Origin of the sequence: Chitinophaga terrae (ex Kim and Jung 2007) (genome assembly GCF_900107795.1) — a bacterium.
GTDB classification, from domain to species: Bacteria; Bacteroidota; Bacteroidia; order Chitinophagales; family Chitinophagaceae; genus Chitinophaga; species Chitinophaga terrae.
This window is the reverse complement of the sequence record NZ_FNRL01000010.1, coordinates 57,672-115,342: the sequence shown is the minus strand read 5'-3', so window position 1 is coordinate 115,342 and position 57,671 is coordinate 57,672. Positions and strand designations below refer to the sequence as shown.

Annotated in this window: 42 protein-coding genes and 1 other RNA gene (2 of these 43 cut by a window edge); 20 read left to right on the top strand and 23 right to left on the bottom strand. The window is 46.4% G+C overall.

What is annotated here, in order from left to right; genetic code table 11:
- The 8 genes from lpxK to BLV62_RS12700 form a co-directional block, all read left to right on the top strand.
- Window positions 1-518, top strand: partial view of a tetraacyldisaccharide 4'-kinase gene (gene lpxK / locus BLV62_RS12740; protein WP_089762169.1) — the 3' portion only. 553 nt of this gene lie to the left of the window's left edge; 518 of the gene's 1,071 nt are visible here — the last part of the coding sequence; its start codon lies off the left edge, out of view; its stop codon occupies window positions 516-518.
- A gap of 18 nt (window positions 519-536) precedes the next feature.
- On the top strand, window positions 537-3,464 hold the full coding sequence (gene rnr / locus BLV62_RS12735) for a ribonuclease R (protein ID WP_211117684.1): 2,928 nt from the start codon (window positions 537-539) through the stop codon (window positions 3,462-3,464).
- 6 nt (window positions 3,465-3,470) lie between these two features.
- Window positions 3,471-4,442: a polyprenyl synthetase family protein gene (locus BLV62_RS12725; RefSeq protein WP_089762167.1), complete on the top strand. Its 972-nt coding sequence runs from the start codon at window positions 3,471-3,473 to the stop codon at window positions 4,440-4,442.
- A gap of 171 nt (window positions 4,443-4,613) precedes the next feature.
- A complete protein-coding gene (locus BLV62_RS12720; RefSeq protein WP_089762165.1) occupies window positions 4,614-6,254 on the top strand; it encodes an amino acid permease in 1,641 nt (546 codons plus the stop codon).
- Between the two features lie 47 nt (window positions 6,255-6,301).
- On the top strand, window positions 6,302-6,769 hold the full coding sequence (locus BLV62_RS12715; RefSeq protein ID WP_089762163.1) for a DoxX family protein: 468 nt from the start codon (window positions 6,302-6,304) through the stop codon (window positions 6,767-6,769).
- A gap of 295 nt (window positions 6,770-7,064) precedes the next feature.
- Window positions 7,065-8,120 (top strand): Smr/MutS family protein, encoded by a 1,056-nt coding sequence (locus BLV62_RS12710; RefSeq protein ID WP_089762161.1) that lies wholly within the window; start codon window positions 7,065-7,067, stop codon window positions 8,118-8,120.
- Window positions 8,121-8,172: 52 nt separating this feature from the next.
- Window positions 8,173-8,536: RNase P RNA component class A (gene rnpB, locus BLV62_RS12705), an RNA gene on the top strand.
- A 62-nt stretch (window positions 8,537-8,598) separates the two neighbouring features.
- Window positions 8,599-9,009, top strand: coding sequence for a DUF4870 domain-containing protein (locus tag BLV62_RS12700; protein ID WP_089762159.1), 411 nt, complete (start codon window positions 8,599-8,601; stop codon window positions 9,007-9,009).
- Window positions 9,010-9,094: 85 nt separating this feature from the next.
- Here BLV62_RS12700 and BLV62_RS12695 read toward each other — a convergent pair whose 3' ends face one another.
- Window positions 9,095-10,792: a S8 family peptidase gene (locus BLV62_RS12695; RefSeq protein WP_089762157.1), complete on the bottom strand. Its 1,698-nt coding sequence runs from the start codon at window positions 10,790-10,792 to the stop codon at window positions 9,095-9,097.
- 359 nt (window positions 10,793-11,151) lie between these two features.
- On the opposite strand from BLV62_RS12695, the gene BLV62_RS12690 reads away from it, so the two are divergent.
- Entirely contained in the window at window positions 11,152-11,682 is a 531-nt protein-coding gene (locus BLV62_RS12690) for a histidine phosphatase family protein (RefSeq protein ID WP_089762155.1), read from the top strand.
- A gap of 257 nt (window positions 11,683-11,939) precedes the next feature.
- On the opposite strand, the gene amaB is transcribed toward BLV62_RS12690, so the two are convergent.
- The 10 genes from amaB to panC form a co-directional block, all read right to left on the bottom strand.
- On the bottom strand, window positions 11,940-13,469 hold the full coding sequence (gene amaB / locus BLV62_RS12685; protein WP_089762153.1) for an L-piperidine-6-carboxylate dehydrogenase: 1,530 nt from the start codon (window positions 13,467-13,469) through the stop codon (window positions 11,940-11,942).
- Between the two features lie 24 nt (window positions 13,470-13,493).
- On the bottom strand, window positions 13,494-14,384 hold the full coding sequence (locus BLV62_RS12680) for a DUF1338 domain-containing protein (RefSeq protein WP_089762152.1): 891 nt from the start codon (window positions 14,382-14,384) through the stop codon (window positions 13,494-13,496).
- 13 nt (window positions 14,385-14,397) lie between these two features.
- Entirely contained in the window at window positions 14,398-15,468 is a 1,071-nt protein-coding gene (locus BLV62_RS12675; protein WP_089762150.1) for a saccharopine dehydrogenase family protein, read from the bottom strand.
- A gap of 332 nt (window positions 15,469-15,800) precedes the next feature.
- A complete protein-coding gene (locus BLV62_RS12670; RefSeq protein ID WP_168927749.1) occupies window positions 15,801-16,937 on the bottom strand; it encodes an acyltransferase family protein in 1,137 nt (378 codons plus the stop codon).
- Between the two features lie 64 nt (window positions 16,938-17,001).
- Window positions 17,002-17,817 (bottom strand): 3-methyl-2-oxobutanoate hydroxymethyltransferase, encoded by an 816-nt coding sequence (panB, locus tag BLV62_RS12665; RefSeq protein WP_089762146.1) that lies wholly within the window; start codon window positions 17,815-17,817, stop codon window positions 17,002-17,004.
- Between the two features lie 77 nt (window positions 17,818-17,894).
- Window positions 17,895-18,800: a Ppx/GppA phosphatase family protein gene (locus BLV62_RS12660; RefSeq protein WP_089762145.1), complete on the bottom strand. Its 906-nt coding sequence runs from the start codon at window positions 18,798-18,800 to the stop codon at window positions 17,895-17,897.
- A gap of 43 nt (window positions 18,801-18,843) precedes the next feature.
- Complete coding sequence (gene ppk1 / locus BLV62_RS12655) at window positions 18,844-20,955, bottom strand: polyphosphate kinase 1 (RefSeq protein ID WP_211117683.1); 2,112 nt, start codon at window positions 20,953-20,955, stop codon at window positions 18,844-18,846.
- A gap of 228 nt (window positions 20,956-21,183) precedes the next feature.
- Window positions 21,184-22,200, bottom strand: a complete 1,017-nt coding sequence (locus BLV62_RS12650) for a lysylphosphatidylglycerol synthase transmembrane domain-containing protein (protein WP_089762143.1) — start codon at window positions 22,198-22,200, stop codon at window positions 21,184-21,186.
- Between the two features lie 38 nt (window positions 22,201-22,238).
- On the bottom strand, window positions 22,239-22,583 hold the full coding sequence (gene panD / locus BLV62_RS12645) for an aspartate 1-decarboxylase (RefSeq protein ID WP_089762141.1): 345 nt from the start codon (window positions 22,581-22,583) through the stop codon (window positions 22,239-22,241).
- 120 nt (window positions 22,584-22,703) lie between these two features.
- Window positions 22,704-23,573: a pantoate--beta-alanine ligase gene (gene panC / locus BLV62_RS12640; RefSeq protein WP_089762140.1), complete on the bottom strand. Its 870-nt coding sequence runs from the start codon at window positions 23,571-23,573 to the stop codon at window positions 22,704-22,706.
- A gap of 110 nt (window positions 23,574-23,683) precedes the next feature.
- Between panC and BLV62_RS12635 the strand changes: the two genes are divergently transcribed.
- The 4 genes from BLV62_RS12635 to BLV62_RS12615 all read left to right on the top strand — a co-directional run bounded on the left by BLV62_RS12635 (window position 23,684) and on the right by BLV62_RS12615 (window position 29,094).
- Window positions 23,684-24,502, top strand: coding sequence for a glycogen/starch synthase (locus BLV62_RS12635; protein ID WP_089762138.1), 819 nt, complete (start codon window positions 23,684-23,686; stop codon window positions 24,500-24,502).
- 58 nt (window positions 24,503-24,560) lie between these two features.
- Window positions 24,561-25,922 carry a DUF4270 family protein gene (locus BLV62_RS12630; RefSeq protein WP_089762136.1) on the top strand — a complete coding sequence of 454 codons (1,362 nt, stop codon included), beginning with the start codon at window positions 24,561-24,563 and terminating at the stop codon, window positions 25,920-25,922.
- Window positions 25,923-25,945: 23 nt separating this feature from the next.
- Window positions 25,946-27,202, top strand: a complete 1,257-nt coding sequence (gene metK / locus BLV62_RS12625; RefSeq protein WP_089762135.1) for a methionine adenosyltransferase — start codon at window positions 25,946-25,948, stop codon at window positions 27,200-27,202.
- Between the two features lie 473 nt (window positions 27,203-27,675).
- Entirely contained in the window at window positions 27,676-29,094 is a 1,419-nt protein-coding gene (locus BLV62_RS12615) for a right-handed parallel beta-helix repeat-containing protein (RefSeq protein ID WP_089762132.1), read from the top strand.
- A 194-nt stretch (window positions 29,095-29,288) separates the two neighbouring features.
- On the opposite strand, the gene BLV62_RS12610 is transcribed toward BLV62_RS12615, so the two are convergent.
- The 10 genes from BLV62_RS12610 to BLV62_RS12565 all read right to left on the bottom strand — a co-directional run bounded on the left by BLV62_RS12610 (window position 29,289) and on the right by BLV62_RS12565 (window position 47,642).
- A complete protein-coding gene (locus BLV62_RS12610; protein WP_089762130.1) occupies window positions 29,289-30,989 on the bottom strand; it encodes a GMC oxidoreductase in 1,701 nt (566 codons plus the stop codon).
- 134 nt (window positions 30,990-31,123) lie between these two features.
- Window positions 31,124-37,903, bottom strand: a complete 6,780-nt coding sequence (locus BLV62_RS12605; RefSeq protein WP_089762128.1) for a fibronectin type III domain-containing protein — start codon at window positions 37,901-37,903, stop codon at window positions 31,124-31,126.
- 376 nt (window positions 37,904-38,279) lie between these two features.
- Window positions 38,280-39,431, bottom strand: a complete 1,152-nt coding sequence (locus BLV62_RS12600; RefSeq protein WP_089762127.1) for an acyltransferase family protein — start codon at window positions 39,429-39,431, stop codon at window positions 38,280-38,282.
- Window positions 39,432-39,443: 12 nt separating this feature from the next.
- Window positions 39,444-40,616 carry a glycosyltransferase family 2 protein gene (locus tag BLV62_RS12595; RefSeq protein ID WP_089762125.1) on the bottom strand — a complete coding sequence of 391 codons (1,173 nt, stop codon included), beginning with the start codon at window positions 40,614-40,616 and terminating at the stop codon, window positions 39,444-39,446.
- 9 nt (window positions 40,617-40,625) lie between these two features.
- Window positions 40,626-41,201, bottom strand: coding sequence for a gluconate 2-dehydrogenase subunit 3 family protein (locus BLV62_RS12590; RefSeq protein ID WP_089762124.1), 576 nt, complete (start codon window positions 41,199-41,201; stop codon window positions 40,626-40,628).
- Window positions 41,202-41,227: 26 nt separating this feature from the next.
- Window positions 41,228-42,028 carry a carboxylesterase family protein gene (locus tag BLV62_RS12585; protein WP_089762122.1) on the bottom strand — a complete coding sequence of 267 codons (801 nt, stop codon included), beginning with the start codon at window positions 42,026-42,028 and terminating at the stop codon, window positions 41,228-41,230.
- A gap of 26 nt (window positions 42,029-42,054) precedes the next feature.
- Window positions 42,055-42,774 carry a TolC family protein gene (locus BLV62_RS12580; RefSeq protein WP_089762120.1) on the bottom strand — a complete coding sequence of 240 codons (720 nt, stop codon included), beginning with the start codon at window positions 42,772-42,774 and terminating at the stop codon, window positions 42,055-42,057.
- On the bottom strand, window positions 42,771-44,213 hold the full coding sequence (locus tag BLV62_RS12575) for an O-antigen ligase family protein (RefSeq protein WP_089762118.1): 1,443 nt from the start codon (window positions 44,211-44,213) through the stop codon (window positions 42,771-42,773). The genes BLV62_RS12580 and BLV62_RS12575 overlap by 4 nt, the downstream gene beginning before the upstream one ends.
- Window positions 44,214-44,335: 122 nt before the next feature.
- Window positions 44,336-45,415, bottom strand: a complete 1,080-nt coding sequence (locus tag BLV62_RS12570) for an acyltransferase family protein (protein ID WP_089762117.1) — start codon at window positions 45,413-45,415, stop codon at window positions 44,336-44,338.
- Between the two features lie 37 nt (window positions 45,416-45,452).
- A complete protein-coding gene (locus BLV62_RS12565) occupies window positions 45,453-47,642 on the bottom strand; it encodes an exopolysaccharide transport family protein (protein ID WP_089762115.1) in 2,190 nt (729 codons plus the stop codon).
- A gap of 851 nt (window positions 47,643-48,493) precedes the next feature.
- On the opposite strand from BLV62_RS12565, the gene BLV62_RS12560 reads away from it, so the two are divergent.
- From BLV62_RS12560 to BLV62_RS12530, 7 genes are read left to right on the top strand one after another with little or no spacing between them, the layout of a single operon-like run.
- A complete protein-coding gene (locus BLV62_RS12560) occupies window positions 48,494-48,883 on the top strand; it encodes a response regulator (RefSeq protein ID WP_089762113.1) in 390 nt (129 codons plus the stop codon).
- 42 nt (window positions 48,884-48,925) lie between these two features.
- On the top strand, window positions 48,926-50,074 hold the full coding sequence (locus tag BLV62_RS12555; RefSeq protein ID WP_225889530.1) for a sugar transferase: 1,149 nt from the start codon (window positions 48,926-48,928) through the stop codon (window positions 50,072-50,074).
- A gap of 2 nt (window positions 50,075-50,076) precedes the next feature.
- The gene (locus BLV62_RS12550) at window positions 50,077-51,288 is read left to right on the top strand and encodes a glycosyltransferase family 2 protein (RefSeq protein ID WP_089762111.1); all 1,212 of its coding nucleotides are present in this window, start codon (window positions 50,077-50,079) and stop codon (window positions 51,286-51,288) included.
- Window positions 51,272-52,195 carry a glycosyltransferase family 2 protein gene (locus BLV62_RS12545; RefSeq protein WP_089762109.1) on the top strand — a complete coding sequence of 308 codons (924 nt, stop codon included), beginning with the start codon at window positions 51,272-51,274 and terminating at the stop codon, window positions 52,193-52,195. The genes BLV62_RS12550 and BLV62_RS12545 overlap by 17 nt, the downstream gene beginning before the upstream one ends.
- Window positions 52,183-54,084: an asparagine synthase (glutamine-hydrolyzing) gene (asnB, locus tag BLV62_RS12540; RefSeq protein WP_089762108.1), complete on the top strand. Its 1,902-nt coding sequence runs from the start codon at window positions 52,183-52,185 to the stop codon at window positions 54,082-54,084. Before BLV62_RS12545 ends, asnB begins: the two co-directional genes overlap by 13 nt.
- 1 nt (window position 54,085) lies before the next feature.
- On the top strand, window positions 54,086-55,213 hold the full coding sequence (locus BLV62_RS12535; RefSeq protein WP_089762106.1) for a glycosyltransferase family 4 protein: 1,128 nt from the start codon (window positions 54,086-54,088) through the stop codon (window positions 55,211-55,213).
- A gap of 8 nt (window positions 55,214-55,221) precedes the next feature.
- Complete coding sequence (locus tag BLV62_RS12530; RefSeq protein WP_089762104.1) at window positions 55,222-55,992, top strand: class I SAM-dependent methyltransferase; 771 nt, start codon at window positions 55,222-55,224, stop codon at window positions 55,990-55,992.
- A 72-nt stretch (window positions 55,993-56,064) separates the two neighbouring features.
- Here BLV62_RS12530 and BLV62_RS12525 read toward each other — a convergent pair whose 3' ends face one another.
- Both BLV62_RS12525 and BLV62_RS12520 read right to left on the bottom strand, forming a co-directional pair.
- A complete protein-coding gene (locus BLV62_RS12525) occupies window positions 56,065-56,610 on the bottom strand; it encodes a hypothetical protein (RefSeq protein ID WP_139170135.1) in 546 nt (181 codons plus the stop codon).
- A gap of 7 nt (window positions 56,611-56,617) precedes the next feature.
- Window positions 56,618-57,671: the 3' portion of a hypothetical protein gene (locus tag BLV62_RS12520; protein ID WP_089762100.1), read on the bottom strand. 335 nt of this gene lie beyond the right edge of the window; 1,054 of the gene's 1,389 nt are visible here — the last part of the coding sequence; its start codon lies beyond the right edge, outside the window; it ends in the stop codon at window positions 56,618-56,620.

Genomic DNA, 57,671 nt, shown 5'->3' with positions numbered 1-57,671 from the left:
GTATTATAGTTTCCAAGTGTCCGCCTGCCATGACAGTGGCCGAAAAGCAGGCTTTGGAAAAAGAAATAAATCCTTTACCGCATCAGCGGCTCTTTTTTACTACCTTGCAGTATGGAGCATTAACGGACATGGTTACCCATCAGCCGGTTGATGTGCCAACGTCGGCCACCGTATTGCTGGCATGCGGGATAGCCAGACCAGAACCCCTGTTAGAAGAGCTGAGAAGACGATATAACCAGGTATTCCTGTTGTCGTTTCCGGATCACTACTACTACACGGAAAAGGATATTGCTAAAATTAAAAAAGAATGTGATGACCTGCCAGGTAGCAATAAAATAGTTATTACCACCGAGAAGGACGCTGTCAGACTGCAATTGCTCAAAGGAGCGCTGGCAGAACAAAACCTGCAGATGGCTGTTATGCCTGTAGAAATTGCATTCCTTTTTGATGACGCGCCATTATTTAATAACTTTATTATTGACTACATCAATCGGTATCAACTGGTTACCGGTCAATGATCACCTTACAACTTACACATGAGTAAAAGAAAGAAAAACAAGCGGAAAGATAAACGGAACCATCATCCTCAACAACAGTTCAACGGATCTAAGAAAGTCTATAAAGGCGTGGTAGAAGTTACCAGGTCGGGGATGGCTTTTGTAACGGTAGATGGATTGCCAAGAGATATCATGGTAAAGCAGAAGAACCTGCATACCGCCCTGAATGGAGACGAAGTGCTGGTAGAAGTGCTCAAACAAGGCCGCCATGAAGGCCGGATGGAAGGAATTGTTACAGATGTCACCAAACGAAGCAAAACAGAATTTACAGGAACCCTGCAGTTGAGCAAGGGCTTTGCTTTCCTGATCCCCGATAAAGGGCTTTTCATGCCCGACATCTATATACCCGCCAATGCGATATTGCCCGGCGTAAAAGACGGCGATAAAGCAGTGGTGAAAGTAGTGGCATGGGGCGAAAAATCGAAGAAGCCGGTAGGAGAGATCCTCGAGATCCTGGACGCTACCAACTCCAACGACCTGGCCATGAAAGAGATCCTGATAGACGCTGGTTTCCCGCTCAACTTCCCACAGGAAGTGCTGGACGAATTAAGCCGCATCCAGGAAAACATCTCCGGCGAGGAAGTGGCTAAACGAAAAGATGTACGGGATATTCTAACCATGACCATCGACCCGGTAGATGCAAAAGATTTCGATGACGCCATTTCTATCCGGCTGCTTAAAAATGGCTGGTATGAAATAGGAGTGCATATTGCCGATGTAAGCCATTATGTGCTGCCAGGTACCGCACTGGATGCGGAGGCCGACAGAAGAGCTACTTCTGTTTACCTGCCGGACAGGGTATTGCCGATGTTGCCTGAAAAAATTTCGAACGAATTGTGCTCTCTACGACCACATGAAGATAAACTGACCTTTTCCGCCATCTTCCAGATGAACGAGAAAGGAGAGGTTAACCACCATTGGATAGGCCGCACCGTTATTCACTCCGATCACCGCTTCACCTACGAAGAAGTGCAGGAGATCATCGAATCCGGCCAAGGCCTCTACAACAAAGAGATACTTTTGCTGAACAAGATCGCGCAGACGCTGAGAGCGGAACGATTTAAGAATGGAGCGATCAACTTCTCTTCCCAGGAAGTGAGGTTTAAACTGGACGAAACCGGCAAACCGCTGGGGATCGTGATCAAGGAAAGCAAGGAGGCGCACCAGCTCATCGAAGAATTTATGTTGCTGGCCAACCGCACGGTTGCTACCTACGTATCGAAGATCCGGGTAAATAACCAACCGGTTCCTTTCCCTTACAGGGTGCACGATACCCCTGACCCTGAAAAACTGAAGATCTTTGCGTTGTTCGCAGGTAAGTTCGGTTATCGTTTTGATACCTCTTCTCCTGAAAGCATTGCACGTTCCTTCAACTATATGCTGCAGTTCGTACAGGGAAAACCTGAACAACCGGTGCTGGAAACCCTGGGCATCCGTACCATGGCCAAAGCCGCATATACCGTGGAGAATATCGGTCACTACGGGCTTGGGTTCGCCGACTACTGCCATTTTACATCTCCTATCCGCCGCTATCCCGATGTGCTGGTGCACAGGGTGCTGGCCGAATGCCTCAGTAATAACATCCATCCTGATAAACAGATGGAGCAAAAATGCAAACACAGCTCTGAAATGGAACGTAAGGCCATGGAAGCTGAAAGGGCGGGGAATAAGTACAAACAGGTAGAATACATGCAGCAGTTCATTGGTGAAACCTTCGATGGTGTGATCAGTGGAGTGGCGCATTTCGGGTTCTGGGTAGAAACGATAGAAACCAAGTGTGAAGGTTTAGTGAGCATCCATAACCTGAACAGGAAAGAAGATTACGTTTATAACGAGAACGAATACTCGCTGGTTGGTCAGCTGACCGGCCGCAAATTCAGGATAGGGGATAAAGTGACGATCCGCGTGGTAGCTGCGAGCCTGGCCAAACGCCAGCTCGACTACGACCTGGAAGATGAATTGTCCCGTTCCGCAGCTGCTTCCCCTGCCAATAAATTCAGGCAGGCTCAGAGGCCGGATGAAAGGAAAAAGAAGAAAGACAAACATCGTCCTAAACCCGTAACGCCTCAGGTTCCGGCGCCTTCTGTGTCGCTGAGCGAACCAACTCCAACCCCGGTTGTAGACCTGGTAGAAGCAGAAACACATGTGGCGGTAGTTCCGAAACCTGTTGAACCGGTAGTTACTCCTGCCACAGCAATGCCTGCAGCCAAAAAAGCTGAACCAATAAAGGCTAAAGAAGAGAAAGCCGCTGCCGTAACAACACCGGCGTCTAACGACCAAAAGGCGACTGGTAAGGCAAAAGAGAAGAAGACAGCCAAAGGATCTGCTGTGGTAACGACTGCGCCTACACGTAAAAAAGCAGCTGAAGGTAAACCAGCTAAAGCGAAAGAAGCGAAGGAAGTTAAACCTGCTGCGAAGCCTAAAAAAGCGGTTGTTGAAACTGCGGAGAAGTCTAAAAAAGCAACCGGGCAGAAAGCAACTGCAAAAGCGCCGGCTAAAAAGGCAACGCCAAAGAAAGCTGCTGCGAAGAAAGCGACGGAGAAACCTGTTGCAGCTAAGCCGAAGACAGCTCCGGCAAAGAAAGCGACAACCGGGAAAACTGCTGTAAAGAAAGTAGCAGCCCCTAAAAAAGCAGCTACTCCTAAGAAAGCGGCTACAGCTAAAAAGGCCGCAACCTCTAAAGTGGCTGTTGCTCCTAAAAAAGCAACAACGGCTAAAAAGGCAGCTACTCCTAAAAAGGCGACTACTCCTAAGAAAGCAGCCACTTCTAAAAAAGCGGCAACGCCAAAAAAAGCAGCTGCTACGAAAGCCACTAAAGCCCCGGCAAAAAAAGCCGCGGCCCAGCCTAAAAAGGCAGCGGCGAAAAAAGCAACAGCTAAAAAGACGGATAAGAAAAAGCGTAAATAGTTAATAATGCATTCATTCAAAGAGTTAATAGCGCAGTTCAATCAACATTTTGACCATCAGAAATTCCCGGAAAAACCTACAAGGCTGTACAGTTCAGCCAATCATATCCTGGAAATGGGAGGTAAGCGCATCAGGCCTGTGCTTTGTTTAATGGGTAACGAGTTATTCAATGAATTACACCCGGATGCTTTCCAGGTAGGTACGGCAATAGAGTTGTTCCATAACTTTACTTTACTGCACGACGATATTATGGACAAGGCCCCGTTAAGAAGAGGAAAGCCTACAGCCCACACCATATACGGCGAATCAGCCGCCATACTCGCAGGAGATGTAATGCTGATCAACGTTTATGAGTATTTGAATAAAGTGAATGCAGGTTACAAACAAAAGATCATTAATGTATTCAATAAAGCGGCGATAGAAGTCTGTGAAGGCCAGCAGCTGGATATGGACTTTGAAACCCAGGACCCCGAAGCGGTAAAGTATGATGACTATGTGGAGATGATCGCGCTGAAAACCTCCGTATTGCTTGCTGCAAGTTTGCAGTTAGGCGCTATTATCGGCGGAGCGGGAGAAGGAAACCAGCAACATATCTATGCCTTCGGAAAGAATGTTGGTATCGCTTTCCAGATACAGGACGACTATCTCGACGCTTTCGGCGATCCGGATAAATTCGGCAAACAGAAAGGAGGCGATATCCTGGTCAACAAGAAAACTTTCCTGCTTTTAAAAGCACTTGAACTATGCAGCCCCGCTGCCCGTAAGGAACTGAAAACCCTGCTGGAAACATCACCGGAAGATAAGGTTGACAGGGTACTGGATATCTTTACGTCCTGCAAGGTCGATAAATGGGCGGAGAAGGAAAAGGAAAGATTTACCCAGCTGGCCTTCGGCAACCTGGATGAAATCGCCGTACTGTCGAACCGCAAGGAAGGCCTGAAAGAACTGGCTAACTTCCTGTTGGAAAGGCAGCAGTAAGTTTTATATTTAAAATCGCATTATATTCGCGTGTCTCTTTCAGGACAGTTGAAGATGCTGCGCACACCGGATTGGTCTGAAGACAATGTCAGGTGCGCAGCATTTTTTATAAGGTAAGACAACAAAAATCACTAAATTTAAGAACAACCTGTAATCGTAATTCCTTAGCCAATGTCAAATTCGCTGTTTCGTAAAAAGTCACTTGCCACCATTATTAAAGACTCTAAAGAAGGATTTACAGAAGGTCATGAAACAGGAAGCATGCACAAGGTCTTGAAAGTGAAAGACCTGACAGCTATGGGAATTGCCGCTGTAATTGGAGCCGGTATCTTTTCTACGATCGGCGAAGCGTCCTTCCACGGAGGGCCTGCCGTTTCCCTGTTATTCGTGATCACTGCCATCACCTGCGGTTTTTCCGCGTTATGCTACGCCGAATTTGCCAGCAGGGTACCTGTTTCCGGAAGCGCATACACTTATTCTTACGTAACGTTCGGCGAACTGGCAGCCTGGGTGATCGGCTGGGCGCTGATCCTGGAATACGCCATCGGTAATATAGCTGTTGCCATTTCCTGGGGAGGCTATTTCAACAACCTCCTGAAAGGGTTCGGGCTGGACATTCCCGTTTGGCTAACCAATAATTACGATAGCGTATCCCCCGAAGTTTTAGCCGCTGCCCCAACCATTGGCGGCGTGCCTGTCATACTCAATCTACCGGCTTTCCTTATTACCGTGATCATCACTTACCTGGCCTATGTGGGCATCCAGGAAAGTAAACGCACCGCCAATTTCATGGTATTGCTGAAGATCCTCGTTATCCTCTTCGTGATAGTAGTAGGGTTCTTTTACGTAAATCCTGAAAACTGGAACCCGTTTATGCCTAATGGTTTCTCCGGGGTATTAAAAGGCGTGTCTGCCGTGTTTTTTGCCTATATAGGCTTTGATGCGGTAAGCACCACGGCGGAAGAATGTTCCAATCCCCAGCGCGACCTGCCCAAAGGCATGATCTATTCGCTTATCATCTGCACAGTATTATATATCCTGATCTCGTTCGTACTCACCGGCATGGTGCCTTTTACCAGCCTGAAAGTGGACGATCCCCTGGCCTTTGTATTCACCAGCGTGGGCCTTACAAAGATCAGCTATATAATCTCGATCAGCGCCGTAATTGCCACCGCCAGCGTATTGCTTGTATTCCAGATAGGGCAGCCACGGATCTGGATGAGCATGAGCCGCGACGGGTTATTGCCCAAGAAGTTCAGCAAGATCCATCCTCGTTTTAAAACACCTTCCTTCGCTACCATTATAACCGGTATTATCGTTGGCGTACCGGCCCTGTTTTTAAACCTGACCATTGTAACAGACCTTACCAGCATCGGTACCCTGTTTGCCTTTATTTTGGTATGCGGCGGCGTTTTATTGCTGCCCGAAGACGACAATAAAGCCAATAAAAGATTCAGGCTGCCTTATATCAACGGGCGGTTCATTGTTCCGGTGCTTATCGTAGTCCTGGCCATTTTGTTCCGGGAAGAGATAGGGAGAAGGTTTGGAGCCGTAAACGAAGGCTGGTCGGTCTGGAAACATAACATTCCGTTCTTCCTTTTTGCAGTAGCCACTGTTATAATGACCTTCCTGTCGTTCGTCCGCAGGCTTTCCCTGATCCCGGTGCTAGGTATGCTGAGCTGCTTTTACCTCATGACAGAGATCGAATTAAAGAACTGGATCGTTTTCTCCATCTGGCTGGTTATCGGTTTAACCATTTATTTCACTTACAGCAAGTTCAACAGCAAGTTAAGGGGCGTTGCCAACTCGTAATAGTTTAGTAACTTCATAGTAGCTCTTTGATCCTAAAATTTTATTTTATGAACATGCTACAACGGGTTGAACACTGGGGTGACACACACCATCCCAACTGGCTGAGTGCTGTACGCATTCTGCTGGGCGTATTTTTACTGGTAGTGGGTATCCGATTTGTTCAGGAAAGGGATGCTCTTATCGCCGTCATTCACCAGAATCCGAGTTTAGCCGCCTTGTCGGTAATGCTCGGGCACTACGTGGTTTTTGCCCACATAGTTGGCGGACTGTTTATTGCAATGGGTTTGTTTACCAGATTGGCTTCTATTCTTAATATCCCGGTGCTGCTGGGCGCACTGATCTTCTTTCACTCTCCAACCGGCCTTTTTAACGAGTACCAGACTGTCGGACTTTCTGTCTTAATCTTAGTTTTACTGATCCTGTTTGCCGTCGAAGGCAGCGGCCGCATCTCCGTGGACGAATACATGCGTAAACACCCGGAACGGCCCCGCAACCGGCGCTACGCCGATTTCTAGTTTCACGCGAGTTTCACGCAAAGGGGCAGAGATTGCAAAGAGGCAAAGAATTTTTTTAAGAGGCAGAGGACTTTGTTAAGAAACAAAGAAGTTGTTAAGAAAGTAGAGAGACAGAGATTATGTTATATGGTGAAATAATCTCCGCCTCCTTATTTTCTTGCCATTTCTTTGTTTCTCAACAAAGTCCTTTGTTTCTTAAAAAAATCCTCTGCCTCTTAAAAAAATTCTTTGCCTCTTTGCAATCTCTGCGCCTTTGCGTGAAACTTCTTACTTTTGCGGTTTAGAAGAATGCATTATGAAATACCAAATTGGAGATAAAATTTTACTGTTGAGTTCCAAGGAGGAAGGTACAGTGGTTGATTTTGTGAATGATAACATGGTGATGATCGAGATCAAAGGTACCGCCTTCCCTGTGTACCTGGACCAGATAGATTTTCCTTACTTCCACCGTTTTACCCAGCAGAAATTAGTGAAAGATAAACCCAGGTTGATCCCGGGTGATGAAATAAAAGTAGATCGTCGCAAGTACGAAACCCTGAAGGTTGATAAAGGAGTGTTCCTGTCTGTTTTGCCTGTTTATGAGATGGATGGATATGATGAAGTGGTAAAACTGATGAAGTTTCACCTGTTCAATGACAGCCCATATGCGATGAGATTTTATTTCCAGATCTGGTTAAACAACCAGTTAGACCTGGAGATCAAGAACGAAATCCATCCTTATAATCACTTTTACCTGGCCGATTTGTTGTTCCCGTCATTGAACGACAATCCACGCCTGGAATTCACTTTTTTCCTCAAAGATCCTCAGCCTGGCCTGGCTACCTCGGTTAAAAAGACCTGGAAGATCAAGCCTAAGCAGATGTTCGTGCAACTGGAGGAGTTAAGGACCAAATCGGAAGCGACGCTTACTTACCCGCTATTCGATAAATTCCCGCCTAAAGAACCGGAACCGGTTGCCCCGCCAGAGCAGAACTCAGGCAAGAAGAAAGCGCCGGTGACCACTATCGGTTCAGGTAATTTTGCCAGCCTGCTGAGCAAGATCCAGCTGCAGCCCGAAACTACTTTAACGCCTCAACACGAAGTGGATCTGCATATTGAAGCTTTGGAGAAGAACTGGAAAGGCATGAGCAATATCGCTATCCTCGCAGTTCAGCTGAATGCTTTCCAACGGTACCTCGACCTTGCTATCAGCCATCACCAGCACAATATGGTAGTGATCCACGGAGTGGGGAAAGGCAAACTGAAGGAAGAAATTCATAACATCCTCAGGCAAACGCCGGAAGTAGCCAGCTTTGTGAACCAATACCACGCAAAATATGGTTACGGGGCTACGGAGATCACTTTCCGCTAAAACATCGATCCACTGCACAGATGGGGGATTTTATTCTGTATCTTTGCATTTAACTACAAACCGTGCTATCGCTTCATTGCAAAATGAGGAGGAAAGTCCGGACAGCGCAGAGCAACGCACCACCTAACGGGTGGGTCCTGATCTACAGGAACAGCCAGTGCCGCAGAAAATAACCGTCTCTACCCGGTAGAGATAAGGGTGAAAATGTGGGGTAAGAGCCCACGGCCTTGACAGGTAACTGTTAAAGCGGGTAAACCTTGCGTGCTGAAATGCCATGTATACGGTCGATTGAGGGCTGCTCGTCCGATGACCGAGGGTAGGCAGATACAGGGAACGTGCGAACGTTACCGCAGATAAATGATAGCAGTCCCTATTCAATAGGGATACAGAATCCGGCTTACAGGTTTGTAGTTTTTATTTTTTCTTGAAAATATGAAATAACCCTTTTATCTTCCATTTCTATCAATCTCTCTATCATATGGACCAAAAAGATGAACGCACCTGGGGAACCCTTGTTCATTTAGCCGGTATTATCGGTATGTGGTTGCAATTTACCGTCGGTAATGTAATAGCCGTATTGATACTCTGGCTCATCAAACGCAACGAATCTGCCTGGTACGACAACCAGGGAAAAGAAGCTATCAACTTCCAGATCACACTCAGTATTGTAGCAGTTTGCCTTAACATCATCAACAACATCAGGCTGGGATTATTTGCCCTGGGGAATTTCTTCTGGGGTGGAGGCAGCCATTTCTTTGTATGGCAGACCGGCGGGGGTATCTTTGGCCTGATCTGGCTGGTGAATATTATCTTCAGCATTATCGCTATGGTGAAAGCCAGCAAGGGTGAAACCTACAGGTATCCTTTAAGCCTTCGTTTAGTGAAGTGATCCCCGATCTTATTCAATAAAAAAACCTTTTCATATAACCGTAAACGGTAGAATGAAAAGGTTTTTTTATTACTCAGAAGCCTGATCAGTTCTTCCTGACAGGCCTCATTTTAGCTCTATGCTGTTTCTTTTTCACATTTTCTCCTTTCAGGGTAGCGGCCAGTTTCAGCGCTTCGTAGGCGTTTACTATACCGCCGGTTCTGGACAACTCGGCAAAATCAATTTCCTCGTCGCGGGTGCCGGGTTTGGTTACCATCTTTACGCTGTCAGGTAGCGGGGTAGCGCTTTTCTCCAGCACGTATTTCAGTTGCTGGGCGCTGAGTTCAGGATAGTAAGACAATACCAGGGCAGCAACGCCGGCAACTACCGGAGACGCCATACTGGTTCCGCTGGCCATCCTGTAGCTATTGCCTCCCGGAACGGTTGAATAGATCTGCACACCCGGAGCAAACAGGTCTACTTCATTTTTACCGTAGTTAGAGAAATTGGCTACCTTATCATTTCCCCTGCCTGTGCTGCTGGCGCCCACTGTGATGAAGTTGGTGGCTTTGCCGCCGCTCAGGTAGTTCGGGTTAGGGAAGTTAGGGATAGAATCGTTGTTGTTGCCGTCGTTACCGGCTGCATGAACCAGTAATACGCCTTTTGATTCGGCATATTTCACGGCGTCGTCTACCCAGTCTTTATGCGGAGAATAGGGTTTGCCGAAGCTCATATTGATGATCTGCGCTCCATTATCAACCGCATACCTGATAGCCAGCGCTACGTCTTTATCTCTTTCATCTCCGTCCGGAACAGCCTTTACGAACATGATCTTTACATTGTCGGCTACCCCCTCGATACCCAGGCCGTTATTACGAACGGCGGCAATAATACCGGAAACGTGAGTGCCATGGAAGCCAAACTTACCCATTACATCATTGTTCCCGTATTTATTGTCTTTAATATCTTCCAGGTTATCTCCGACAATCCTTTCCCTGTTAGCGTTAGGAGGCGTTTCTCCCGCTTCTGCCTTGCGCTTCAGGTCTTTCATGTATTCATCGAATTCGGATTTGAAGTCTTTGAAGGTAATGTCCGGGTCCTGCGCGCTTTTCAGCAAACGGGTCATGAAGTTACGTGCAAGCAGTACATCCTGGTTGGTGGTCTGGATGCTGTCCAGTTCTCCTAATGTGAAGTTGTCTTTCCCTAAAAAGTTCTTAAGGATAGATTCACATTTGTTTACATTTTCCTGGACTTTAGACATGCTGCGGTATTCCATTTTCTCCTGGGTATTGGAAGAACCGCCAACTTTATTTTTAACCTTTTGCCAGATGGCGTAGTCTTTATCGTCTTTTGTTAAAGCAGAATCAGGGTTGACATATTTCTCTTTGATACGGAAATATTCCCTGGTCGCTTCTTCGGAATCTTCCTGTACGCTGCTGCCGTCTTTTCCTCCCAGGAAGTTCCAGCCATGAATATCATCAATATAACCGTTGCGGTCATCGTCTTTCCCATTGCCTGGAATCTCGCGGGGATTGGTCCAGAGAACAGGTTTCAGATCCTCATGTAAAGTATCAATTCCGGAGTCAATAACTGCAACAATAACCGGGGTACTTTTTTTGCCTTTTAACAATTCTTTGTAGGCTTTTTCCGTAGATGTGCCGTACACACTGTCGGTCTCGTAAGTTAACAAGTGCCAATTCTTTGGTAATGGGCTTTTACTTTGAGCGTTGGTATTCAGTGTAAAAGTTGTCATCAATGCAAGGCAACCGGCGAAGGCTGCCACCTCTCGACTAAACAATTTCATGTTCAATAATTTTCCCTATATATAAAAATCTTGAAGGATAAAGGTATATAAAAACCAGCTATAAGCTGCCATTTTAATGATAAACGAGCTATAAGTAGGTTAATTGGGTGGTTAAACATGTTTTGATTTATCAGCTTTATTGATTTAAGGCGCAGAAAAGGCAATTTGCTGCCAGGATGCGTACTGGATTGATTCCGGCGCTACCGGGCCCGTATCCTGCTTTTACCATTGATCACAAATCCGTTTGGAGAGAATCATCATTGTTCTAGCTTTAGGTTGTTCGAATAACTATATTCTCATCCCCAAATTCTATCTCCGGATTAATTAGTATCCATTCACTAATCATTAAAACATTTGCCATGTTGAAGACGCTTATGGCCATATTGTTTGCTGCCGGAACATTAGCAGCAAAGGCCGACCCTGAAGAAACCACCATTATTTTCGTGAATTCAGCCGAGATGGAAACTTCTGTATCTCCCGATCCGGGCCTGAGCCAGGCAGGGAAGGAGCAGGCAGCCCAGCTGGTCAACTCCCTGGAAGGAACAGAGATCGCCAGCATTTATTCCACCTATGCCAACCGGTCTATTGGCACGGTAACGCCCCTGGCAGAAAAACGCCAGCAGCAACTGCAGTACTTCCGGTTGAACGGCGACCAGGAACTGACCTCTACCGTTTTTAAGGACATGATAAAGAGGAACAAGGGAAAAACCATTGTTGTTTGCGGAGATCCGGAACATATTGATGCCATGATGAGAGCGGCCGGAGTAAGGGTAAAAGACGCCAGATCCTTGCATGATAAGGGTTCGGGGCAGGCGTTGGTCGTGAAAGTCAATAAAGGCAGGCCGGCACTAGCACAAAAGTTGAATATGAATATTCAGAAAAAAGTTTAATATTTATAGTCAGAAACGTAGCTACTCGCTACTTTTCTCATAAGCATGGTTTCCGTTTAACGAAAAGCGGGGTTCTCTAACCTCGCTACTATTTTAAAAACCATGACGATTACCGCTAGTGGTCCGTTGTTTGACGATCAAGAAATAGAATAAATTATCAACCGCTTTTAAAAATCTGATCGGGTTTGCCTCTCCTTTCATGAAAATTAAAAGCTCCGGGGCAAACGCCTCGGAGCTGCAAAAAAATATAATAAATTTTATATATCGAATTTGATACCCTGCGCCAAAGGCAAGCTGGTAGAGTAATTGATGGTATTGGTCTGACGACGCATATACGCTTTCCAGGCATCCGACCCGCTTTCGCGACCTCCGCCTGTTTCCTTTTCGCCGCCAAAAGCTCCGCCTATTTCTGCGCCGGATGTACCGATATTGACGTTGGCGATCCCGCAATCCGATCCTGCATGGGAGAGGAAACGCTCTGCTTCCCTCAAATTCAGCGTCATGATGGCTGACGATAAGCCCTGCGGAACATCGTTTTGCATAGCGATGGCTTCTTCAAGGGTCTGGTACTTCATTACGTACAGGATAGGCGCAAATGTTTCGTGCTGCACAATATCGTAGGTATTTTCCACCGCGGCTATACAAGGCTTTACATAGCATCCGGATTCATAACCGGGGCCTGTTAACACGCCTCCTTCCACGACGAAATGACCGCCCTGCTGTTTTACCTGCTCAATAGCGCCAAGGTAAGCTTCTACGGCCGCGCGGTCGATCAACGGGCCTACGTGGTTATGTTCATCTAACGGGTTGCCTATACGAAGTTGAGAATATGCCCTGGCTAAACGGGCTATAAAGTTGTCGTAAACGCTTTCATGAATGATAAGCCTGCGGGTAGAGGTACAACGCTGGCCTGCTGTTCCTACAGCTCCGAATACAGCGCCGATCAGGGCCATATCCAGGTCGGCATCTGCCGTAATAATGATCGCATTATTGCCGCCCAGTTCCAGCAACGACCTGCCCAGTCTTTCGCCTACCGCGGCGCCTACCGCTTTACCCATACGGGTAGAACCGGTTGCAGAAACCAATGGGATACGCTTGTCGTGAGCCAGCCATTCGCCGGTTTCACGCCCACCTGTTACCAGGCAGCTAACCCCTTCGGGAACATTGTTGGCAGCAAATACCTGTGCAGCGATATGTTGGCAGGCCAACGCAGTAACTGGCGTTTTTTCAGATGGCTTCCAGATGCAAACATCTCCGCAAACCCATGCCAGCATAGTGTTCCAGCTCCATACGGCTACCGGGAAGTTGAAGGCTGTGATAATGCCTGTAATGCCCAGCGGATGCCATTGTTCGTACATCCGGTGGCCAGGGCGTTCAGAGTGCATGGTTAAACCATGCAGCTGCCTCGACAAACCAACCGCGAAGTCGCAGATATCTATCATCTCCTGCACTTCTCCATATCCTTCCTGCAGGCTTTTACCCATTTCGTAAGACACCAGTTTACCCAGGTGTTCTTTATGCCCGCGGAGCGCTTCGCCGATCTGGCGAACGATCTCACCACGTTTGGGCGCCGGCCAGGTGCGCCATACTTTAAACGCTTCCTGGGCTACGGCTACTACCTGGTCGTAATCCTCCCTGGTGGCGCTTTTTACCGTTGCAATCTCTTTATTGTCTACAGGCGAAACGGAGGTGATAGGAGCACCGTTGGCCGGTAACCAATGCTGTCCCGTACTTACGCCGCTTCCTGTAGTAGAGATATTGAATATTTTTAAAATGTCATCAGTCATGTTTGGTGTATTAATCCAACTAAATTAGGAACTTTTTTTCGTTTGGGTGGAGTAGGTGCTTTCAAAGATCTTGTCGGCATTTCCTGTTTCGAACCCGTCGCGCCTGTGTTCCCGGCGGATCTGGTCGGCCGGCAAATGCAGGAACTGCGGCAATACCCTGCGTTCTGCAAATTCCACATAAGATCCTGCGATCGGGAACACTTCGCCATTTGCGAAGGTCGCATCTATCATTTTGGCTACAGTAGAGCTTTGCAGGAGGTTGCCGTCCGGGCTTTTTTTGATCTTGCCGCCTGCATCGTTCAGCACAAAACCATTTTTCTCAAGGAATTGATTGAAATCAGCTACGGTATTATATCCTGCGGGCAGGTTATGTACGCTCACCGTAAAGTGGTTCAGGTAATAGCGGTTGTAGATCACCCAGGCTGCATATTCGCTTTCTGTGGCCAGCGTTTTGTAGTCGGACAGGGTAGGAGTGCGCCAAAGGGCGCTATGAAGGAACCGGTCAACGGCGGCGGTATCGTCCAGGTTCAGCGCATTTACCGGGTCGGTTTTAACTTCATTGGTATAACTATGAATAATTTCCTGCGCAGCAGCACTTAATTCACTTACTCTGAGTTCGCTGATGAATATACGTGGGTAATGAGGCGCAGGCGGGGCATACCACCAGGCATCCAGTTTCTTTCCTGCAAAATAATAATGTTCTTTTTTGACATAGCCATAATGAAGGAAGATCTTTTCCAGCGATTGTACGCCCAGTTGAGGCACGCCCATGGTTCGGAAAGCGATATGATCGTTCTCGATATCATCGGCCTGCCGGATAATGCCTTCTTTGATCATGGCATTAATTACCCCGCTTACATCCGGAACCCTTTCTTTATAGCGTTGCATTAACCCGTTTAATACATCTTGTAACATAAGAAACTGCTTTCTAGTTATAGTAAACCGCGAAACGGTTGTTGATCAGGTCTGAAAATGCTACGTCTTCCTGGCGGATAAAACCGTCTTTAGGAAGCAAGCCTTTTGCATGCAGGTCGATCACTGCGCATGCAGCACCGGCTGTAGTGAGCTGGATAGCCGTAAAGTCTTTACCGGCAACATGCTGGTTATAGATCTTACGGGAGTAAGAACGCTGAACCGAGCGGCCATTAATAGAGCCTGAAACGGAAACAAAGACCAGCACTACATCCTGCGGGGTGAAAGGTATGCTATCTTCCATTATTTCCTTCAGGGTTTCTCTTTTTTTATTCAATTTTAACTCATTCAATAAAATTTTCATGAGATTGCAGTGGCCAGGGTAGCGTACTGTTTTATAATCCAGGTTATTCACGTTGTTCTCCAGGATCTCCGCCAGCGCCCCTAGTCCGCCGGATGTATTGAAGGCTTCATATTCAACGCCATCCAGGGCAAAACGTTCATAACCTTCCAGCGGCATTACTTCTTTTCTTTCTCCTTCATAGATCGCATCGCAGGGGTTGCAATATTCGTTGATCAGCCCATCTGTGCTCCAGGTAAGATTGTACATCAGGCTATTGGTAGGAAACTGGGGGAGGGCGCCCACACGCAATCTTACGGCATCCAGTTTGTCAAACTGTTTGGCTATATCATAGGCAGCAATGCTGATAAAGCCCGGGGCCAGACCACATTGCGGCATAAAGCTGACATCCGCTTTGGCGGCTATTTCCCTGATAGCATTAGTGGTGGCTACATCTTCCGTAAGATCGAAGTAGTGCGTGCGGGTTGCAGCCGCCGCTTCCGCGATCTTTACATTCAGGAAGAAAGGACAGGCGCTTAATACCATGTCTTCCTGCTGAAGCGCTTGTTGAAGTTCCGCGGGATTGTTTACATCCAGCTTCATTTTACGGATCCTGTTATCTGTATTCTTCTCTAACAACGCTTCATTGTTGTCTGCCAGCGTAACTTTATAGTCGCCGGATTCTTGTAAAAGAAATGCAGCAGTTTCGCCGATCTTGCCGGCGCCGATGATCATTACACGTTTCATAATGGGAGATTTAAATAAAATCGTATATACATAACCGTTATATTGCAGGGCATAGCTTTATACTGATAAAAAGATCAGTAACTGAACATCAAAATACTACATGCAGAAAAAGCATGCATATGATGAAATCAAGCATAGCCGCGCGTTACAGCGGTCAATAAAAAAAATAAAAGGAAAGTAAATTTAGTAAGCAGTGCTACTTAAGGCACATGGGAGCAGGTGCTCCTGAGATAAGAGAGAAGAGAAAGCTGTATGTTTAACAGGTAATTCATTCCTATACCAAATAGTATCTGACAAATATAAGAAAATAGAATTAAAACAACCTAAACAATTTATTTGCGTTTTACTATCAGTTTCTTTTTCAGGTTTAGGAAAGGAGTTTCTATAAAACGAAAGCTTATAACGCTAACGGCTATAGCTACCAGCAAGCCTGCTGATGATATCAGCAATTTGTTCCATAATGCCGGATGAATATACGATTGCACTATTTTAAATAACCAGGGGGTAAGCCACAGATGAATAGGTACATGATAGAGATACAGGCCGTACGAATACTTGCCAAAGAACATGAACACGGGGTTGTTAACGATCAGTTGCAGGGGGCGTGGGGCGTTGGAGGAAAGGCTCCATACGATCAATCCCCCGAAAAATAATGCTATAAAGGTATAAACAGGATAAAGGTTCATGAAAAATGTGCTGCGGGTATAGGCAATATTTCCCAGCAACGCGATCACTGAAACAAGCATGATCATTGTGGCATATTTTTCCAGCAATTCTTTACGCGTACGAATAAGAATGGCAATCAACGCGCCTACAGACAAGGCGTCTATCCTGGCAAACGTATTCACATAAATATAGTTATTGTCGACAGGCAAGGGAAGCAATCTCAGTACATTGGCCAGTACAATAAAGCCTATGCTTATCCTGAGTATATTTTTAGCGCTGAATTTATAGATGATAAAAGGCCAGAACATATAGAACTGCTCTTCTATGCACAACGACCAGGTGTATCTCAATACCCTGTCGTCGGGGAAGCCTTTGATAGTAAACAGCCAGTTTTGGAAATAGGTCCAGAACCAGCCCTGGTGATTATGATAATAAGGCAGATCTGGTATGGCGGTAGAAGAGAAAAGCGGAACCAGGTATAAGATAATGCCTATAACAATGAAGTATATAGGAAAGATGCGCAGCACCCTTTTTATGTAAAAGTTTTTAAAGTAGGATGCCTGTTGTTTGCTGTCTGTCAGGATGCCGGTAATAAGAAAGCCGGATAATACAAAGAAGAGATCCACGCCTGTCCATCCGATGTTAAAGACCCCGGCATACTCGCCATAAAAGTGGTATAGCAATACCAGTAAGATAGCACAGCCTCTGACAGCGTCCAGCTGTTTGATATGCAGGGAGCTGTTGTAGGAGATCGCTGGCTTCAGCGCAGTGGCGCGATTGGTTGATAAACTGATCTGCGGCATAGACATAGGTTGTTGGGGTATATGGAAATGATAAAAGCAGGCGTGACTCCCGCCTGCTTTTATCTTAGTATTGTTCGCTCTCGTTAGGGAAGTCGTTTGATTTCACGTCCTCGATATAGGAGCGTGTTGCACCCAGGATTGTGTCATAAAGTTCCAGGTACCTGCGAAGGAACCTCGGCTTAAATTCTTTATTGATCCCCAGCATATCATGCATTACCAGCACCTGTCCGTCAACATATTTACCGGCGCCAATGCCAATGGTAGGAATGTTCAGTGTTTCTGCAGCTCTTTTACCTAACAGTGCCGGGATCTTTTCCAGTACTATGGCAAATGCACCGGCTTCTTCCAGCAGCTGGCTGTCTTTGATCAGCTTTTCTGCTTCCGCTTCGGCGGTAGCGCGAACGGCATAGGTGCCAAATTTATAGATCGACTGTGGTGTAAGGCCCAGGTGCCCCATAACCGGGATACCGGCCGAAATGATGCGTTTTACGGATTCTATGATCTCTTCGCCGCCTTCGATCTTGATACCATGCGCTCCTGTTTCTTTCATGATCCGGATAGCCGATTGCAGCGCTTCTTTCGAATTGCCCTGGTAGCTTCCGAACGGAAGATCCACCACTACAAAGCTGCGTTTGGCCGCTCTTACAACCGAAGATGCGTGGTAGATCATCTGGTCTAAAGTAATAGGCAGCGTAGTTTCATGACCTGCCATGACGTTCGACGCTGAATCGCCTACCAGGATCACATCTATCCCTGCATCATCGAAAATACGGGCCATGGAGTAATCGTACGCTGTAAGCATAGAGATCTTCACTCCATCGCGCTTCATCTTTTGCACAGTATGTGTAGTGACGCGCTTAATTTCTTTATTTACAGACATAAGCAGTTGTCTTTCGACGTTTTACGTTAGTAATGACTGCAAAGGTTATAATATAATCAGATAATCTGAAAAGTTTTTTATGTGCGGCCGGGGATTTGAGCAGTAGCGGCTATTTCTTCGTAAAGTGCGTGGATAAGACCATCCGCAAGCCCGATCTTTGGTACATAGATCTCATCAGTATTCGCCCATCTCATTACATTCACATAGATCTGCAAGGCAGGTACAATCACATCGGCCCGGTCTTCCCGGATATTGTACAAATGGATACGTTCCTGTACTGTGAAACTGCTGAATTCCTTGTAATAGTCTTTAAGGCTTTCCAAATTCAGGGGTTTGCCTTCTTTACGTTTAGAGAGGGAGAATATTTTGTTGATATTGCCTCCTGAACCGATGGCGGTTACAGGGCCAATATTCTTTAATTGTACTTTGAGAAAATCTTTCAACTGCTGCCATTGCTGTTCCGTAACCTGCTGATTCATCAGCCTTATGGTGCCGATGTTGAATGATTCTTTGAAAACCATTTCTCCTTTGCTGAAAAGCGTAAGCTCTGTACTGCCGCCGCCAACATCGATATAAAGGTACGACTTGGTTTTATCCATGTTTTCGGCAACGTGGTTCTCATAGATATAGGCAGCTTCTTCCTGCCCGGTTATCACGCGGATGTCTATACCTGTTTCTGCTTTCACCCGTTCGATGATCTCCCTGCCGTTGCTGGCGTCACGCATGGCCGATGTAGCGCAGGCTTTCAGGTATTTCACTTCATAAACATCCAGCAGCAGCTTATATGCCTTGATAGTGTTGATGAGGTTTTCGGCTCTCTGGTCTGAAATGAAACCGCGATCAAATACGTCTAATCCGAGCCTTAATGGTACTCTGACAAGATTTACTTTGGTAAAGTCCATTGTTCCTTTTGCATTGGCTGATACCTCTGTTATAAGCAGCCTTGCAGCATTGGAACCTATATCGATCGCAGCTAATTTCATCTGTTCTTCTTTAAGTCAAGAGGCAAAGTTAAAACAATTGTCATTAATGGTATTGCTTCTCACTTAAATACTTATATATCTCGAGTTGTGTACGGATCTTCTTATCGCCGTCCGTTTTGTATTCATTTTTCTGCTCGTTGTCCAGTATCCGCGCTTTCACATTACCGCTCAACTGGATGTTCATAATGTCGACCAGTTCTTTTTTGATGGCGGGGTCAGTGATCTGGACAGCTGCTTCCACGCGGTGATCCAGGTTGCGTACCATCCAGTCGCAGGAGGCTATATACACCCTTTCCTGGCCCCCGTGATGGAAAATGAAGACCCTGGCATGTTCCAGGTATTCGTCTACAATGCTGACGGCCATGATATCCTTCTTCCATTTCTTATTCTCAGTATAGGCGCAACAGATACCCCTGATCACCATTTTGATGGTCACTCCCGCCTTGGCTGCTTCGTAAAGTTTGCTTATCAGCAAAGCATCGGAAAGCGAATTCATTTTGACGGTGATGGCTGCTTTTTTATGATGTTTGGCGTTTTTGATCTCCCTGTCTATCAGCTTTAAGAATGTATCCCGCATGGTCAATGGGCTGACAGGAAGCGTTTTGCATCCGGCCAGTATCTTGATGTCGTGCTTGGCATTTTCCAAATAGGCAAAGATGCGGTTGATATCCGCGATAATGGCCCTGTTGGAGGTAAGCAGGCAGTGGTCGCCGTAGATCCTGCCGGTTTTTTCGTTCAGGTTCCCGGTGCTGATAAACCCGCATTGTATGGTTTTGGTGCCTATACGTTTTTTGATCACGCATAATTTGGCATGTACTTTCATATTAGGTACGCCCAGGAATACTTTCACGCCTTCTTCCTCCAGCCTGGCTTTCCAGTCGAGGTTGGCGGCTTCGTCGAAACGTGCGCGCAGCTCCAGCACTACTGTTACCTGCTTCCCGTTCCTTACGGCGTTGACGAGGGCGTTGATGACCTTCGAGTTCCTTGCCAGCCTGTATGCGGTGATCTTGATGGAAGAAACATTCGGATCGATAGCGGCTTCCCGTAACAGGTCGATGATGGTATCGAACGAGTGATAAGGGAAGTGCAGCATTACATCCTGGCGCTGTATCACGTGCATTACGGAGGGCGCGTTCTGGAACAGCGGATGGATAAAGGTTTTGCGATGGGTATGCGGAGGGAAGATGGATTCAGGGAAGTTCATGAAATCCTTGAAGTTATGTATCCTCCCGCCGGGAATGAGGTTGTCTTTGCCGGAGAGTCCCTGCCGGCGCATCAGGTATTCGAGCAGCAGCGGATCAATTTCCTTGTCGTATACGAATCGCACCGGTTTGCCTTTCCGGCGGTCTTTCAGCCCTTTTTCTATCTGGTGGATAAGACTGTCGGAAATATCGTTATCGATGTCTAATTCGGCATCCCTGGTCACTTTTATGATATGTGCAGAGAATTTATCGTAGCCGAAGTAAACGAATATATTGGGAAGGCAGAAACGGATCAGGTCTTCCAGGAGAATGATATCGTGTTCTCCGGGTTTTGATGGCAGGATGATAAACCTGGGCAGTACATCTGCGGGGATTTCTATCAGTGCAAATTTCTGGCGTACGGAGTTGTCCTGCCTGGCTAATACGATGGCCAGGTAGATGGATTTATCGCGCAGAATAGGGAACTGCTGGATACTTTCTATCATCAGGGGGATGATATTGGTACGTACCTGTTCGTTGAAGTAGTTCAATACGAACTTCTGCTGTTCCTTGTTGAGTTGTTTTTCGGTTCGCAGGAAGATATGCAGCGCTTCCAGTTCTCTTGCGATATCTTTCCATACAAGATCAAACTCCCGTTGTTGTTCAATTACCCGGCTCTGGATCTCGTCCAGTATCTGGTCGGGGTTTTCTTCCAGGTGCATTTTGGCAGATTTGCCAAAAGACATCATTCGTTTCAGGGTAGCTACGCGAACTCTGAAAAACTCGTCGAGGTTATTGGAGAAAATACCGAGGAACCTGATCCTCTCATGAAGGGGAACGGATTTGTCTGCGGCTTCCTGGAGCACCCTGGCATTAAAGGCAAGCCAGCTGATATCCCGGGCGATCATTTTCTTCTTCTCCGGCGGGGTAGGTTTTTTTCGGGTCGTTTTCTTGGTTGTAGTTACTTCTGGCATTGTTATTTTATCAAGAGTCTCACCATTCGGCAAACGCATACAAGTTAATTTACATTCAAAAAATCCACATAATGTAAAGGCACTGCGATGATACAGTTTTCAGGGTAAATTTTGTATTAAATTAAAGTTAAGGGAAAAAGGGGTAACCTGAGCGGGAGGGGGATTGAAAAGTTTTTGAGGATCAATGAGATATAAAGAGCAGGACATTAGCCCTGCTCCCCGTGCGTTTTATGCTGTGGTTTCTTTGACGGCGGCTTTGTTCAACACGGCCAGTCCTATGAAGCTGATCAGGCCCAGTACGATCACCAGCGCTGTCTGGGCGGCCCATATGATCCATCCGAATGCAAAGCCTATCACATAAGGGATGCCGTATAGTTGTAATGTTTTTTGTACAAGCGGGGGATAGGCGCCGATACCGCCGGGGGTAACGATCATGCCTACACTGCCTATCATCAGCACTGCCAGGGCGGCTGCGATACCCAGGTGACTGGTTTCCTGCATGCAGTAAAAGCCGATGTATACCTGTGAAAGGTAACAGGCCCAGATGAGTATGGAATATACAATGAACCAGCCTTTGTTTTTCATTTTACCGATAGAAAGTATGCCTTCCAGGATGCCTCTTGCCAGGTTTTTAACGGTAACGGCTATCTTGGATTTGGCGAACCGGCGGAGCAACCAGGCTATCAGGGCGATAATTGCGATAAGGATAATGACGCCGATGACCAGTTGGGTAACATTGGCGTGGGCTATTTTATCGCCTATTTTCTGAATGATCTCATCGTTTACATAGGCGCCTAATGTTTCCAGCTGCACCAATACGGTTAGGATCATGAGGAAGATGAGGCAAAGCAGGTCTACTGCGCGTTCTGCGATCATGGTACCAACCAGTTTGTCGGCCGGCACTTTTTCATATTTGGCTATCACGCCGCAACGGGTCACTTCACCCAGGCGGGGAATGGCGAGGTTAACGAGGTAACCTACCATAACAGCAAAGAAAGTATTGATAGTAGAAGGCTGGTATCCCAGCGGTTTCATTAAGAATTTCCAGCGTATGGCCCTGAACCAGTGGCTGGCAATACCAATGATCATGGTAGGAATTAAAAGCCAGTAGTTGGCGCCACGGAATGCAGTGTTGATCTGCGACCATTGTTCGGGGGAAATGCCCCTGGTGAATAGCCAGATGAGTAACACTCCAATGCCGAAAAAGCATATAAACTTGATCAGGTTCTTTAGCGTTTTAGGCATGAACGGGTTTTTAGGGTTGAGTGAATAGTAGAACGGGCTTACAGCTTATTACCCTCTTTAGGGAAAATGGCAATAGGTGTATATTTCTTGGCTTCTTCGAAGTCCATAATGGCATAGGAGATAATGATAACGATATCGCCGGGGGCTACGCGACGGGCAGCCGGGCCGTTCATGCAGATCACGCCTGATCCGCGCTTGCCTTTGATAACGTAAGTTTCCAGTCTTTCACCATTATTTACGTTAACTACCTGAACTTTTTCATATTCAATTAAACCAGCGGCATCCATCAGGTCTTCATCGATCGTAATGCTTCCAACGTATTGCAGGTTGGCCTCCGTAACTACCGCGCGGTGAATCTTACACTTTAAAATTTCAATTTGCATAACTATAACTGGCTTAACGCTGTTAAAAGAGCGTCTGCAAAGCTAGGGAAAAATAACTGAAGATAAATCAGCGCCTGCTATAGAATTGCAGTGGGCTACAGAAGGCGCCGGGAGAGAGGGTTACAAATTACCCTGGATAATGATATTATCGATGAGCCGGACCCCATCCAGCCAGGCGGCTATTGCGGCTACGACAGTATCGTTTTCGGCAGGGGGATGGTCCAGTTTTTTGATGTTGCTGTTTTCCACGAGCAGGATATCGACATATTCGGGTTCAAATCCCTGTTTTTTCAGGGAGTCGAATGCCTCATGGGCGCCTTCCATAAAAAGCAGCCCGTTACCGAACTGGTCCCTGATATGTTTAAGGGCTTGATAAATAGCGGGCGCTTTTTTCCTGGCTTCAGGGGAAAGGCGGGTATTGCGGCTGCTCATGGCCAGTCCGTCGGCTTCCCGCATGGTTGGGCAAACAACCAGCCGGGTATCGGACTGCATGATATGAAGCAGTTTTTTTATGATCAGGCATTGTTGCAGGTCTTTTTGCCCCATAAAAAGCTGGTCAGGTTGCACAATATCCAGTAACTTGTGTACTATAATACCAACACCTTGGAAGTGCCCGGGTCTGAACTCTCCTTCGAGAACGTTTTCCAGGTCCCCGAAGTCATAGTGCTGATGTTTGGCCGTTAATCCTTCAGGATACATTTCGTCTACCGCCGGCAGGAAAAGTATATCTGTGGATACAGTATTTAATTTTTTAATATCCTCATCAACTGTTATGGGATATTTTTCAAAATCTTTTGGATCATTGAATTGAGTTGGATTGACAAAAATGCTGCAAACGACCACATCTGTATCTTTTTTTGCGGACTGAATAAGTGACAGGTGTCCTTGATGCAGTGCGCCCATAGTGGGCACAAAACCAATGCTTTTGTTGTTTTTTCGTACCAGGTCCAGATGCTTCTTTAGGTCGGTTTTGCGCTTAAATAGATACATAATTCATTGCTTAAAAGGATGTTAAAACTGACAGATTGACCAATATTCCGTAAAAAATCCGTAATTTTGCAAGCCAAATTAAAAATTACTGCATTAATAATCAGCGTTAAATGTCCACAAAGAAAAGAATTCTTTTTATTGCCCAGGAGATGTCGCCATACCTTGAGTTAAGTGAATATGCGGCAATGGTCAATAAAATGGCAATTAAGTCCAATGAGGCTGGCCTGGAAGTGAGAGTGATCATGCCAAGATTTGGAATTATTAATGAGAGGAGACACCGTTTACACGAAGTGGTACGGCTTTCAGGAATCAACATTGTGATAGACGGGGATGATTATCCGTTGATCATTAAAGTTGCCTCCCTGCCAAACGCTCGTTTGCAGGTCTACTTCCTGGATAATGAAGATTATTTTAAGCGCAAAACGGTATTTGCCGATGAAAACGATGAGTTTTTCGAGGATAACGCTGCGCGTGCTGTATTCTTCTGTAAAGGAGCCCTCGAAACGGTAAAGAAATTCGGTTGGCCCCCGGACATTATCCACTGTAGCGGATGGATGACTTCACTGATCCCCATGTATCTAAAAACGGCTTATAAGAAAGAGCCGGTGTTTGCTAATTCAAAAGTGATATATTCGCTTACCCCGAATACATTCAAAGAGAAATTAGGCCCTACTTTCATCAAGAAAGCAACGATCAGCAACCAGATCAAGGAAAAAGACCTGGAACTGTTCAAAGATGGTACTAATACCGCCCTGAACAGGGGAGCGGCAAAATACGCGGACGCTGTGGTGCTGGCCGGTGATAAACTGGAGAAGAAAGTAGTGGATGAAGTGAAAGCAGAAAAAGGCAAGATTATCTTACCTTACAAAAAAGAGAATGAAGACTTGGGAGATTATTTACAGCTGTATAACCAATTGTTAGGTAAATAGCTCTGTTCCAAGTAATGTTCGGGCAGTTATAAAACAATACTCACTAACAACTTAACGCGTGAAGATCAATTTCAGGAATCTTAGCTTTTTAGCTACCTATATTACTCTGCTTTTTGGAGCTGCTGGTTGTAATAAGTCAACTATCCTCGGAGGAGGCCTGATCCCGCCGGGCGACCTGGTGAACGCCCAGGATACCATCATAACAGATATTGTTACCAACAATATCCTGCGTTATGACTCGTCTATCCTGAATGGTCAGAATGCTTATAAGAAGATCCTGGGATCTATCAATACTGACCCGGTGTTTGGAAAAACCCATGCATTCGTATTCATGCAGGTATCCTTGCCTAGCAGCAATTTTACGTTTGAAGGTTCCGGGCAGGTGCTGGACTCCGTTGTACTCTCTTTAAGCTATTCCGGCTATACAGGCGATTCCGCCACTCCGCAGACCTTCAGGGTTTACCGGATGAACGAACCTGATTTTAAGATAGATTCCAACTACGCTTACAATAGGGTGCTTGGTTATAACAAAGCGGAACTTTTAGGTACGGCTACCGTTAGCCCCATCAGCCTGCGCGACTCTGTCAGCATCTACGGCAAGAAAGAGGCAGCCCAGCTGCGTATCAAACTGAGTAACGCCTTCGGTAATGAACTCCTGCAACAGACCACTGCCGGTGCCTTCGCGAATGACTCGGCTTTCAGGGCTTACCTGAAGGGCTTTGCCATCATCCCGGATACCCTCCTGGGCAGCAACAGCAATATGGTCTATCTCGACATGAACAGCGTGAACACCAAGCTTTCTGTGTTCTATAAGAACTCGACCACCGATTCGCTGATCGCTACCATGTCGTTTAACCAGTACGCCAGCGCACATGCCAATTACTTCACACGTAATTACAATGGTTCGCAGGCCGCCCGTTTCATTAACTCCAACAATGCGAACGGCGATAGTTTATTATTCCTGAACGCCGCACCAGGATTGTTCGCGAACATCAAAATTCCAAACCTGGAAAACTTCCCGAACGTTTTGATCAATAAGGCCGAATTAGTGATCACAGAAGTAACTAACGGACCTGCCGACAGAAATGATATTTTTATTCCTCCAACTAGCTTATCTTTACGCCAGTATACGAACGGAGATACCACCAAAATCCCGATCGACTATTATGCATCAGGAGGTGCATCCTTCTTTGGAGGTACCCGCCAGGTCGTAACCAACTTTGGAGGAGTGATGGTATCGCAATATACCTTCAACCTTGCCAATACCGTTCAGAGATTCATCAAGAAACTCGACCCCAACAATGGTTTCAGACTGGAAGGATACTCTCCGCTCTACATGGATGTCAATCGTGTGAAAGCAGGAGGAAGCAAACTTTCCCAGTATAATATCAAACTGAGAATAATTTATACTAAACCATAAAATCAACTAATCCAGGTTTTTTTATGCCATATTTATTTACATCTGAATCCGTTTCAGAAGGACATCCCGATAAAGTAGCAGATCAGATTTCAGACGCATTGATCGATAACTTTCTGGCTTATGATCTAAAATCTAAAGTAGCTTGTGAAACCCTTGTAACAACCGGACAGGTGGTGTTAGCCGGTGAAGTTAAGTCTGAGGCATACCTGGACGTTCAGGAAATTGCCAGGGAAGTGATCCGCAAGATAGGCTATACGAAGAGTGAATACATGTTTGAAGCTAATTCCTGTGGTATTTTCTCCGCGATCCATGAACAATCACCCGATATCAACCAGGGCGTAGAACGTGTTGCACCTGAAGACCAGGGCGCCGGCGACCAGGGTATGATGTTCGGTTATGCAACCCGGGAAACCGACAACTATATGCCGCTGGCATTGGATCTGGCTCATAAACTGCTCCTCGAACTGGCTGCATTACGCAGAGAAAACAACGAAATCAAATATCTCCGCCCTGACGCTAAATCTCAGGTGACGATCGAATATTCCGATGATAACAAACCTTTGAGGATTGATACCATCGTTATCTCTACCCAGCACGATGACTTTGACACTGACGAGAAAATGCTCGCCAAGATCAAGGAAGATATGATCAATATCCTCATTCCGCGGGTTAAAGCTAAACTGAAACCTGAGTTGCAGCAACTGTTCGACGGTTACCAGATCAATCACCATATCAATCCTACCGGCAAATTCGTGATCGGCGGACCACATGGCGATACCGGTCTTACTGGCCGCAAGATCATCGTAGATACCTACGGCGGTAAAGGCGCTCACGGTGGTGGCGCATTCTCTGGTAAAGATCCTTCCAAAGTAGACCGTTCTGCTGCTTATGCTACCCGTCATATTGCCAAGAACCTGGTGGCAGCAGGAGTTTGCGACGAAGTACTGGTACAGGTTTCCTACGCTATCGGCGTTGCCAAACCTTGCGGTATCTATGTAAACACCTACGGTACCAGCAAAGTAAACCTCACTGATGGTGAAATCGCTAAGAAAATAGATGAGATCTTCGATCTGCGTCCTTACGCTATCGAACAACGACTGAAACTGCGCAATCCTATCTACAGCGAAACTGCTGCTTATGGCCATATGGGTCGTGAACCGCAGGTTGTGACCAAAGTATTCAACAAAGGCAAGAAGAACGAAAAGAAAGTAGAAGTAGAGTTGTTTACCTGGGAAAAACTGGACTATGTTGATAAAGTGAAAGCAGCTTTCAACTTATAATTGATCGATTCAACATACTTATTGAAACAGCCGTCTCAACTCAATAGAGACGGCTGTTTGTTTTCGAAACCATGTTTTTCGGATTTTTTTAAAAATATTTTTGAAATTACTTATATATTATATAATTCAATATAGTATAATTATAAGTAATATGGGCGACTGGCTTGTATTTCAGCCTGGATAACAGATTCATCAGCCTGATTGCTTTATTCAGGATCCGTATACGCATTTCACGTTTTTCAGCTTTACAATATAACCTGTTTCAGCCGCTAACGCATGGATAATATTTGTCTTATAATGCCCGTTAAATCGGTGTTTTTTTTCAAAATTATCCTGATATTCGCCGGCAGAAATAATAAAGCGTGAATTGTTTCCGGAGACAGTTTTCTGCTCATTGTTATCTGCAAATACAGGAACCATATCTCAAGTTGCCCGATGCAACAAATATTTTTAACCATAATTTCGAAAAGCCAATGACGTGTAATATCGCTGCACAACGCTTTATGTTTATACTCGCATTTCTTGTAGTACTAACCTTTGGAAGCTGTAAGAAGAATAATTCGGAGTTTACTATTCCTAAAAACAACGACTCAACGAAGGTTGATGCTCCAACGCCTGTTAAAGGAAAAGAATACACGCTGCTGCCGGATGCAGACGGAAGACTGGTCATAGATGGAGCCAAAGTTCCTTATAAAGGCGGTGATGTACTCAACCTGAAAGGCAAGTTTTCAGCTATTTATATCAGCAAATTAAACGGATCAGTAAGCAGCCCTATTATCATCAGGAATGTTCCGGGTTCAGTAACTACCATCGGAAACCCCAACTGGGACGGAGGTTCATGGGCTGAAGGTATCAGTCTCGTGACCTGCCATTATATTATGATAGGGGGTGATAAATCGGCCAGCGATTTTATTATAGACGGATCAGTAAAAGGCAACCGCGGTTCTTATTTCAACCTCGTGATCAGCAAAGGATCTGATAATATTGAAGTGCGCAACCTTACCATCAGGAACGGAGGTACAGGCATCTGGGCGAAAACCGACCCGGTAAAATCTGATCCCAGCACCTGGTATCCTAATTCTACCATGCAGAACCTCTCTATCCACGGCGTAGTGATCAGCGGTACCGACAACGAGGCCATGTATATCGGCCATACCGCCACTTACTGGAACCTCGACGTTAACACGAACAACTCTTACTATGGCGACCCATCAGGCTTTACGCCAGGTAACCAATATGTACAGCCGATAAAATGGAACAACGTAAAGATCTTCAATAACAAGGTTAGCAACGGCGGCGCCGATGGCATTCAAACAGCTGCCATCAACAACCTGGAAGTATACAACAATACTGTCACCAACTGGGGGATCAAACACAACTCCTCCCACAACGGCGGTATCCTGATAGGCGGCAGAACAACCAACACCTACGTGCACGACAACTATGTTCACGACGGGTGGGGCGAGTTGCTGCAGTTCTTCGGATCAGGTGAGAACGGTGCTAAACACGTGTTCCATAACAACCTCTTTGTAAACAACAGCGTAGGCGGCAACGATGGCGTAAACCTCCGGGGCACCGATAATCCTGCTGTTACCTTCACCAATAACACCATCGCACAAACCGGGGGAGTATCGCTCCGCCTGAATGGTGAAAAGGGAATGAAAGCGGCTATCATCGTAAATGATAACGCGTTTATCCAACCCCGTATGAGCGGCGGCAGCCTGGCGGCTAACGCATACGTATACACCGAGAACGGTGCGCAGGCCCTGGAAGGCGCCGGCGATAAAGCAAACGCCCGCATCGCCACCGTCGACGCCGCAAAAGTGGACGTAGCCAACTTCTTCCTCCCACTGGGCGACTCCCCGCTGGGCGTCACCGGCTACCGTAAATAGTTCACGCGGGGGGTTCACGCAGAGAGGCATAAGGAGCAAAGAAGCATAAGATTTTTTTAAGGAAAATAAGAAAGCAAAGAAGAAGATTGTATTGTAATCTTACTTCTTTGCTTTCTTAATATTCGCTCTGGTCAAAAAAATCTTATGCTTCTTTGCTCCTTATGCCTCTCTGCGTGAAACCCCGCTGCGTGAAATCACAATTCGCCGTTTTTCAACAGCGCCACCGCGTGATCGCAGGCTCTCGCCGTTAAAGCCATGTAGGTAAGGGAAGGATTCTGGCAGCCGGATGATGTCATGCAGCTGCCATCCGTGATAAACACGTTCTGGGCTTCATGCACCTGGTTCCATTTATTCAATACGGAAGTTTTCGGATCGTGGCCCATGCAGGCAGTTCCCATTTCATGGATACATTCTCCGCCAACGTATTTGAAGTTGAAAGCATCGATCTCTGTAAAACCGCATCTTTCGAGCATTTCAGCAGCGCTTTCCTTCATATCCTTTCTCATCGCAATTTCATTCTCGCCGATCTCGAAATGGATACGGACAAGCGGTTGCCCCCATTTGTCTTTGGCTGTTTTATCTAATGTTACCCGGTTATCGGCATAGGGAAGGATCTCGCCCCAGCCGCCAAGCCACATCGTCCACCTGTTAGGTTTCGTTAATTCTTTTTTGAAGTCGGTGCCATGACCCGGCAATCTGAAATTATCTATCCAGGCCTCTCTTTCTCCATGCCCCTGGAATCCGTAACCTCTGACAAAATCGCTTCTCCGGGTAGCCTCATTGATGTTACGGAAGCGGGGAATATAAAATCCTGCCGGCCGCCGTCCTGCATAATACTGGTCGTTTAGCCCCCGGTAAACGCCATAAGCGCCTGCTTTGATATGATGATCCATCAGGTTGCGGCCAACCAGGTCGTTGTTGTTGCCAAGCCCGTTAGGGAAAGCGTCCGACACTGATTTGAGCAATATAGAGGCAGTGCCTATAGTGCTGGCATTCAGGAAAATGATCCTGGCATAGTATTCTGTTGTTTCCAGGGTTTCAGTATCAATGATCCTGACGCCCTTTGCTTTTCGTGTATCCTTGTCGTATAGTACCTCTGTTACAATACTGAACGGGCGCAGGGTAAGGTTCCCCGTTTCCATGGCTACCGGCAGCGTGGCTGCATTGGTGCTGAAATAGCCGCCGAACGGGCAACCCCTGTGACACAGGTTGCGGTACTGGCAAGGTCCACGGCCTTTCCAGCCCTGCGAAAGATTGGCAACGCGTGCAATGGTCAGAAGCCTGTCAGGATACAGTTTTTTCAATTGTTCCCTTACCTGTTGTTCCAGGCAGTTCAGCTCCATGGGAGGAAGGAATTGTCCGTCGGGCAATTGAGGAAGCCCTTCGGCCTGGCCGCTGATCCCTACAAAAGATTCCACGTAGTCGTACCAGGGCGCAATGTCTTTATACCTGATAGGCCAGTCAACACCTTTCCCGTCTTTTGCATTCGCTTCAAAATCAAGGTCGCTTAACCGGTAGCATTGCCTTCCCCAGGTCAGCGAACGTCCGCCTACCTGGTAGCCCCTTATCCAGCTGAATGGCTTTTCCTGGATGTAGGGATGTTCATGATCCCTGACAAAGAAGTGTTTATTACTCTCGTCGTATCCCTGGCTCTGGATAGGGTCTTCGGCCCTGTCTTTCTCCGTCAGGTTAAGCCGGTGAGGGAATTCCCAGGGATGCATCATGGCGGTAGTATAATCCTTCACATGCTCCACATTCCGGCCTCTTTCCAGTAACAGTGTTTTAAGCCCTTTTTCGCACAGCTCTTTTGCCGCCCATCCTCCGCTGATCCCGGAACCTACCACGATGGCATCAAAAGTTTGCTGGCTTGTTGCTTTAGTGTTTAAATACGCCACTTTTTCTTTGATCTACGAGTTAAACAAATAATAGAAAATGTTGAATTGTAAATTTCTGTTATCAAAAACCACCATAAAAATCCGGTTACGGGAACCGGACTTTTATGGTGGTGATAGTAAAATAATGAACTTAATTAGTATTTGATCAGCTTAAGCGTTTTCACAACTTTATTATCGGCTGTGATCTGGAGCAGGTACAAGCCAGGCGCCTGTGCTTTGTTGCCAAAGTCGAGACGCTCATTGTACGCTCCGCCGCCTGCATTGCTCAACACTTTTGCATATACCAGGCTGCCTTTGCTGTCGAACAGTTTAGCTGTCATCACGCCGGCATGCGGTGTACGGTCCATGGAGAGATTTACAAATGTCTCAAACGGATTCGGATACGCTTTTACCTGTATTTCAAGTTCCTCGTTGTTTGTTGTCAATTCAGGTTTGCTGGTGTAGGCCGGCTGAACTGCTGCAGTGGTAGAAGTCTTGCGACCCAGCTGCTGCAGGTTGGAACCGGAGTTAGGATCGTCTGATGTCGTACCAACTCCATAGCTGCTGATCACCAGGGCGCCTAAGTAAGCAAACTGCGACTGAGGACCTAAATAGATATCGATATATGCATAACCGTTTTCGTCTGGTCTGATATTATCTATCTGTACAGTTTTAGTTGTATTGTAAGCGCAATCCAGGGCTACTTTCACGCCATTCACTTCGTAAATGGATGTCCTGTCGCCACCTGCATCGCGGCTGCCGAAGAAGGTGAACGTATAGGCCTGCGACTGGTTCAATCCATCCACTCTCAATCTTGCCACGTTCAATCCATCTACCCAGTAAGAGGATCTTAATACCAGGTCAGGGTACACGCCGGAGTTGTTGCCTGTTACCTTTCCGTAAATGTTATCACCTACGAAATTCTTAACGATAGTTACTGCCAGTCCTGAGTTGTCACCCTGGTCTGTTTGCAGGTTTGCATAACGGTCGCCCTCATAAGGGAGGGAGTTGGTAGCATTCCATGGAGCGCCGGCCGGTTGGTCGCGGGTGAATTGCAGGTACATGGAGTATGCATAGGTTTGACCATTGGCGATATTACTATAGTCGGAAACCGTTGTAGCGGTGATAGCCCTTACTTTATAGTAATAACCGGTGTTTTCTGACAGGCCATTGTCCGTATAGCTGTTGCTGTTAGCAGGCAGGGTTGTCAGCTTGGTATAAGTACCATTTGGTGAACCGGCCCTGTACACTTCATAACCGGTTTCGTTGCTGGCGTTATCCTGCCATGTCAATGCAATAGTGCTCCTTGATTTTCCTAATGCCTGCAATTGAGTAGGGGTGTTAGGAATTCCGAGGTCGGTGTATGCCTGTATCACCAGGGCATTGATATAAGCGTAGGAAGAACCGCTTGCACGTTTGATGGTGAACTCGATCTGTCCGCTCGCATCAGGTGAAAGCCCGTTGAGCTGAACCGTATTCTTCGTATTGCTTGCAGCGTTCAGGGTAACTGTTTGGGTACCTACTGTGTATTCAGTATTACGGTTGTCAGCTACATCTGCGCGGCTGCCAAAGAATATCAGGTTGTATTTCTTGGTAGAAGAGAGGCCGGTGATCCTGATACGTTTTGCATCCACTGCCGATTCGAAGAAGGCTGTCTGCATAACATTGTCCGGATATACGCCGCTGTTGTTGCCTGTTACCGCTCCCAGGGTGTTGGAACCTGCAAGGGCGTCTACCAGGGTAATGGTCATACCGGAGGCTGTTCCATCATCTGCCAGGAGGTTGCTGATTGCACGGCCTGCATAAGGGAACGTGTTAAAGCTGTTCCATGGAGCGCCAACGCCATTTGTTTCATTGAAGTTCACATACACCGCGGTAAGGTTCTTGTCTTTTACTGTGATGCTGAAGGTTTTGGTAGCAAAGTCTCCGTTGCTGTCTGTTACCTTCACAGTGATGTTGTTATAAACCCCAACATCTCCGCTGCCAGGCGTCAGTGTAATGGTACCGGTACCGTTGCCGTTGTCTGTCAGTTTAGCAAAGGATGGTAAGCCGGTAGCAGTGATGGTAAGGGTTTTACCTACATCGCCTGTTGCGCTGATGGCAACATTCACTGTATCGGTTGTTTTAATATTCACATTGCTGATCGCTGCCAGAACCGGCGGAACATTCGCTGTAAGGATATTAGCCGTATCGCTGAATGCAGAAGCGCCGTAAGAATTTACAGACCTTACCAGGTAGTAGTAACGCGTACTGCCGCTGATATTGCTGTCGAGCGTGCTGGTAGCGTTGGCAGGAGTTGTCTTCACCAGGGTGAACGGACCCTGAGGAGCCGTAGCACGGTGAACTTCATATCCTGTTTCGTTATAAGCGGCATCTGTCCAGCTTACTTTTACTGCGCCCGGAGCCAGTTGGGCGGCAATATTCCTTGGCACTACCGGAGGCTGATGATCGTCGAATGCTGCTTCGATCACCATCGCATTCAGGTAGGAGAAGGATGAACCGCTGCCGTTGATGATATCGATCAGCACTGAACCTGTTGAATCAGGAATTACATTACTGATGGTAACGGTATTGGTTGTATTATTTGCCGCGTTCAGGGAAACGCTAGTACCATTGATAGTATATACGGAAGTACGGTTATCGGATACTCCGCCTCTGCTGCCAAAGAAGGTGACATTGTATTTGTAGTTAGCACCCAGTGTCAGGCCTTGCAGTTGCAGGGTTTGTTTGGCGCCTGCGCCGCTCCACCATGCTGTCCTGATCACATTGTCAGGATACACGCCGGAGTTGTTGCCGGTAACTGCGCCTGAAATATTGGTACCGTTATTTTGATTCTGCCATGGTGAAATTACCTTGAAGCCAATGCTGGTAGCGGTGTTTGTTGAATCTTTCAGGTTTGGATATACGTCGTTCTGTACCGGAGGTTTATTGGTACTGTTCCAGTAACCGCCCGGAATGCTGCTGCCATCGTTAAAGTTGATGTATACCACCTTGCTTGGGTTAGTGGTCTTAACAGTAATAGTAAATGTTTTACTGTCGATACCGCTTTTACCGTCGCTTACCGTTACTGTAACCGGGTAAACGCCCGCATCTCCAAAGCCTGGCGCCAGCTGGATCTGTGCATTGCCATTGGTGTTGCTGAAGGTTGCAAAGGAAGGCAGACCTGTTGTGCTCCATGTCAGCGCATCGGATGCATTCTGATCGGTTGCCGTCAGGTTGATCTGCGTACTGCTGCCTGCAGACATGCTCAGGTCTGATACTGCGTTCAGCACAGGAGGGTAGTTGTCGTTAACCGTTAACGTAAAGCTCCTGGTGGCAATACCGCTATGCTGATCGGTTGCTTTCACCTGTATGGTGTAAACTCCCTGGTCGCCAATGCCCGGGTTGAAGGTGATGGTACCTGTACCATTGCCGTTATTAGCCAATGTTGCAAATGCAGGTAATGGATCAACAGTGCTCAGGGTAATGGTTTCATTATCCGGATCTGTGGCTTTCAGGTTCACTACCACCTGGGTGCCATATCTCATACCGAGGTCAGAAATGGCCTGCAATACAGGAGGCGTGTTGTAGGTAGTTACACCCACTTCATTACTGAAGGCGCTGTTGCCGCCATCGTTCTTCGCTCTTACTTTATAGTAATACAGGGTATTTGCCAGCAATGCCGTATCTCTGAACACTGCTTTGCTGCTATCGCTGGATGCTTTGGTAGTAAGCAGGAGATAAGTAACATTATTGCCAACAGAACGATAGATGTCAAATCCTGTTTCGTTGTTGGAATTGTCGTTCCATTTCAGGTCAACGATGCCGGAGGCTGTAGATGTTCCTGTCAGGTTGCTTGGCGCAGTCGGAGCCGAAGGTAATGCCAGGGTCGTTGCGCGGATATTATTATTTACGAACACGGAATCAGGGATCGCTGTTTTAGCGCCATTACCGCGTTTGTATGAAATGGTGAATGCTGCTCCGCCGCCTGACTGGAAGTAGGTTGTGTAGAAGGCATGACGGCCTGCAGACAACGTAACTACTCCGCTGCGTTCAGTAGTACCCTGCAGGTAGTCGTTGTTCACCACGCGGTGTCCTTCATCAAATCCATCTATATACAATTTACTGCCATCGTCGGAAGACGTATAGAAGGTATATTGTCCGGATACCGGGATATTGATGTAACCAGAGAAGCGTAACGCATAGTTCACATCCCTGTCTCTTACCGCCAGTGTTACGTTTGGCACCATGCCGGTTTTCTTCGGCGTCAGGCTATTGAAGTCTGGCAGGTTAGAGTAAGAGTTTGCCTCATAATATTCATACTGCAACCCGCTGATGTCGCTGAGCGAAGCTCCTGCGGTACCATTTTTATTCAGCGCTTTAACCTGGTAGTAATAGGTAGTCTGCGGCGTTAAGCTGCTGTCGGTATATGAAGTGGCGTTAGCCGGTGCAGTAGTAACAATAGTATACGGACCTGCCAATGATGTTGCGCGGTAAATTTCAAAGCCTGTTTCATTGTTGCTGTTATCGTTCCAGGTAACCTGGATCTTATTGTACGATAATGCAGTGGCTTTTACATTAGTAGCAGCGGCAGGAACAGGACCCAGCGTAATGGTGTCGGCATACGCGCTGGCCGGGATTTCCTGGCGGCTGGTAACGTTCATGGCTGTACTCTGCCAGTACACTTTCATATCAGCTCCGCCACCTTGCTGGAAGTAGGCGATAGTGATAGGATACACTCCGGCTGCAAGGGTAATAGTACCCGCTTTATAAGTGCCGCCGTGTAAACCATCGTTATCAACCAGCGGAGTAGCGCTGTTATTCAGATACAGCCTGCTGCCGTCGTCTGAATAGGTCTCGAATTTATAAGTACCGGATGCAGGTATCCTGATATAACCCTGCCATTGTATAGCATAGTTAATATCAGATAATCTTACGCTCAGGTCAGGAGTGGCCGATACGCCCGTTTTAACAGGTGTTAAGGTGCTGAAGTTAGGCAGCGTACTGAAAGTGCCGCTGTAATATTTATACGTCAGCCCTTTAGAAATGGCAGGCGAAGAAACCTGGTTGCTAGGGGTAGACAGGTTGCCGGATTTATCGCGGGCCACCACTTTAAAGGTGTAGATCTGCCTGTTGGTAAGACCGTAAGCGGTAAAGGTTGTCTGGCTTGAGTCTACAGTATAGGATTTCTGTCCATTGATGTAGATGTCGTATTTATCAATACCTACATCATCTGTAGATGCAGTCCAGGAAATACCGATAGAAGAACGGGTAACAGTGGTAACTGTAAGATTGCCCGGAGGGGTAGGAGGTACGTTATCGAACAGGGTAGTGCCATTGGCTTCATTGCTGACAGCCGCAGCTCCTGTGTTGTTAACGGCTCTTACAACATAATAGTATTTTTTATTGGAAGCCAGTCCCTGGTCTGTAAACGTCAGTACGCCTGCTCCAACTATACCGGCAAAGGTATACGGTCCCCCGGCTGTGGTAGCGCGATAGATCTCGTAACCTGTTTCGGCATTGGCCTGCGAAGCATTTTTATTCCAGCTAAGGGTCAGGCTTGTTTTGGTCTGATCTGTTACCAGCGCGCCGTATGCTGCATCCGGTTTGTTAGGACCATTGGAAGGAACTACGGTGAACGGAGCAGAATAACTGCTGGAGCAACCATATAACTCGGTTACTTTAACAATATAGTTTCCTGCCTGCCTTACAGCCAGCGTATTTTTAGTGCCTAAGGTTACTGTTGTATCTGCGGCGTTCTTCCATACATAAGAAGTATAGCCGGTAGGAACCTGCAATACTACGCTATCCTTGCCGTCAGGGGCAGGGATCACTTTACTCATCAGGCCGGCCAGTTGAATGTCTGGCGATACAGTAGGCGTTTTAATCCTGATCTTAACAGGAATAGGAGACCAGTCGCTCCAGGTGCTGCCGCTTCTTACCCTGGCATCATATACGCCAAGTGTTGTTGCTACATAAGTGTTGCCGGTAGCGCCGGAAATGAGCACGCTGTCCTTACGCCATTGGTATTCATCAAAACCGGCGGTCAGGCCCAGCGTAACGTTGATCGGATCGCCGGGACAGAATTCTGTTCTTCCGCCTACAGCCCATGGATTGGCTTTGTTAGCACGGTTCATGAACGGGAAGTAGTCGGCTTCTGCCCATGCTTTATTCCAAACGCCGTGGCCTTCGCCTGCATAGATGGTCAACTTCATATTACCGCCTGCTGCAATAACGTTGTTATATAATGTGGTGGCGTTGTTGGCAGTGGGGTTGGTGTCCAGTTCGCCCTGGAAAAGCCATACAGGGGTGTACTTGAAAGTATTTACGTTGTTGATATAGTCGACATAGAAACCACTGATAGGTGTGAATCCTGCAACCATTTTAGGATATCTCAGGGAGAAATCCCAGGTGGAAGTAGCGCCTCCGGAAAGGCCTTCTACCATAATACGGAATGGGTCAATATTTAACTGAGGGATGAGAATGTTGTTGATCAGCTCTGCGAGTACATCGTACTGCGGATTGCCGAAAAATCCTGATTGGTTTTGAGGATAAATTAAGAAGCCATCGAAGGTACCATTGTCTACCTTGTTTTTGTGTGTTTCACCACCGTGAACCAGTTGTATCTCGTTGTCGTAGATCGTTCCTTTTTCACCGATACCGTGAAAGAACATGATCAACGGGTACTTTTTCGGGTTCGCGGGATTGAAATTTTTGGGGAATTTCAGGCGGAATGGAACTCCTTTATAAATGTAGCATTTATAAGAGGAAGCATCCCATCCTACGCGTGCGGTACGCACCCATTTACCGATACTGCCCCAGGCAGGTTCGGTGGGTGGAGCGGCGGGATTGTAGGTTACCACCGAGTCATTCGGATCCAATACGCCTGTTTGCCCGAAAGCAACGTGCATACCCAGTCCGAAAATGAAAAAGAGTAGTAGGTAAAGTTTTCTCATATATGAAGTATTGACTCAAAACAAATTCATGACTGCTGAAAAGGACAGGACGCGACAAAACACTTATATCACAAGTATATCAGCAGGTGTAACAAAAATTTTTAAGCGGGGGCAATCCTGGATCAGGATATGCGACCGTGGACGGTCTTAGATAGGAATGGAAAAAAATATTGGCAGTATTCGATTTGCAATCTTTTGAAGATGCTTGTCGCTGCAAGATACAGCACTAATTTCAATCTTTTTTTCACTATTTGGTGAAATGCAGGAATTAGTTGATTAAAGGCGGCTTTAGTCGAATAACCGTTAAAAAACTAAAGTTTGCAGATAAATGATGATAATTATTAAGATGATTTATTTTTTAATATAACCGCTGCCGTTACGCTTCAACCGCTTCCGGGGCAACAGTTTTTTTACGTGGACCATGCAGGATATCACCAATGAAACTATACCTGATAAACCATTGATATGTTGCCAAAGCGATCAGGCTGGTGATCAGTAATACCAGGCCGAAACGCATAGCGCCGGGTACGTTTGTGTAACGGAAAAGGATCTGCAGGCTGGCAACCAGCGAAAGGTGCACCAGGTAAAGCCAGTACGATGCATCGGCGATATATTTCAGGTATGGGCGCTCGCTGTTCAGGTAACGAAGGAAAAAACCGATAGCGCCAAACACAAGGAAAATTGTTTGCATTGCAGCAAGCAGTTTGGCAGGTATGGTGGTCGACAGTTGCCCTTCCGGCGTATCGTTAGCTAAAATATAGAACATACCCCCCGTGAATATAATACCCGGCAGAAGGTAAAGCCAGGTATGCCTGGCCAGTTGGAGAAATGCTGACTGGTTGTGATGCAGGTGATAACCTACAATAAAAAAGAAACCATAATAAAGGAGGTGCGACACCTTGGGTAATATACCCGTCGATACCTCAACAACAGACTCCCGGAAGAAGATAACCTGGATAAATGCCAAAACAATTCCGAGCCCCAGCACCTGCAAAAAAGAACCGGGATTGAGTTTTAACCTGAAACGCTGAAGCGGCTTAATTCGTAATACTGCCAGCATTACTCCGTAAAAAATCACCAGGTAATAAAGGAACCATAAATGAGCCATGCCATTCCACCTGAACAGCTGCCTGTAAAACAGATGCTTGGCTTCCTGCACCGGCAACTGGTCTGCAATAAAGTACTTGTAATATAAAAATGGCGCAATGGTAAGAGGTAAAATAAAGATCAGGCTGCCGGCAAACGGAATTACAATACGTTTCAACCGGTGCCTAATAAATGCGCTTTCTCCTATTTTCTTATACAACAGGCAGGCAAAGAAGCCCGCTACCAGGTAAAACAACTGCATCCTGAACGAGTGGATGAACAGGTACAACCCGTCGAAGAACCAGGAATGATACTGGTTGTCTGACGGCCAGGTAGGGTTGGGGTAGACCTTATAGGCAATAGATGCATGCAGTACGATTCCCAGTAACATGGCAATTGCTCTTAACGCATCCAGGCCGTATATTCTGTTGTTCTGTTGCATAAGTGATGCTATTTAAGCAGCCCTGCGGGCTTTTTCCCAGGCGGCGCTTTGTTTCCCGCCAATAAAACGGATAAATCCTTCGTATACAGATATATTCATGAATACAAAGTAAAAAGGAATAAAAAGCCATTTGGAACGGCGCTCCCTTTTTGCCTGCCTGTATCCGGCAAATGCAGCAGCATAAGCTGCCAGTTGAGCGGCAAGGAAAAGCTGGTAAAATACGGCGCCTCCGTTAAGCACGATGAGCAGGTTGCTCAGCAGCAAAAGCGCCAGGGAGAGGGGGCTCAATGTCCATCTCAGCACCCGGTGAGAAATATAAAGGAAACTCACTACGGGGTACCTGAAAATATTCAGCAGTGGCAACAGTATTCCCATTGCCTGGAAACCGCCGGCGCATATCCGCACTTTTCGTTTATGCTCTTCCGTGATCGAGAAGGAGGGCGCTTCCATTGCATAGGCGTCGGGAGCATAAGCTACCCGGTAACCGGCCATATTCACCCTGAGGGAAATAACAAAATCGTCCAGGACCACCGATTCCTCCACCGGCTGGTAAAGCGCCGTACGTACGGAGAACAGTTCTCCTGCGGCGCCCACAACGGTGTAAAGAGATGCGTCCATACGCTTCAGCAATGATTCGTATTTCCAGTATACTCCTTCCGTGGATGCAGCTTCGCCGGCTTTGCCAATTACTTTTTTCTCTCCGGCTACGCCGCCGGTATTTTCATCTGCATAATGTTTAACAATATTTCTGATCGCTTCTTTATTGAGCAGGGTATTGGCATCGCAAAACACGACGATTTCGCTGTTCACCTGTTTCATGGCTCGGTTGATAGCCGCTGTTTTTCCATGCCTGCCCGGCTGGTGCAGCAACTTTACCTGCGGGTACCGGGAAATGATTTCCGGGGTGCCGTCTGAAGATCCGTCGGTTACAAAAATGATCTCCAGCTTCTCCGCCGGGTAATCCAGCTCCAGGGTGTTCAGGATCTTCTGTTCTATAAATCCTGCTTCGTTGTAAGCAGCGATCACCAGGCTGACGGTCGGCTCAATAGGCGCTACCAGGGGCTGTTTTTTGTTAAAGAGCCGTTTTACCGCTACCAGGAGGTATAGTAATATGCCATACCCCGCATAGTTATAACTAACGATGAACAGGCTGGCAAAAAAAATAGTGTATAATAGTAGTAACATGATCAGGTATTAGTCAGTGGCCCAGCATTTTTGCCCCGGCTGCAGGGGTACGCAACCTTTAAAGCGACCGGGTATATATTCATATGCCATTTCTTTGGTAGCGCCCTGTTGCGAGGTACAATACCCGATGATGGCATACTTCTTAAAGGTGGCATAGAAGTCATCACCCATTATCTTTCCCGACACTTTCCCGAGTATCCCCGGCAGGGGCTTACCCTGTTTTTCTATATGGGTCATAACTTCACTACGCTGACTGGCATTGCATTCCATGAACGTTTTGCCGTATTTCGACCGGCAATGATCTGCTACATCAAGCAGGCCATTGATGAACCGGTTCTGCGCTTTTTTGGGAGTACAATCTTTTACCAAAGTAATGATACAGTCGCCAACGCCGGCCGATTTGGCGCCGGGGGTATCCGTTTCAGGGATCAGCGTTTCCGCCAGTTCCGCGATCAGTTCCCGGTGCGTGTCCAACTGTCCCAGGTCAGGAGTGCGGCTAAGCCTGCGGTAAGTAACTCCCGCCGTTCCTGCTGCGGCAGCTCCGCCAAGCAGCAGGATTCCGGCTATGGCCTTTCTTCTGTTCATAATAAACTTCTGTTTTTATGCTGCCACTACTTCCTGTTCTTCCTCGTAGCGTTGTAACTCTGGAATTGCAACAGCCATTCATAGATATTCATACCGTTTTCACGGTACTTCGGATTATAGAACATATGCCAGCAACAATGTGCGCCAGGGTACACGGTAAGTTTGGTAAGTCCTGGTTTATACCTGTTGGTGCTGTCTATAGCCTCTTTGGCATTGTTCAGGAAGTAGTCGTCCTTATCGCCTGCAAAATACCAGGTATGGATACCTGCGTTGGCAACCAGGTTGTAACGCTTCAGGTGATCCGGTTCTACCCGGGCTGCCGACATGGTAACGCAACCTGCAATGCGGTTAGAGAGTTCTTTGTTCTGTGTCTTGGCTGATTCAACAGACCATCCGCCGGCGCTGTAACCGGTCAGGTACATCCGGCTGGTGTCGATAGGATATTTTCCTATCACATCGTCCAGCATGCGGCTGACATCCTGCGGGGCAAACGACCAGCTTTCGGCCAGTGGCGCCAGTACAATGAACTGGTATTTTTTGCCGTCCTTTTTATTTACTGCTTCTATTTTCTTTCCTTCTTTCAGTTGCCTTGTAACGCCTTCCCTGAATATTTTGGAAGGATCGTTTCCTGCAATACTTCTCCCGTGGAAGCAGACCAGGAGAGGGTATGTCTGGCCGGGCTTTACATCTTCCGGCACATATATAAGTGCCTGCCTGGTTTGCCAGACATTTATCCTGACATCTATTCTTTGCATCGGGGTATATTGCCCTTTTGCCATTACAGCCGCCAACAGGAAAGCCAACAGCGCGTATATTTTCCTATACATATTTTCGTTTTCTGATCGCCCGGTAATTATAACTTCAGCATCACCTCTTCGAGGGACATACCTACTACTTCTTCCAGGTCTAATTTAGATTTGCGTAATAATTTTTCCAGCTCGATCTTCTTAACCATTTCACCGTTATAGGAGCGATAGGCTTCTTTGTACTGTTCCAGCGAAACGCCGTCCTGGTTATTGCGGAATTTTTCTTCTACCTGGCTGAAATGCAGCAATGCATCTTCCAGCAATGGGGCATGCAGCTCGTATAATTGTTTGTTGGCAGCGTAGTCTTCGTAGAGGTTGAGTACTTTGGATTTAATGGCCAGTACTTCCGATTCTCTCTCTTTATCCAGCAAACGGCCTTCTGCTTTTACGCGTTTGGTTTCGTTAGGGATCTTGAGCAGGTTGCCGATCGGCAATAATACCCCGAAGTTATAACGAGGGTAGAAGACGTTGTTCGTGTTGGAGTTTCCTTTGATGGTAAACTCATTCAGGTTACCCGCAGCAGAGAAGTGGTTTAACCACTGGGCGCCTACTATTCGTTTATCATACTTGTTGATTTCTTTACTTACAGCGTATTTGGTGATGGCCGGATTTTGTAAGGCCAGCTCTACCAGCTTGGCTTTAAACCTGGCTACGTTACTTGGATCAGCAGGCAGTTTCAGTAAAACAGAGGTGTCTTTCCTTTGAAGTTGAGCCCAGCTGGAAAAGCTGATGCACAAAAGTAAAACAGCAGTGATAATTGTCTTCATGATTGATTATTTAAAACGTAGAGATATTTTGCTTTTAATACAATTGCCATAAAGGCATAGAACATTAGAGATGATTCAACTAATGTGTTGGCATCCTGTGCGTATTCGGCAAGGGCCATCCCCAGCATGGAAGCTGCGATTCCCAGCATGATCAGTTTGTCGAGATCATTTTTGAGTTTAAAGTAGTTAACAATGGCGATCTGTATCAGGAAGAAGAAGTTGCCTGCAAGCAGGAAGATGCTTACCCATCCCGTTTCCAGTATGGCGCGCAGATAACCGTTATCCGTCATAAAGTTCGCCAGCTCGTGCCCGGGGTAAAATACTTCCCCGTTATAGCCGGTGGTCATTAATCCTCCTCCTATAGGATGCGTGTAGATGTATGGTTGAATTTTATGCCTGTTCCGGTCACGAACATTCACTGATTCATCTTTCTTTCCGAGGAAAGCCGTTCTTACCCTTACTATGGTCGGGTTGCTGTGGAAAGGTCCGAACAGGACCACCAGTGCCAGGAACCCGAAGGCCATTGCTATGAGAATAGTGTTTTTGTTATGAAGATTGGCCAGGAAGAATAACATCAGCCCCGCAGGCACCATCACATAGCCGGTACGGGTGCCTGAATACCCAAGTCCCAGCAACTGGAACACAATGGCAAACACCAGCCAGAACTTCTGCGATGGCTTCATGGCGTATTTAGGCGTCGTCAGGAGGATGGTACACAGGATCACGTTGCAGGCCATGATAATGCCGAAGGAAGCGGCGTCCGACATGAACGAGAAGATCCTGATCCCCGCCTGTATCATCGTGGTGCTGAACCTGGCAGGAAACTTGGCAATGAAAGCCTTTTCATAAGGCATCAGTCCAAAATGCTGCTGCAAACAGGCATAGATGCCGGCAAGCGTGCCTATCGCAATCCAGAACTTGATGAACCTCCTGATATCCTCCATGTTGTTGAATACATTCAGGCCCAGGTAGAGGAACAGCAATCCCCTCACAAATACCCGGATCATTACCACCCAGGCGGCAATATTGTGACCGTAAGGGTTGGCAATACCCATTACCTGTACCAGCAGATACAGGATCAGCGACATCAGCAACGGATCCTTAAGCACCTGTACCTTCTTGATAGTAGGATCGCCCCGCCTGATAAAGCATCCCAGCAAAGTGCACAGCAGCAATCCATCTATAATCACACCCACGTTTTGCTCGTTGCCCGACAGCTTTTCCAGTACAGGCACCGTTAACCCGATGGTTACAACTACATAGTAACCCAGTTTGTAATTAACCACGCAGACCAGGCAAAGCGCCAATCCCATGATCCCCGCAACAAGCGCTATCCCCAATTTCAGATCCTGTGATGCCAGGTAGGCAACCGCCGGAACCGACAGGAACCACAGTATATAAAACAACACACGCGACAAAGTCTTTTTAAACGCTGGCATGACGAATGAATATTAAAAGAAAACAGTTTTTATCAATAACAACAGGATGATGACGCCGGCAAACAGGATAAGCAAATTCTGATGCAGTCGGTCGCTGACCACCTTCTTTACTTTTTTTTGTCTCATGTCCTTAAAGTGTTTGCAGTTACAGGCTCCCGGCGTTCTTTAAACGGCCCCACGAAGAGGAACTTCATTCCCAGCATCACGCATAAACGATAAAGAACGATAGAGAAATAGATCCCTGTTGCCATGAATATTAAGATCAGTACCGATCCCCTGATGTGAAAGTGTCCTTCGTATAACAGTCGCCTGCAGATGAAAATAATTCCAAGGTGCAGCAAATAGATATACAGGGAGTAATTGCCTATTACCTGCAGGAATTGCAGTTTTCGGCTGTTTGCCAGAACCATGGAGATCATGATCACTAACACGCCGCCCAGCAGCGTCAACACAGATATATAGAAAATATTCAGCTCCGGGTGTATCATGCAGAAATACTGGACCGCTATAAAAACAGGAGTGAGCAACAGTATTTTCTTTGGAGATGCCAGTTGCTGCTGCACCTTTTCTTCAAAGAAAAAGGCTACAGATAAATGCCCAAGGGCAAAAAAAGCGTAATAAAGCGTGATGTCAGTAAGGGTGCTGATATCTCCGGTGTAAGGTTTTAAAGCCATCAGGCCAAGTCCGAGTAATAATTGAGCAAAGGCATTGAGTTTAAACACAACGGTAGTGAACATATAGAGAACAGATACGTTGAACAGCGCAAGCAGGTACCACTGCTGAAACATGCTCCTTGGGTGTATCAGTATGTCTAAATAATTCATGAATCCCAGTTTGTGATTGGTGTATTGCGAAAAAATTATCTGTAATGTCGTCTGGATCAAACACCACAACAAGTATGGATAAAGAAGGGTGTTGACCTTATTGATAAAGAAGTTCCGGGATCCTCTTTTTCTCAGGCTCGATGCGAAAAAAAGGCCTGACAGGAAAAAGAATAACGGCATCCGGAATCCATACATCATCTCGTTTATATCCATCAGCACCGGGTTGATATAGGCCCCGGCATAAAGCAATCCGTAAATGACATGCCTGTACGTTACAAATATGATTGCGATCCCTTTTGCATAATCTACCCAGGCATATCGCTGGGTAGATGGCGGACTGAAAGAAAAGAGTTGCTTAACGGTTTCATGTAATTTCATCTGTTTTTAGTTGTTTTAGGGGTTCAACTAGCACAGGCTACAGATCTATATAATCTTCGTTGATATTATTTAATACTGCACCCAGGAGCTTGCCGTCCAGGCTTTGCAGGAATTGTATAGAATCTTTGTCGTTTTGTTTTAACGATGCTTTTGAATTGAACACAGCGATAACCCCTTCTACGTAATGTTCAAGCTCTCTGCTATCGGTATAATCATTCAATGGCGCGCCTTCCAGCAGGATAAAATCATAATGCTTCTTCAGTTCCTGTAAATAATTCAATAAGTGATTTTCCGGCAGGATCTCTGTTGGCGTATAGTCGCCGCCTTTACATCCTATCACTTCAATGTTGGAAACAGCGTAGGTAGTGATCAGCGGTTTTACCTTCTCATATGAAAATTCTTCCGGTGCAACAGAGAAAGTTTCCAGCGTTGGTTTGGCTTCCAGCTGCAGGGTCAGGTCGTTGTTGCAGAAGTTGGTATCAATAACCAGCACGCGTTTGTTGCTGAGACTTAAACTATAGGCAACAGCCTGCACCAGCGTGGTTTTTCCCTGTTGGGAATTGGTACTGGTAAAGAGGAAGATGGATTTCCCGCTGCTCTCGATCTCGAACCTGAGTTTTCTCAACAGCTCCCTGAAACTATTCATACGTTTGCGCACTGCATCATAGTCTTCTGCTTTTTGTTGCAGCACTTCCAGGATGCTGTATTTTTTCAGGTCTGCGTGGTTGATGGTACTAATCAGCTTCAGGTCTACATTCTTTTCGAAGATAGAAGGCGACTTGATGGATGAATCAAAGAACTCTTTGAACAGGATGATCATCGAAGACAACATGAAGACTGCGATACCCGCCATTCCCATAATGATCGCGCGTTTGGAGGATTCTGGTTTGAAGGCCGGTTGTCCTCTTAACGTTTGTTTGAAGTTGTCCATCGGCGCGGTGCGGTTATCGATGGCGCTGTTCAGTTTTTCTTTCAGCTTATTATACTCATCCTGGGCTAGCTGCAGCTCCTGGGTGAGGGTGCTTACCATAGCTTCTTTGTTGGCATAGGAACCGATAGAGCCTTTCAGGGCACGGATCTTTTGTTCCAGTATCGACCTGTTCTGGTTGGATGCTTCCAGGTCGGCTTCCAGTCCCGCTTTTTTGGTTAACAGTTCTTCCTTGCTTACCGGTACTCCGTTTACGGTGGTAGTGGTAGTGGATGGATAGCTTTGCAGTTGTTTTCTCACCGCTTTGATCTTATCCTGCAATGCTTCGTTATTGCTGCCCGTCCTGATATATTCGTCGTTCAGGTCGGTGAGTTGCTTGCGAAGCGCGAGGATTTCGCTGTTATAGTTATAAGCGGGTTTACCCTGCGTGATGCCGCTGATCTGCGCATTTAAAGCCTGGATTGAAGAAGAGATAGAGTTGGCATTGGCTTTTTCATCAAGTAGTGATTTTTCCAGTTGGCTGATCAGCGACAGCTCGCTGCTGCTGGTGGCTTCGATATTCACCACACCGGCAGAGGACTTGAACATCCTTAACGCTTCTACTTTTGCATCGAGTTCCTGTTTCTTTTTATTTACCAGTTCCTCGAAAGTGGATACGTTTTCTACGGTACGTTCAGAACGCAGGCTCCGGTAGTATCGGATAAATTCTTCGTACAGGGTGTTTACTGCAAAGGCAGACTGTTCGGGGTTGGGAGATCTGTAAGAGATATCTATATAGTCAGTTCTCGGCAGACGTCCTACATTCAGTGTTTTGCGGATCGATTCGTAATCAAATTTGCAGAGCTTCATATACTCCAGGATCTTGCGTTCAGCAGGATGGTAGGAAGTAAGCATTTGCAGCGAATCAAGTTTCTGCTGGCAGATGCGCAGCGCTTCTTCTTTATTGAACTGTTTGTATTCCGGTGTTTTCAAATCATTCTCCGTGAGTTTGGCGAACGGTTTGCCGGATGTCAGATCGTGGATAAGCAAACGATAGGAGAGTAGTCCAACTACCAAAGGAGAGTTAATGGTTTGTACAACGTTTTCAAATTTTACATCAGATTCATAGATGTTGACATTCTCGTCGCGCAGGGTGATCTGGTCTTTGATGGTGAAGCCTGTCGACATCTGGGCGTTAGATTCGTAAAGTCGTGCTTTCCCGATGGTAAATACAAAGGCCAGTGCTACTGCGGCAACGGTGCTGATGATGATCCACCATTTCTTTTTCAACAAAGCCTTTATAAAATATATTACCTCCATATCAATTATAAATTTTTATCAATTATTATTTTTTAAAAAATCCGGTTATACCGGATAAGCAACTGCCTGAAATTGGCGCAGGTTGCTGCGATTATATTTCTTCCCGGGGTAACGATATTGATGCTTAAACCTGATGGTTCGGGCATACGCACCGCGGTGTATAGAATGCTGTTGGTAACTAAAAGAGGTAAGAAATAAATCAAACCGGCTTATTAGCTGGTCTTATCGAAGGATGTGGTTGAGGAATTAAACGCGGAGTATCTGGGCAGGTAAAGCTCCCATAATATATTCAGCCTTAGGGCATATCCGGTTTACGGCCGCTAAATTAGTGGAGGATTTTTGATCCTGCTTTACTTTTTAGGCAAAAGCTGTTTTTTTGTTAGTGAACGATGCAATTTTCGGGTTGAAAATAATATTTGGGGTTATGACTGTTCTGTTCCCGTTATAACATATAATATTAAGAAGCGGAAAGAATATATTTTATAAGGAAGCAGGATATGCGAAACAATTCATTAAGCCGGGATGTTAATCTTCTTATTAATAAAAAGTTGGAAAATGAGATAGGGACAGATCTAATTTTCGTTTACAGTGAAATTATAGACTTTTACCAGTAAAAATCTGCCGTTTACCAAAAAACTAAATCATCATATCAGGAATGTACTAATTTTACACCCATCGAAGCAAAATGCTACGATTTAACCAGAGCTCAAGAAGCTTTACGATCCGTAATAATTCTCGCTATCATCCCCTGAAAAACTGCAAGCCGACCTTATCCAATTTAAAGCCAAAGGAACTTAAACTGCATTTTTATTGCGGTAAAAAATTTAAACGTATTTCTGAATCCTAAGGTCATGAAAAAAACAATATTGGTAATTGATGATAGTGCGCCGATCAGGTATCTGCTCGAAGCTATGTTAAGTAAGGAATATTCAGTAGTCTCTGCAGCTGATGGATTTTTAGCACTCGCCTGGTTGTCGAATGGCAACAGCGTAGATTGTATCGTTACTGATCTGCAAATGCCGAACATCAGCGGTTGGGAATTGTTGGATCATTTGTCCAGCAGCGTGCTGTATCGCGATATTCCTGTAGTAGTATTATCTGGAAATGTGGAAACCGACGCAACCGAATTAACAAATAAATACAGCAATGTATTTGCTTTCACCCGTAAACCTTTTGATCCTGTGCAATTGATGAAAACCGTAGGCGAAATTGTTGGTCGCCGGGTTGCTGCGGCTGTTTAATAAAAACATTTAACCCTGAAATTGAGTACCAATCCCGAGTATATGGATAAAATTACACCTACTTTAGATCACGTTGTCAGTGATACCGTAAAGAATGCGGGAGTGAGTAATGGAGCCATTGTGAAGGAGTTGAACACCGAGAAGATCGTATTGGTTGTAGGACGATTCCTGCAACGGATGCCGAGCGAACCGCACCTGAAGTTTATAATGGTAGATAATGTCGCAGATGCAGAAAATGTGCTGGCGGAAATGTGGCAGATCTATAACAAGGTCCCCTCTGCAATTATTTATCGTTACAACTATGGTTTTGAAACCGGCTTCCAGCAGTGGGAGGAATATTTCAAGATCCATCCCGGCAGGAAACAAGTACCGTTCTTCCTTTACATGGAAAAAGTGACTGGTAATCTATTATCAATAAAACAAAACCATCCTTTTATTGATGATATGATCTCCAAAGACACACTGGATACGCTCTCTGCAAAAATTGAGTTTGTAGGCCGCTTTAAAAAAATGCAGAACAACTGGGTGAAGGAAAAAAAAGATACCGAAACCCGGACTTACAAACAGCGGTGGAGCTATTTCCTGAAAAGGGCGTTTGACATAACTGCTGCGGGAACCCTGCTTATACTGGCCAGCCCTGTCATGCTGCTTATTGCCATTGCTATAAAGCTGGAGTCCAAAGGCAATATCTTTTACGCCTCTCCACGCGCCGGCAGGAACTATAAGGTGTTCAAGTTTTATAAATTCCGTACCATGGTGGCGGATGCGGATAAACAACTCAGCAAACTGAAACACCTGAACCAGTACGATTCGAAAGGCGACGGACCTACTTTCTATAAAGTATCAAATGATCCAAGGATCACCCGCCTGGGCAACTTCCTCCGTAATACCAGCCTGGATGAATTGCCGCAACTCTACAACGTGATAAAAGGAGATATGTCGCTGGTCGGCAACCGCCCTTTACCATTGTACGAGGCAACTACCCTGACAACCGATGAATGGGCGGCCCGATTCCTGGCGCCGGCCGGCATCACCGGGCTTTGGCAGATCAGTAAACGCGGAAAGAAAGAAATGTCGGTACAGGAAAGGATCGATCTCGATATCAACTATGCTAACCGCAACTCTTTCAGGTATGATATGTGGTTAATGATCAACACGCCAAAAGCGCTAATACAAAAAGATAACGTGTAATAATGCTACTGAACTTTGTTGCGATTGCCTTGTTTGCTTACCTCGCCAGCTGTATTGTATTCAACTTTATATTGAGCCTGGCCGGGAGAGTGACCAGACAACGCAAAACCGACTACACCGATACGAAAGAATTCAGCCGGATCGCCATCCTGGTACCAGCTTACAAAGAAGACAGCATCATCCTGTCGACCGCCCGCAGCTATGCTGCGCAAACATACCCTTCCACCCGTTATGAAGTTGTAGTGATCGCCGATTCGTTGCAGCCTGCAACGATCCGGCAATTGATTGCAGCCGGCACCAGGGTAATAGAAGTGGCTTTCGAAAAAAGTACCAAGGCTAAATCCCTGAATGCGGCTTTTGCACAACTGGAGGAAGATTTCGATATAGCGCTGATCTGTGACGCCGATAATGTACTGGGACCTGATTTCCTGCTGAAAGTAAATGCCGCTTACCGGAATGGAGAACATGCCATACAGGGTAGAAGAGTAGCAAAGAATATGGATAGTTCTTTTGCCGTATTGGATGCGGTAAATGAAATTATCGCCAATCATATTTACAGGAAAGGCGCCAACGCGCTGGGGCTTTCATCCTCGGTGATCGGTTCGGGCATGGCCTTCGATTTCAAACTGATCAAAGGCATACTTAACGAGATCCAGGCAACCGGTGGGTTCGACAAAGTGCTGCAGTTGCTGTTGATCGAAAAAGGATACAGCATTTACTACCTGGAAGACGCCTGCATTTACGACGAGAAGGTAGACAACCCGAATACTTTCGAAAATCAGCGCCGCCGCTGGGTATCGAGCCAGTTCGTATACCTTGCCACTTATTGGAAAAAAGGCTGGAAGCAATTATGGAAAGGGAACTTTAATTATTTCAACCTGGCTATCTGCCAGAATATTCTGTTACCTCGCATGATCTTACTGGCAGCAGTAACCCTTTCTACGGTAGCAGCCTGGTTCCTGCAGGAGTGGTTGTGGATCCCGTTCGCATACTGGCTGCTGATATGGGTTCTGAACATCCTTAGCCTGTTATTGCCCCTGCCGGCAGTTTTTTATACCCGCTATTTCTTCACGGCAGTAGCAGGTTTGCCAAGAGCGGTCTATATCATGGTGGCATTGGTGTTCAAACTGAAAGGCGCTAACAAAACATTTATTCATACCCAACATACAAAAACGGAGATAGATAATCCTTTATTAGATGCTGCAAGAAAATAAGTCATATTATCCCTTAGTGTCTGTCATCACGGTGAATTACAATAACACCGGGGTGACCTGCGCTTTGCTTGAGTCTTTAAAGCGGATCAGCTATCCCAATTTTGAAGTGATCATTGTGGACAATGCTTCAAAAGAGCGGCCCAATGAAGCTATAGAAGCCGTTTTTCCGGCGGCGAAGGTGATCAACAGCCCTGTTAACAGCGGGTTTGCCGGTGGCAATAATTTAGGGATCAAAGCTGCCAAAGGCAGTTTCCTGTTCCTGGTCAATAATGATACGGAGTTTACCGAAGGACTGATTGAAGGATTGCTGGAAATATTTGAACAGCACCCGGATGCAGGTATGGCCAGTCCTAAATTCCATTACTTCTTCCATAAAGGCACAATAGAATATGCCGGCTACAAGATCGTAGACCCATTGACAGGCCGCAACAGCATGATAGGCTGCGGCGAACAGGATAACGGGCAGTACGACCAGGTGTCGGTTACCAACTATGCTCATGGGGGCGCCATGATGATTCCCCGGCCGGTATTGGAGGATGTTGGATTGATGCCGGAAGTATTTTTCCTGTATTATGAAGAATTTGACTGGTGCGAGCAATTCAAACGCAAAGGCTATAAGATCTACTACCAGTATAAATCACTGATCTATCATAAAGAATCAATGACAACGGGGAAGAACAGCCCGTTGAAAACTTATTATATCACCAGGAATCGCCTGTTGTTCATGCGCAGGAACGTAAAGCTGCCGGCAAGGCTGTTCTTTATGACCTACTTCACCATGTTCACGGTTCCGAAAAATACGCTCCAGTTCCTGCTCAAACGTGAGTTTGTGCATCTGAAAGCGTTCTGGAACGCGATCTCCTGGAATCTCAGGCATTTAAAACCAACTGATGTATGTGCGGCATAGCTGGATTCATAGATTTCAATAAACGTGCAGACCTTAATGTGCTGCAACGTATGACCAATGTATTGGAACACCGGGGCCCCAACGACGCGGGTTACGAAGTGTTTGAAGACCAGGCTGCCTTAGTTGGTTTCGGCCAGCGCCGTTTATCGATCCAGGACCTCAGCAGTTCCGGCCATCAGCCTATGCACTTCAATCACCTGTCTATCCTCTTCAACGGGGAAGTATACAACTTTAAAGAGATCAGGAAGAAGCTGGAACAACTGGGATACGCTTTTCATTCAGGTACCGATACAGAAGTGCTGATCAAAGGTTATGATGCCTGGGGAATGAAAGTATTGGATCAGTGCATCGGGATGTTCGCTTTTGCGATATACGACCGCCGGGAGAGAAAAGTGATCCTCTGCCGCGACCGCGCAGGTGTGAAACCTTTGTATTATTACCGTGACAGCAATACCCTCCTCTTTGGCTCCGAACTGAAAAGCCTGTGTGAATTCCCTGGTTTCCGCAGGGATATTGACGTAAGCAGCATGTCGCTGTTCCTGCAGTTCAGCTATATACCCGGCCCATATACGATCTATAAGGATACGCATAAACTGCGGCCCGGCTATTATATTACCCTCGACCTGGCAAATAACAGCCTGCAGGAAACCTGCTACTGGAATGTGCTGGATCTTTACCGGCAGCCGCTGACAACGATGCCTGAACATGAGATCATCAACCAGACAGACCTGCTTTTGCAAAGCGCTTACAAATACAGGATGGTAGCCGATGTGCCGGTAGGGGTTTTCCTCAGCGGAGGGTACGACAGCGCAAGCGTAGCGGCTATCCTGCAATCGGGAGCCGGCAGCCGGATCAAAACTTTTTCCATAGGGTACAAAGAACAACAGTGGGACGAATCTGCAGAAGCAAGGAAGATAGCCAGGCACCTGGGAACCGACCATAACGAATGGATAGTTGGCCCTGAAGATGCCAAAGGCGTATTAGATCTGCTTCCGGAGATCTACGACGAACCCTTTGCCGACAATTCGACCGTGCCTACTACGCTGGTGAGCAAACTGGCCAGTCAGCAGGTTAAAGTGGCATTGTCGGGAGATGGGGGAGACGAGATCTTCGCAGGTTATAATAAATTCAACCAGTCTTTGTCCTATACTTCGCGTTTCCCGAGAGGAGTACAGAGCATGTTAAGCCATGCTATGGGATTGGTGAACCCCGCTTACATCCCGTATTTCAATAAACAGTACAACTTCACTTCCAGGTACGAGAAAATGAAGCTGATCTGGGCTTCCGGTCAATCTCCGCGCGCCCTGAAATACATCGCCCAGTACCTGACAGAGTCGGAAGTGCAACACTATATGGGGCAAACTGCCGCTGCTTATAAAACGAACTTTGACCTGAACGGGGAATTGAATGGAGTGAACGATGAATTGAACCGTTTGCTGGCAGTGGATTACAAAACCTTCCTGGTAGATAATAACCTGGTGAAGGTAGACAGGGCTACCATGTCTGTAGGTATCGAAGGTCGCGAACCGATGCTGGATCACCGCATTGTTGAGTTTATGGCAAAAGTGCCGGCATCATTGAAAACGAAGAACGGTATCAATAAATATATTCTGAAACAGGTAGTACACCGGTATATCCCGCCAGCGCTGATGGACAGGCCTAAACGTCCGTTTATCGCTCCTTTGCAGGTATGGTTCAGGGAGGAGTTGAAAGAAAAGATGCAGTATTACCTGTCTGCCGACCGGTTAGAAAAAACAGGGTTGCTGCACGGGCAAAACATTAATAAGCTGTTACAACGTTACCTGGCCGGCGAAAAGGTAAGTCACCAGAAGTTGTGGAATATCCTGGTGTTCCAGCTTTGGTATAACAGGTGGATAGAAAAATTATAGCATGTCAGCTCAAAGAAAGATAAGGGTTTTAGAAACGATCCGCCAGGGAAAGATAGGAGGAGGAGAAAGCCACGTGTTGGACCTGGTGGCGTCATTGGATAAATCGAATTTCGAAGCGGTAGTATTATCATTTACAGATGGACCTATGATCGCTGCTTTGCAGGCGATGAACATACCGGCCCATGTAATAGAAAGCGAGAAGGCGTTTGACATTTCTGTGTGGCTGAAAGTCCGCCAGTTCATTAAAGAACAGCAGATCGATATTGTGCATGTTCATGGAACAAGGGCGAACACTAACGTACTGTGGGCAGCGAGGAGTTTGAAACTTCCCGTTATCTACACCATCCATGGCTGGTCTTTCCATGAAGGGTTAAAACCTTTAATGAAAAAGGCGAGGATTGCGGCAGAGAAATTTATCACCCGCCGGGCGCAGGTAAATATCTGCGTATCTGATGCCAACAGGATGACAGGAAAAGAAGCTTTCGGGCAGTTCAAAGCCATTGTTATCAAGAATGGCGTGAACCTGGAAAAGTTCGATCACCAGGGGGAATATCCTGATCTGCGCGTCGCGTATCAGATACCGGCACATCACCTGGTAGCAGGTTACATTGCAAGAATGACCCTGCAGAAAGACCCGGTGACCATGATCAGGGGATTCGCGGAAGTATTGAAGGTATTCCCTGATATCACCCTGCTGGTGATAGGAGAAGGAGAATTGAAGAAGGTAGCTTTGGAAACCGCCAGGGAGCTGGGAATAGAAGAGAATATCCGTTTCGATAATTTCAGGAAAGACATTCCCGCTGTGCTGCAAGCTGTGGATATTTATTGCCTGCCGTCCCTTTGGGAAGGTTTCCCGATAGGAGTACTGGAGGCAATGGCAATGGGGAAGGCAGTAGTAGCGTCGGACGTCGACGGCACAAGAGAAGCGGTGCAGCACGAGGTGAATGGCCTGTTAATACCGGCCAGCGACCCGGCTGCCTTAGCTGAAGCAATAGTACGCTTATGTAAAGATGCGATCTTCAGGAAACGGTTGCAGGTAGGGGCCATCAATACAGTTCAGCGTCAATATACTATAACACAAATGACAAGGCAAATTGAAGCGGTTTATCACCAGCTTTACAAACAATAGTTTTACTTATGACACAGCCAGTAATCACATACGAATACGATCGTATCACAGATATCAAACGTCTGAATTTTATTACTGACAGCCTTAAAAAGGAGATCCCGGCCAATGGACGAGTGCTGGATGTAGGGTGTGGCAATGGGGTGATCAGCCGCCATCTCGGCCAGTTCGGCTACGAGGTGCTGGGTATTGATATCAGCCAGAAAACAATAGATGTAGCGCGCAGCAAAAATACCCTGCCAAATGTAAGGTTTGAGGCGATCAGCGCAGAGCAGTTGACAGCAATGGGCCAGCAATATGATGCCGTTATCTGCAGCGAAGTGCTGGAACACCTCGACAGGCCCGAAGTTTTGCTGAAAACTATTTATGCGTCGCTGAAAGATGAAGGCACTTTGATCGTAACAGTTCCTAACGGGATGGGCCCGCGCGAAGTGTGCGTTACCAAACCAATGCTGAAAGTGCGTAAAAGCCCTAAGCTGCAGTCGTTCATCCTTGGCGTTAAGAAAATGCTGGGTTACAAAGGTACTACGGTTCAGTCGCAGGCCGACAACCTCGACCACGTGCAATTCTTCACCCGCAAAGACCTGGAGCAGCTGGCCGATAATAATGCATTCAGGATCGTGAAGTTTGCGAAAACCAATTTTGTAGAAGATGTTTTCCCTTTTTCTATTATCACCAAACGGGTGAAAGCATTGCAGGCGTTCGACTGCCAGGTGGCGGAACTCCTGCCTTACAGCCTGACAGGAGGGTTTAATACCATCTGGAAGAAAGCGGGCAAATAAAGGAACCCGTTAAAAATAAAAATGTCCTTATCTTCTTTGGAGGAGATAAGGACATTTTGTTTATCTAACCTTTTATTTCTTTCGTAAACGCAGATCGGTGCTGTCTAACAACATTCGCTCCTCTGTTCGCGCTGCCGTAGTGAAAATAGACAACTGGGGAAAAATATAATATTTGGACTCGTCGTACACCAGCTCCTTTCCGTCGCTGAACTGGTACATGCCCCGTTCAAAATCCAGCACTGAAGGGAATAGCACGGAACCTCCTGATCTTTCACAAAGGTACCAGATGGGAAGAATTAGTATTCGCTTCTCCTTGTTCTTAGACATCAATAATTTCCAATTAATGTTTGCTGCAATTAATTTGGCAGGCAGCCCGGAAAGGGATGCGGGCGCTGAATAGGAGAGCAGGATACTATCTGCCTGGTATTGTTTGTTAAGAAAGATCTTTGCGTTGAGAATATAGGAGCAATCTTTACAAGCTTCCTGTTGCAGGAATTTCCTTTCCCTGCCAACTATGTTTCCCATTCTTATCCATTCTTTCTGTTCAGGTTTCATTTGTGCTGATAAAGAGAAGGAAATGGTTAATAGGCCAACTGTGACTAAAAATAGATTTCTCATAGTAATATTATTGGCAACCAGAAGGTGTTCCTTTACGTCCCTCTTGGTAATCTAGTACAGGAGCGATAAAATCACGAAATTTCTGGTCTTTGTTATTTAAGTCTTTTATCATATTTGATGACCACTGTATGGTAGATTGCAAACCTAGCCAGCCCAATGCTTCACTATCTGTTCTTGATAAGTTAGGGAATATTTCCTGTAATGCGTCTGCTATCTTGTCGGCATACTGAGCAGCCATCATTTCGTGCTGATTTACCCACGAGTTATCAAATAGAATTCCCTCTTGCCTTAAATAGGCGTGCAATGATTCGTGTAGGATAGTAGTTACAATAACTTCTTTAGGTTTTTTGGGAAGTTCATCAACATTCAGATTTATAAAAATTTCCCCGACTAGAGGACCAGATGAGTGTAATTGATCGGTAAATCGAAGGTGTGATTCTGTGTTATCATATTCTCCTAAAACTCCGGGAAGAAATGCACTACTGTGCTTTTCTCTGTAGATTACATCAATGTTAGAGTTGTTCCCACCAAACATGCCAACTACAACAGTTTTAATCAGGTTTGTAAGTTTCCCATCTAATGCCAAATCAAATGCTTGTTGCAGACATGGATTATCTAAGTCGCATACAAGTGTAGTCACTTTGCTTGGTTCTGGGTCAGCAGAATTGTTAGGATCTTCATCCCATGGCTCCTCATCGTCTATGCCTCCAGGGCCGGGACCGCCCCCAGGTGTACCTCCTCCGCCGCCAATTCCACCATCCCATGGTGGCGGAAGTGTACCTCCGCCATCACCTGATCCATCCTCTCGGCATACAGAGTAACCATAAACTGTAAATACACCGTCGGCATCCACATAGGTGTCTTGTAAATAGACACAGTCTCTTGTAGCCTGTGCAGACTCTTTATACGCCTTTTCGTTCTGAAATGTTCTAAAACTTGCACTGTATTTTCTTTTGCCCTTTACATAATAATTTCCATATTGGAAATTCATGTTCAGGTCATATCTGCCAGATAAACCTGTAAAATTTGATGGCCGGAAAGCATAATGATACTTACTGTAC

Coding starts and splice junctions, on each gene's coding strand:
- rnr (WP_211117684.1), top strand. CDS start 537: ATGAGTAAAAGAAAGAAAAACAAGCGGAAAGATAAACGGAACCATCAT.
- BLV62_RS12725 (WP_089762167.1), top strand. CDS start 3,471: ATGCATTCATTCAAAGAGTTAATAGCGCAGTTCAATCAACATTTTGAC.
- BLV62_RS12720 (WP_089762165.1), top strand. CDS start 4,614: ATGTCAAATTCGCTGTTTCGTAAAAAGTCACTTGCCACCATTATTAAA.
- BLV62_RS12715 (WP_089762163.1), top strand. CDS start 6,302: ATGAACATGCTACAACGGGTTGAACACTGGGGTGACACACACCATCCC.
- BLV62_RS12710 (WP_089762161.1), top strand. CDS start 7,065: ATGAAATACCAAATTGGAGATAAAATTTTACTGTTGAGTTCCAAGGAG.
- BLV62_RS12700 (WP_089762159.1), top strand. CDS start 8,599: ATGGACCAAAAAGATGAACGCACCTGGGGAACCCTTGTTCATTTAGCC.
- BLV62_RS12695 (WP_089762157.1), bottom strand. CDS start 10,792: ATGAAATTGTTTAGTCGAGAGGTGGCAGCCTTCGCCGGTTGCCTTGCA.
- BLV62_RS12690 (WP_089762155.1), top strand. CDS start 11,152: ATGTTGAAGACGCTTATGGCCATATTGTTTGCTGCCGGAACATTAGCA.
- amaB (WP_089762153.1), bottom strand. CDS start 13,469: ATGACTGATGACATTTTAAAAATATTCAATATCTCTACTACAGGAAGC.
- BLV62_RS12680 (WP_089762152.1), bottom strand. CDS start 14,384: ATGTTACAAGATGTATTAAACGGGTTAATGCAACGCTATAAAGAAAGG.
- BLV62_RS12675 (WP_089762150.1), bottom strand. CDS start 15,468: ATGAAACGTGTAATGATCATCGGCGCCGGCAAGATCGGCGAAACTGCT.
- BLV62_RS12670 (WP_168927749.1), bottom strand. CDS start 16,937: ATGCCGCAGATCAGTTTATCAACCAATCGCGCCACTGCGCTGAAGCCA.
- panB (WP_089762146.1), bottom strand. CDS start 17,817: ATGTCTGTAAATAAAGAAATTAAGCGCGTCACTACACATACTGTGCAA.
- BLV62_RS12660 (WP_089762145.1), bottom strand. CDS start 18,800: ATGAAATTAGCTGCGATCGATATAGGTTCCAATGCTGCAAGGCTGCTT.
- ppk1 (WP_211117683.1), bottom strand. CDS start 20,955: ATGCCAGAAGTAACTACAACCAAGAAAACGACCCGAAAAAAACCTACC.
- BLV62_RS12650 (WP_089762143.1), bottom strand. CDS start 22,200: ATGCCTAAAACGCTAAAGAACCTGATCAAGTTTATATGCTTTTTCGGC.
- panD (WP_089762141.1), bottom strand. CDS start 22,583: ATGCAAATTGAAATTTTAAAGTGTAAGATTCACCGCGCGGTAGTTACG.
- panC (WP_089762140.1), bottom strand. CDS start 23,573: ATGTATCTATTTAAGCGCAAAACCGACCTAAAGAAGCATCTGGACCTG.
- BLV62_RS12635 (WP_089762138.1), top strand. CDS start 23,684: ATGTCCACAAAGAAAAGAATTCTTTTTATTGCCCAGGAGATGTCGCCA.
- metK (WP_089762135.1), top strand. CDS start 25,946: ATGCCATATTTATTTACATCTGAATCCGTTTCAGAAGGACATCCCGAT.
- BLV62_RS12615 (WP_089762132.1), top strand. CDS start 27,676: ATGACGTGTAATATCGCTGCACAACGCTTTATGTTTATACTCGCATTT.
- BLV62_RS12605 (WP_089762128.1), bottom strand. CDS start 37,903: ATGAGAAAACTTTACCTACTACTCTTTTTCATTTTCGGACTGGGTATG.
- BLV62_RS12600 (WP_089762127.1), bottom strand. CDS start 39,431: ATGCAACAGAACAACAGAATATACGGCCTGGATGCGTTAAGAGCAATT.
- BLV62_RS12595 (WP_089762125.1), bottom strand. CDS start 40,616: ATGTTACTACTATTATACACTATTTTTTTTGCCAGCCTGTTCATCGTT.
- BLV62_RS12590 (WP_089762124.1), bottom strand. CDS start 41,201: ATGAACAGAAGAAAGGCCATAGCCGGAATCCTGCTGCTTGGCGGAGCT.
- BLV62_RS12585 (WP_089762122.1), bottom strand. CDS start 42,028: ATGTATAGGAAAATATACGCGCTGTTGGCTTTCCTGTTGGCGGCTGTA.
- BLV62_RS12580 (WP_089762120.1), bottom strand. CDS start 42,774: ATGAAGACAATTATCACTGCTGTTTTACTTTTGTGCATCAGCTTTTCC.
- BLV62_RS12575 (WP_089762118.1), bottom strand. CDS start 44,213: ATGCCAGCGTTTAAAAAGACTTTGTCGCGTGTGTTGTTTTATATACTG.
- BLV62_RS12570 (WP_089762117.1), bottom strand. CDS start 45,415: ATGAAATTACATGAAACCGTTAAGCAACTCTTTTCTTTCAGTCCGCCA.
- BLV62_RS12565 (WP_089762115.1), bottom strand. CDS start 47,642: ATGGAGGTAATATATTTTATAAAGGCTTTGTTGAAAAAGAAATGGTGG.
- BLV62_RS12560 (WP_089762113.1), top strand. CDS start 48,494: ATGAAAAAAACAATATTGGTAATTGATGATAGTGCGCCGATCAGGTAT.
- BLV62_RS12555 (WP_225889530.1), top strand. CDS start 48,926: ATGGATAAAATTACACCTACTTTAGATCACGTTGTCAGTGATACCGTA.
- BLV62_RS12550 (WP_089762111.1), top strand. CDS start 50,077: ATGCTACTGAACTTTGTTGCGATTGCCTTGTTTGCTTACCTCGCCAGC.
- BLV62_RS12545 (WP_089762109.1), top strand. CDS start 51,272: ATGCTGCAAGAAAATAAGTCATATTATCCCTTAGTGTCTGTCATCACG.
- asnB (WP_089762108.1), top strand. CDS start 52,183: ATGTGCGGCATAGCTGGATTCATAGATTTCAATAAACGTGCAGACCTT.
- BLV62_RS12535 (WP_089762106.1), top strand. CDS start 54,086: ATGTCAGCTCAAAGAAAGATAAGGGTTTTAGAAACGATCCGCCAGGGA.
- BLV62_RS12530 (WP_089762104.1), top strand. CDS start 55,222: ATGACACAGCCAGTAATCACATACGAATACGATCGTATCACAGATATC.
- BLV62_RS12525 (WP_139170135.1), bottom strand. CDS start 56,610: ATGAGAAATCTATTTTTAGTCACAGTTGGCCTATTAACCATTTCCTTC.